This is a genomic window from Nocardia sp. NPDC003963 (assembly GCF_053605105.1).
Map to the genome: position 1 here is coordinate 57,672 of NZ_JBSGIP010000008.1, position 56,450 is coordinate 114,121.

Genomic DNA, 56,450 nt, shown 5'->3' on the forward strand with positions numbered 1-56,450 from the left:
ACAACGAACGGACCGGTGGACGCCGGACCGGAAGTCGACTCCGCACTCGACGCGACTGTGCTGGACTACGCCGATATGTCCCCGTTCCTGCGGGAGCAGCTGAAAATTCTGGAAGCCGACGGCTGGACGATCGGCTACGGCGATATCGATTCGCTCGGCGTGACGTACTCCGAGGCCAAGAAGATCATCATCGACAAGGACAAGAAGGACGAACCGCTCTGGGCCACCGCGATCCTGGCACACGAAGTGGGTCACGCCTACGCCGGTAGATTCGACGCAATCACCGATCCGCCGACGCCCGGAGAGGAATACGGTCCCTGGCTCGAACGGAACATGCGGATGCGTTACCTCGCCGAAGCCGAAAGCGGGTTGACAACTGCCCGGGCCCGGATGGAGATCCTGGAGAACGGCGGCCCCGATATCGGGAACATCAGCCAGGCGACCATCGATATCTGGGCCGACGAAAACAGCGGGCGGCTGTCCCACGACGAAGCGCGCGACCGGCTGGCCGACGAACTCGGCCGAACTCCTTATCAGCACTACCGGGACGACCTCGAACAAACCTGGGACGACAACTTCGCCGATACCCACGGCCCCTCCGAACTGGAGATCGATATTCCGGTGCTGCCCGACAGTCCGAATATCCCGGACAACGGCGTCATCGTCGAGCCGCCCGCCCAGGACAACAACGGTTACGACCCGCTGCCGGTGGAGGAGGGCGACCAGCACGATCCACCGAAATAGCAAGTGCTCGGGCCCGGCAGGAATAGCTCGGTGGCATCCCTACCGGGTCCGTCGTTCGGTGCTACATCTCAGGCCACCGCGCCGCTGGTCTTCAATTCGATGATCCGATCCCAATCCCACCCGAGTTCGAGCAGGACCTCTTCGGTCTGCGCCGCGAACTCCGGCCCGGGCCGCAGCTCGGGTGCGGTGACGTCGAACTGGACCGGGCTCGAGACCAGTTCCAGTTCTCCGGCGGGAAGAATGTACTCGTTGGACCTGATCTGATCGTCCTGCCCCACCTGGTGGGAGTCCTGGACCGGCGCCCACGGCCCCTTGAGCGTCGCGAACTTCTTCGTCCACTCGGCGAGCGTGCGCTGCGCGATCGCTTCACGCACTATCTCCACCCCGGCATCGGTATTGGCCGCGATTGTCGCCGCGTCCGCGAAACGCGGATCCTCGGCCAGTTCGGGGCGGTCGATATGCCGGCAGACATCGGCCCAGAACTTCCCGGGCTGCAACATGACGAACGAGAGATAGCGGTCGTCGGCCGTGCGATAGAGTCCCGACAGCGGGTTCGACATCGCACCGTGGGTACCGGGCGGCGGCGCCAGCATGGGTTCACCCTGATACGCCGACAGCGCGACCGTATGTCCCAGCGACCACAGACCACTGCCCAGCAATGAGACATCGACGACGGACGGTTCCCCGGTCCGCTCCCGCTTCAGCAACGCGGCGGCGATACCACCGGCCAGATTGGTCCCGGAGATCGTGTCACCGAAGGCGGGGCCGGGCGGCTGGATCATGCCGTTCGTCCCCTCCGGGGTGATGGTGGCGGCCACCCCGCCGCGGCACCAGAAGGCGGTCATATCGTAGCCACCGCGATCGGATTCCCGGCCCCGCGGACCGAGCGCGCTGCCCCGGGCGTAGACGATCTTCGGGTTGACGGCGCGGATATCGTCGATATCGATCCCGAACTTGGTGCGGGCCGAGGGCAGGAAGCTGGTGAGGAACACATCGGCCCGCCGCGCCAGTTCGTAGATGACCTCGCGTCCGCCCTCGACCGACATATCCACGCCGATACTGCGTTTACCGCGATTGGCGTGTTCGATATTCGGGTTCGGATCGCCCTCCACCTTGAACTTGCCGATCTGGCGCAACCCCCGCTGCGGATCACCGGTGACCGCATGCTCGACCTTGATCACATTCGCGCCCCAGTCGGCGAGCACCGCGCCCGCCGACGGGACGAAGCCGTACATGGCGACTTCGAGGACGGTGATCCCCTCCAGCGGCTTCACGAGGCCACCACCTCGGCGATCGTCTTGCGCTCCATGAACTCCTCCATCCCCACGACGCCCATCTCCCGGCCGACGCCGGACTGTTTGTAGCCACCGAAGGGCGCGTCCGGGTGGAAGTAGTTGCCGCCGTTGATACTGAAGGTGCCGGTACGGATCCGGCGGGCCACCGACCGGGCGCGCTCCGCGTCGGCGCCGAACACACCACCGGACAGACCGTAGATGGAGTTGTTCGCGATCCGCACCGCGTCGTCGATATCGTCGTACGGGATCAGCGCCAGGACCGGGCCGAACACCTCTTCCTGGGCGATCTCGCTGTCGGGGTCGACATTCGCCAGCAGGGTCGGCTTGTAGAAGAACCCGGGGTCGACCTTCTCACCGCCGGCCACCAGCGTGGCGCCCGCGGCGACCGCCCGCTCCACCAGGCCGTGCACCTTGTCACGCTGGCGTTCGCTGATCAGCGGACCCATATAGTTCTTCGGGTCGGCCGGGTCACCGTAGGTGATGTTGGCGAGGTTGGCGGCGACCAGCTCGGCGACCTTGTCGTGATCGGCGCGGGGTACCAGCAGGCGGGTGGTGATCGCGCACCCCTGGCCGGCATGCGAGCAGATACTGAAGGCGGCGAACATGGCGCCCAGGTTGTAGTCGGCGTCGTCGAGCAGGATGGCCGCGGATTTTCCGCCGAGCTCGAGGAACACCTTTTTCAGGGTGGCGCTGGCAGCGGCCATGATCTTGCGGCCGACCGGTGTGGAGCCGGTGAACGAGACGACATCGACATCGGGGTGCGTGGTCATCCGTTCGCCCACGGCCACTTCGGAACTGGTGAGGATGTTCACCACGCCGGCCGGGATATCGGTGTGGTTCGCGATGAGCTCGCCCAGGGCCAGGGTGATGAGCGGGGTGTCGGGGGCGCCCTTGAGGACCACCGTGCACCCCGCGGCCAGCGCCGGCGCGAGTTTGGCGAACGCCAGCTGATACGGGTAGTTGTAGGCGGCGATGGCCGCGACCACACCTGCGCCCTCTTTCTCGACCCAGCGCTGGTGCTGGGCGCCGCGGATCTCGACCGGGCCGAGGTCCTCGGTCCAGGTGTAGCCCTTCAGCACACCGGCGTAGTACTTGACGATCTCGAACGGGGTCTCGAGCTGGTTTCCCTTGGTGAGGATGTAGCTCGCGCCGACCTCGGCGATCATCAGCGCGCGCAGGTCCTCCACATTGTCCTGCAGCGCCTGATAGAGCTGGTCCAGGCAGCGCGCGCGGAATTCGTGGTTCGTCGACCAGTCGGTGGTGTCGAACGCATGGCGGGCGGCGGCCACAGCGGCGTCCACCTCGGCGACACCGGCTTCGGGCGCGTGGCCGACCACTTCCCCGTTCGCGGGATTGAGCGAGGCCAGGGTCGCCCCGGTCTCGACCAGCTGCCCGTCGATGAGCAACCGCTGCGTGGCAGTCACCGCCTCTTCCTGCGTTGACATCCCGCCTCCTCGAAAGTTTGTGAAAATTACATTCTCGTTTGAGGAGAATAGTACATTTGGCAAGGGCGCTCACGCTGGCAATTCGGTGAGCTGGAGAAATCCGGAACCGGCAGCGGAGCGACCGACCCTCGGACGGATCCCGCAGATCTTGCGGACACGATCTTTACGAGAGTACGGTTCTCACTATTCGGAATGCATGTTCTTGCGCCGGTGGGCGCGGGAGAAGGAGAGGCAGGCGTGAAAACCGCAGTTGTCACCGGCGGCGCCTCGGGCATCGGACTGGCCATCGCGCAGCGGTTGCGCAGCGACGGATTCCATGTGGCCGCCCTGGACCGCAACGCTGCCGCGGAAGACGATTCCGCCTACCGGGCCGATGTCACCGACCCGGACAGCATCGCCGAGGCGCTCGACGCCGTCCGCGCGAAGCTGGGACCGGTCGCCGTCCTGGTGAACGCCGCCGGAGTCGACGGGTTCAAACGGTTCCAGAACATCGACTTCGCGGAATGGCAGCGGGTCATCGAGGTGAACCTGCACGGCGTCTTCCACACCATCCAGGCCGTACTGCCGGATATGGTCGAAGCCGGCTGGGGCCGCATCGTCAACATCTCCTCGTCGAGCGCGCAGTCGGGCCAGCCGTTCATGTCCCACTACGTCTCCTCGAAATCCGCGGTCAACGGACTCACCAAATCCCTTGCGCTGGAACTGGGTCCCTCGGGGATCACCGTCAACGCGGTCCCCCCGGGCTTCATCGACACCCCCATGCTGCGCCGCTCCGAAGAGCGCCGGCTGCTCGGCGGCACCGTCGAGGACCATATTCAGCGCACCCCCGTGCGGCGGGTCGGCAAACCCGAGGATATCGCCGCCACCTGCGCTTTCCTGATCTCCGAGGAGGCCGGATACATCACCGGCCAGATCATCGGCGTCAACGGCGGACGCAACACCTGACAGCCCCGGGTCTCCGCCCACCGCATCCGAAGGGAAGTGACAACCGTGAAGGTCCATGTCGATCAGGAACGCTGCCAGGGACACACTCTGTGCTCGATGATCGCGCCGAAAGCGTTCGAACTCAGTGAAATCGACGGACATTCGTCGCCGGTCGACGAAAATGTAGCCCACGACCAAGAGGACCAGGTGCGCGAAGCGGTGCACTCGTGCCCCGAGCGCGCCATCTCGCTCACCGAGTAGCACGAGGGGGGACCGATGTCCGCCACCGAATCCACCGACCGCCTCAATCCCCGGCTCGATTTCGACCGTTACGGACCCGGTTACCGGCAGTCGTTCCAGGCGATCACCGAGCATATGCATCGACACTGCCCGATCGCCTGGACCGACCACCACGACGGTTACTGGGTGGCCGCGGGTAACCGCCAGGTCTTCGAACTCGCCCGCTGCCCCTACGTCTCCAACGACCGCGATGTCGAAGGTGTACGGCGCGGATATCAGGGCATCACCATCCCCTCCACCAACCAGGCCGCCATCCGCAACGGCATCCTGGAGATGGACGATCCCGAGCACCGCGAACTGCGGTCGGTACTCAACCCGTATCTGTCGCCCGCGGCGGTACAGCGCTGGATACCGTTCGTCGACGAACTCGTCCGCGCCGCCCTCGACGAGAAGATCGCCGCGGGACGGATCGATTTCGTCGACGATCTGGCCAATATCGTGCCGGCGGTGCTGACCCTGGCCATGCTGGGCATCCCGCTGGCCAACTGGGCGGTGTACAGCGAACCCGCCCACGCCACGGTGTACACCCCGCCCGATTCCCCGGAATACGAGCGGGTGCACCGGCTACACCAGGAAATGGGCCTGGATCTCTACACCAACCTCACCGAGATCCGGGTGAATCCCCGGCCCGGGCTCATCCACGCGCTCGCCACCGAGGCCACCCTCGGCGGCGCGCCCCTCTCCGATATCGAGATCCTCGGCATGCTCGGCCTGCTGATCGGCGGCGGTTTCGACACCACCACCGCGCTCACCGCGCACTCCCTGGAGTGGTTGTCCGAACATCCGGACGAACGGGAGACCCTCAGCCGGGAACGGGATCAACTACTGGATTCGGCGACCGAGGAGTTCCTGCGTTACTTCACCCCGGCACCCGGCGACGGCCGCACCGTGAACTCCGATATCGAACTGGCCGGCGCCCGGTTCGCCGAAGGCGAACGACTGTGGCTGTCCTGGGCCATGGCCAATCGTGACCCGGCGGTGTTCGAGGAGCCCGATCGGGTGGTGCTGGATCGTAAAGGCAATCGGCACTTCAGTTTCGGGTTGGGCATCCATCGCTGTATCGGGTCGAATGTGGCCCGCGCGGTGTACAAGCGGATGCTGATCGCGGTACTGGACCGGATACCGGATTTCCGGTGTATCCCGGAAGAAGCGGTGCACTACGAGACCATCGCGGTCATCCAGGGGATGCGGCATCTGCCGGCCACCTTCACCCCGGGTGAACCGCTCGGCCCGGGACTCGCCGAAACCCTCGAGCGGCTGCAGACCGTCTGCGACGAGCAACGACTCGCCGAACCGGTCACCGTCCGCCGGGACTCGGCACAGATCTGATACGGCAATATCGGCAGCACAACGAAGCGCCGTACTCGCGGCGACCGGCCGGGCGGCCGCGCACCGCGAGTACGGACCACCGGCCCTGCCACCACACGAGGAGGCGATATGGCATCGACGACCGGCACAGCTCCGGCACCCCGTTCGGGGCGCCCGTTACCGCTGCTGTCCCTGGACACCGAGTTCTTCTGGACCTCGGGTGCCGACGGCAACCTCCGGATCCAGGAATGCCGGTCGTGTTCGGCCCTCATCCACCCGCCGCAGCCGATCTGCCGGTACTGCCGCGGGCGTGACCTGGCACCCCGGATCGTCTCGGGTACCGCGATACTCGCGTCGTTCACCGTCAACCATCGGTTCGCGCTACCCGGTCTCCCGCCGCCGTACGTGGTGGCGACGGTGGCCCTGGCCGAGGATCCGCGAGTCCGGCTGACCACCAATATCGTCGACTGCGATCCCGACGAACTCACCCTGGGCATGCGGCTGGAGGTGGTGTTCCAGCAGGACGACGACGTATGGCTACCGCTGTTCCGGCCCGCGGCGGATCGATCGGACCCGGCGCCGCTACCGGTCGACGAGATACCCGCGGATCAGTTCGCCCAGCATGTGGCGCCGCGGCGGCGCGGCGACAAGTTCGAGGACAGCGTCGCGCTCACCGGAATCGGTATGTCGCAGATCGGGCGCCGGCTCATGCGGCCGCCGCTGGAACTCACCGTGGATGCCTGTCAGCGGGCGATCGCCGACGCGGGCCTGAGCCTCGACGATATCGACGGCCTGTCCTCCTATCCGGGTGGCGGGAACCTCGGCGGATTCGGCGAGGGCGGGGTCACCGCACTGGAATCCGCGCTCGGTATCCGGCCCACCTGGCACAACGGCGGGATCGAAACATTCGGGCCGGGCGGGTCGGTGATCGCGGCGATGCTCGCGGTACACGCCGGACTCGCCACCCATGTGCTGTGTTTCCGCACGGTCTGGGAGGCCACGTTCAACGAGCTGATGAAACGGGGCACCATTCCCGCGTCCGGCGGGGGTCGCACGGCGAGCTGGATGCATCCCTTCGGCTCCACCTCCGCCGCGCATACGCTGGCGCAGAAGGCACAGCGGCATTTCCACGACTACGGGACCACGCGCGAGACACTCGGCTGGATCGCCCTCAACCAGCGGGCGAACGCCGCGCTGAACCCCAGTGCGGTGTACCGCGACCCCATGACGATGGACGACTACCTGAATTCCCGCCCGATCACCACACCGTTCGGGCTCTACGACTGCGATGTCCCGTGTGACGGCGCGGTCGCGGTGATCGTCTCGGCCCGCGAGGCCGCCGCCGATCTGCCGGTACCCGCCATCCGGGTGGAGGCCGTGGGGACCCAGATCGTCGAGCGGATCGAATGGGATCAGAGCACGCTCACCCACGAGCCGCAGGTCCTCGGCCCCGCCGCGCATCTGTGGACCCGCACCGATCTACGACCCGACGATGTGGACGTCGCCGAACTGTACGACGGGTTCACCATCAATTGTCTGTCCTGGATCGAAGCGCTCGGCTTCTGCAAGATCGGCGAGGCCAAGGATTTCCTGGACGGCGGTGCGAATATCGCCCGGGACGGGATCCTGCCGCTGAACACCCACGGTGGTCAGCTCTCGCACGGCCGCACCCACGGGATGGGACTGATACACGAGGCGATCGTGCAGCTCCGCGGGGCCGCCGGGGAACGGCAGGTGACCGATGCCAAGGTGGCGGTGGTGTCCAGCGGTGGACTCACCCCGGGCGGCGCGGTACTGCTGCGGAGCGAATCCTGATGGCCCGGAGCGTGTGGTGACCCTGATCGAAACCGAACCGGTGCCGGCCGATTCCACCGGTCCGCTGCCGGTGGTCGCCGAAGTCCCCGAGGTCGACGGGATTCCGGTCTCCGGTCTGCTGGCCGAGGCAGCCGACCCGCGGGCGGTGGTGGTCGCCCTGCACGGCGGTGCCGTCGATTGCCGCTATTTCGACTGCCCCGGCCACCCGGAGTACTCCCTGCTGCGCACCGGACAGCGACTGGGCTACACCGTGCTGGCACTGGACCGCCCCGGATTCCGGAGTTCGGGCCCCTACGCCGATCTGCTGGAGCGGCCGCAACGCCGGGTGGATCTGATCTACGGCGCCGTCGACGCGGTCCTGGACGGGCTGCCCCGCGGTGCGGGTGTTCTGCTGCTCGCGCATTCGGCGGGTTGTGAGCTCGCGGTCCGGCTGGCCGCCGACCCACGCGGCGCCGAACTGCTCGGGCTCGAACTGGCCGGAACCGGCCGCGAACACCAGCAGGCGGCCCACGACCTGCTCTGGGGTGCCGATCGGATAGCGGGCCGGCGACCACGCGGGGTGGGACGGCTGATCTGGGAACCCGCCCGGCTCTATCCCGAGAACGTGGTCGGCGGCGGCAGCGTATCCGCGTCGGGCTCCTATCTGGAGTCGCGGTCGCTCCACGACTGGGCCGGCCGGGAGTTCCTCGGACTAGCGCCCGATATCCGGGTACCCGTGCGGTACAGCCTCGGCGAATACGAACGGGTGTGGCGTAACGATCCGGCCGAGATGGTCGCCGTCGGCAACCTGTTCACGAGTTCCCCACGAGTCGTGGTGAACCGGATACCCGATACCGGCCACAATGTCAGCCTCGGCCGTACGGCTCCGGCCTACCACCTCGGTGTGCTGGACTTCGCCGAGGAATGCATCATCGCCCGCGGGACCGGAGAGTTCTCCGGGCCCGCCCTGCAATTCGACGGCGACGCGGCGACGCGGCCGGAAAGGTAACCGAATGGACGTCACCGATATCGCGCTGCTGCTGCTCCGTCTGGTGGTCGGCGCCACCATGATCGCCCACGGGGTCAACCACTGGATCGGCGGCGGCAAGATCGCCGGCACCGCGGGCTGGTTCAGCGGCCTGGGATTGCGCAACGGTGTGTTGCAGGCCTGGTTCAGCGTGATCACCGAAATCGGCGCGGGGGCGCTGCTGGTTGTCGGGCTGCTCACGCCGCTGGCGGCCGCGGCGGTCATCTCGGTGATGCTTGTCGCCGCGCTGCTGGCACACCGGAAGAACGGTTTCTTCGTGTTCAAGGACGGCTACGAGTACGTCCTGGTTCTGGCGGTCGTCGCACTGTCCATCGGCGTCCTCGGCCCCGGATGGCTGTCGGTGGATCACGCCGCCGGAATCGAGATCACCGGCTGGGCCGGCGGCGTGATCGCACTCGGGGTCGGGGTACTGGCCACCGCGGGCCTGCTCGCGGTGTTCTGGCGGCCCGGAGCCCCGGAACCGGAGTCGGCGGATGCCGATTCCTGAGCTGTGCGGAGAGAGGAACATCTGATGCGCGTCGGATTCATCGGATTGGGAAGTCAGGGCGGTCCCATGGCCCGCCGTATCGTCGAGGCCGGATATCCGACCACACTGTGGGCACGGCGGGCCGCGACCACCGAGCCGTACGCGGATACCGCGGCGAAGGTCGCCGCCACGCCGGCCGATCTGGCCGCCGAGAGTGATCTGGTGTGCCTGTGCGTGGTCGGCGACGCCGATGTGCGGGAGGTCCTGGAACGCGCGGACGGCGTCCTGGCCGGATTCGCCGGATCGGCGGCCGGACGCGAACAGCCGCCGGTGGTCGCGATCCACAGCACAGTACATCCCGATACCTGTCGCGAACTCGCCGAAATTGCCGCTGCCCAGGGTGTTTCGCTTATCGACGCTCCGGTCAGCGGCGGCGCGCCCGCCGTCGCGGCCGGGCGGCTGCTGGTGATGGCCGGTGGCGACGAGGACACCGTGGCGCGGTGCCTTCCGGTGTTCGAGACCTATGCGAACCCGGTGGTGCACCTGGGCGGAGTCGGCACCGGACAGACCACCAAACTGTTGAACAACCTGCTGTTCACCGCGCATATGTCCACCGCCGTCAGCACTTTGGAACTCGGCACCCGGCTCGGGGTGAGTCCCGAACGGCTCGGCGAGGTGATCGGCAACGGCAGCGGTAACAGTTTCGCGCTCGGGCGAATTCTCGCGGGTGGCGGCACGCTGGACCAGATCGCCGCGCATGCCGGTGATCTGCTGCGCAAGGATGTCCGGCTGATCAGCGAACTGGCGGCCGCGGCCGATATCACGCCCGGGGTCGTGCTCGATACCGCCGACGCCACCCTCGGCCTGATGGGCCGTCCCCGCTGAACCGGCGCCCGCACCGCGTCATCCGCGGTCCGGGGACCCCATGATCGAAGGAGAACCGAGTGCGTATCGGATTCATCGGCGCCGGCCGGATGGGAATCCCCATGATCCGGCGGCTCACGGCCGCCGGGCACAATGTCCGCGCCCTCGGCCGCGGCCCCGAGACGCGCGCCGCGATCACCGCGACGGGCGCGACCGCCGTCGGTTCCGTCACCGAGGCCGGGCAGCACGCCGAGGCGGTGGTGATCTGCGTTTTCACCGACCAGCAGGTCCGTGAGGTGTGCCTGGACAGCGGGCTGCTCGAATCCATGCCGGACGGCTCGATATTGATCCTGCACACCACCGGAAGTCCCGATACCGCCACCGCGGTCGCCGCCGCTCCGGCCGCCGCCGGACGCCATGTGGTCGACGCACCGGTGAGCGGCGGTCCGCACAATATCGCCGACGGTTCGCTCACCGTCTTCCTGGGTGGCTCGACCGAGGCGGCGACACTTGCGCGCCCCGCCCTTGCCGCCTATGCGGACCCGATCTTGACCGTAGGCGAACTGGGCAACGGCCAGCGCGTGAAACTCGTCAACAACTCCTTGTTCGCCGCCCAGATCGGCCTGGTCACCGAGGCCGTGCGGCTGGCCGGGGAGCTCGGGCTCACCGAATCCGAAGTACTCTCCGCCCTACCGCACGCCAGCAGTTCGGGTCGCGCGGTGCAGAGTGTGGCGGCGAAGGGGTCGGTGACCGCGTTCGCCGAGTCGGTGGGTGAGTTCCTGCGCAAGGATGTGGCGGTAGTGCGTGAGCTGGCCGACCGGCTGGGCGCCGATCTCGGCTTGCTCGACCCGGCCATCCGGGCGGCGGTCGGCCCGGGATGAACGAACCCGCTTCGCGGCGGCGGAGCCGACTCGGCTGACAGGCGAACATATCGAGTGCCCGGCGGGACGCTGGTCCCGCGTACACGGTTCGGTCCGGGACCGCGTAGAAGGAAGCGCGCGGATCATCCCGCTGCGACAACACCATCCGTGCGCACAGCGGCACGAACCCGGCCACACCCGTGTTCCGGATGACCGGGTTCGTGCCGCCGGTACGACCGGCGCGCGTCACGCGCGGAGGCGGACGGGTCTGCGGTACTCAGTCCGCCGGACCGGCCGACCCGCCGCCGAAGACCACCTCGATGAGGCGCTGCATCGCCTGCTGGAATGCCGCCGACAGCGATAGTTCGGCGTCGTCCACGTAGTTCAGCGCACCGGTGAGTGTGACGCTGCCGTCCGGTGTGCTGAACATGAGCGCCCCGTGCCCCGCGCCACCGCCGTTGTGCGTGATGACGGTCCGGCCGTCGCCGATGTCGCGCACGAATACTCCGAGACCGTAGTCCATACCGGGGATCCCGGTGGAATGCGGTGTCCGCATCTCGGCGAGCAGTTCGGCAGGCAGGAGTTCGCCGCTGTTCAGGGCGGAGATGAAGGTGTGCAGATCCCGGGTCGTCGAGATCATATCGCCGCCGCTGGAGATCCAGGACGGGTTGTGGCGGGTGACGTCGACCGTCTTCACCTCGCCGGCTTCCTCGTAGCGGTAGTAGGCGTGGGCGTGCGGTTCGGGGATATCCGGTTCGTCGGTGGGCACCACGGTGCCGGTCAGTCCGAGCGGTCCGAGGATCAGCCGCCGCATCTCCGCGGTGACCGAACGGCCGGTGACCCTCTCGATCAGCAACCGGGCCAGCACGTAATCGGTATTGGAGTAGCTCCAGCCCGTCCCCGGCTCGAACCGCGCCGGCCGGGACAACGCCAGCCACACCAGTTCCTCGGGCGATCCCGATACCGCACGGATCGCGCTCCGACCACGCCCGGCGAGCGCGAACTACGCCCGACCGTCCGCAGGTGCAAAGGGAAGGGAAGGATATCGGCAGCGTGGGCCCGGGCCCGGCGTCTCGCACGGGCGGTGGCGTATCACCCGAGTGGAGCGAGCCGGTGGCCCGCTGTCACAGTCGGCGTGCGGCGGCCGCGGTGGCGGAGCCGCGTGTTCGACGGGATGTCACAACCGGCGGGCCTGCTCCGTCGACTCTGCAGCAGACCGAACGGGTGCCGCACCCGCTGAGACCTTTGGAGTTCCGATGACCGCTTCCGCGCATACCGCCGCCCCTGTCCTGGTCCGTTCCGGTGCGGCCGAAGCCCTTCGGGACGGCGCCCTGAGCCTGATAACCCTGCTCGCCGATGCCGGCGATACCGGTGGCGCGCTCACCGCGAACAAGGCGACCCTGCACAAGGGTTCGCCGGGGGCGCCGGCGCATTTCCACACCGCCGCCACCGAGATGTTCCTGGTGCTCGAGGGTTCGGTGCGAATCCTGCTGGGCGAGGAGATCGTCCGCCTCGACCGGGGTGATTTCCTGACCGTGCCGCCCACCGTCGCGCACGCGTTCGCCCCGGCCGTCGATACCGAAGCCGAACTGCTGGTGGTCTTCACCCCGGGGCTGCACCGGTTCGACTACTACCGGTTGCTCGAGCGGGTTCATCGCGGGGCGGCGAGTGTCGAGGAGATCCGCGCGAGTTCGGAGCTCTACGACAACCATTACGTCGACAGTCCGGTCTGGCGGGACGAACTCGCCGGCGCGTGACCGCCGGGAGCCCGCCGCCGCGGGCCGGGCCGGGCGAATCGGAGCATCGTCGGCAGCACGCGGATCCCGGCTGCGGCTACTCGCTTTCCGGCCAGGCGGGCGTCCGGCCGAGGAGCCGGAGTATCCGGTCCAGTGGTGCGCCCGAGTCGCGGTCCGGCAGCGCGCGGGCGAAGGGAGCCCCCGGTTGTTCGCGTTCCGGGCCGTCGGGGACCGATTCGACGATTCGCAGGACGGGTTCGGCGGTCTCCTCGTCCAGTTCGTAGCCGATACCGAGCGCCCGCGCGAGATCCCAGCCGTGCACTACGTAGTCGACGAGATGGAAACCGAGGGCCTGCTGCCCCGGCACGGTCACCTCCGGGCCGAACTCGGGGAGCGCGAAGACGCGTTCCGGGATATCGGGCTCGGCGAAGGCGCTGAGGACCGCTGTCGCGGCAGCGGCGTATTCGGCCGGAGTATGCGGTCCGGGTGGTCGCTCCCGCCAGCGTCCGAGATCGGCGCCCTCACCCTGGGCGCTCGCGGCGAACCCGCGATGTTGCGCCGCCATATGGGCCAGTAGATGTCCCACCGTCCACCCCGCGCACGGAGTCGGAAGGGTGAGCCGGTCGGGAGTCACGAGTTCGGCGGTGGTCACCGTGGCGAGCACCGCCCGGCGGTCGAGTTCCACGAGATCTGTCGTCATACGCGCAACAGTACGCACGCGCGTATCGTAGGTCAATGCTTACGTTTAGCAAGTGGGTAGGTTCTAGCCATGGGAACCACGGACCGTCCGGATCTCGCGGCGATGCTCGCGCCGCTGACCCGCACCCTCATCGCCCTGGAACGACCGATTCTCGAAGCCCACGGTCTGACCATGTGGGCCTATACGGTCCTGATCTCGCTGAGCCGGGGGACCGCCCGCGGCCAGGGTGTTCTCGCTCAGGAGATCGGTGCGGACAAGACCCGGATCATCGCGGTACTCGACGACCTCCAGGAGCGCGGTCTCATCGAACGCACGCCCGACCCCGCCGACCGCCGGGCCCGGCTGCTGGGCCTCACACCGGAGGGCCGGCGGATCGCGGCCGCGGTACAGGCCGAGATCCAGGCCCGCGAGAAGGACCAGATCCTGGAGCAGCTACCCGCCGCCGACCGCCGCGGGTTCCTGAACGCGCTGCGCATCCTGACCGCGCTCCCCCGTGATCCGGACCCCGCCGGGAACGGCTGACCGGACTCGTCAGCTCTCGCAGGCCACTCCGTCACCGTCCCGGTCCAGCCCCGCGCGGTAGCCGGGATCGCCGCGGTACAGCGGCGCGGCGCCTGCCGCCCGCGCCGCTGCGCACGACCGGAAGTACGTGGCCGACGGGGCGGGTGCCGTCGGCGGCGCGGCAGTCGGCTCCGGCAGGACCGTCCCCGGGGCCGGGGGTACCGCGATCGGTGGAGTCGCGGGTACGGCGACATAGGTCGTCGGCACCGGTGCCGACGGCGTACCGGGTACCGCGGGGACGGCGGCGGTCCCGGTATCCCGCGGCGCGGCAGCGGTCGAGGTGGACGGCAGCGCGGCCGCGGAACCGGTCGGCGCGGTACCGGTCGCCGCGACACTGCTCGCCGGCGCGGGCGCACCGCTCACCGCGCCGGGCTGTGGGCTCGTGGTCACGACCGGGGTGACGGCGGGCGGATCGGCACCGGCACCGCAGGCCGACGCGACCGCGCACGCGATCATGACGGTGGCAGCCGATACGAGTCTTCGCATCTCGGTGTCCCCTGTTCGTTGCGGCAGAGGCGCCCCGCGCCCCGCACGATCGATGTGCCGTGTGATCGGCGGGGACACCGGAGATGTTTCAGCGCAACGAGCGCGTGAGCGATCCGGCCCGGATCAGTCCGTACGCCCACTCGCCCGGAGCACCCGCAGCGGCGCGTGATTGGCCCAGCCTTCTTCCGGCCAGTTGAACCAGCCCGCCGAGGCCCGGGTACCCCCGTCGGGATGCAGAGTGGTGCCGGTGAGATAGGACGAGAGACCGGAGGCCAGGAATACCGCGCAGTGCGAGATATCGGTGAGATGACCGGAACGGCCCATGGGTATCGCCACTTTCACGCCCTCCGGATCGGTCATCGCGTTGTCGCCGGTACCGATCCGCGCCAGATTCGGCGTGGGCACGAAATCCGGGGCGATATTGTTGACGCGGATCCCGTCCGGAGCCACCTCGACGGCGAGCGTCCGCCCGAACTGCTCCACCGCGGCCTTCGCCGCCGAGTACACCGCGAAACCCGGTGCGGCGCGGTGCGCTTCGATGGTCGTGATGTTGATGATGCTGCCGCCGCGGCCGCCCGCGCGCATCCGCGGCACAGCCAGTTGACAGGCGTGCAACACATGGGTCAGGTTGGTGCGCAACACAGCGTCCCAGCCCTTCGGGCGAGTGTCGGTGAACGGCGCCCGGAACGTCCCGCCGACCACGTTCACCAGGATGTCGAGCCGGCCCCAGCGCGCGTCGACGGCGTCGAACAGTGCCGCGAGCACCGCCGGATCCCGGGCGTCACCGTGCTGTACGAGGGCATCGAATTCCTGCGCCACCGAGAACTCCCGGAGTTCCGCGACAGCGCCGGGATCGAGATCCAGTACCGCCGGGCGTACTCCGTTGGCCGCCAGATCCGTGACGATCGCCCGGCCCAGTCCCCCCGCTCCTCCGGTCACGACCGCGACGCTGCCGTCGAGACCGCCGCGTTCCTCGAACCAGCCCATTCGGTCCGCCTTTCTCAATCGATGTAGTGCGCGCCGAACGATCTCAGGAAATCGAAGGTGACGGACGGGTCGAGGGTGTCGTGCACACCGGCGCGGGTGGAGACCGTGATCCAGTCGACCCCGGCCCGCGCCAGTTCGGCGAAGGCTTCCCGGTGCGAGCCGGGATCGACGCCGGGTCCGGTGAGGCCGCTGTGGCTGTAGGAATACACGAGGTCGATAGGGCCGGTACGGCCGTTGTCCACGGCCGCCGAACGGATATCGGCGATCTTGCGGGCCAGATCCGCGATGGTGCCCAGTTCCGGGGTGCGGGCCGTGGTACTGAGTTCGGCACCGCCGGACATCGGTATCCAGCCCTGCGCGGCCCGGGCCACCCGGCGCCGGCTCAATGCCGAATTACCGCCGATCCAGATGGGGATGGGCTGCTGAACCGGGGTCGGCCGGGCCTGCACATCGCGGGCACTGAAATATTTTCCGGTGTAGCTGAACGGCTCGCCGCTCCAGTGCAGCGGCAGGACATCCAGGGCCTCGTCGAACAGCGTGTTGCGCTCGTCGAAATCTACGCCTACCGCGTGGAATTCACCCTTGAGATAGCCGGTCCCGATACCGAGGACCGCCCGGCCTCCGGACAATTTGTCCAGCGTGGCCGCCGCTTTCGCCAGCAGCATCGGATTCCGGTAGGGCGCCACCGAGAGATAGGTGATCAACCGGATCCGTTCGGTCAGCGCCGCCGCGTATCCGAGCGAGACGAACGGGTCCAGGGTCTGATGTCCGCCCGCGCCCAGCCAGCGCGCGCCCGGTGCCGGATGCTCACTGAGCGAGAAGCCCGCGAAACCGGCCTGTTCGGCCGCCCGTGCGACCTCGCCCAGCGGTCCCGGGTCCAGGACATCGCCGTCCACCCCGCCGGCTTCGGGGTAGTGGAAGATGAACCGCATTGCTACCTCCGCGTATTCGCTGGGATTCCGGTGTCCTACCGGCCTCGTTTGACCTCGTTGAACGGCACGTCCCGGTCGGCGGTGTACTCCCGCGGCATCCCCAGCACCCGTTCGCTGATCACATTGCGCGCTATCTCGGTGCTACCGCCCGCGAGGCTCCAGGCGGCGCGGAACAGGAAATCGGTACCGATCCGGGCGGTATCGACCGGATCCCCGGGAGCGTGGGTGGCCGCCGCGGCACCGGCGACCTTCACCGCCAGATCGGTTTGCAGCCACGAGTTCTCGGCACTGAACAGGCGGGTGATCGAACCGGCCGCGGGGGGCAGGTCCCCGGCGAGCACACTGCGGGTGATGTGGTCGATGAGCTGATCGCGGACCACCTGCATGGCCCGCGCCTCACCGATATCCTCCCGGACCCGGATATCGTCGAGCTGGCCACTGTCGCGGGCGATATCCAGGATCGGCGATTCCTCACCGCCGATATGCGGGCGGGCACCGCTGAGATAGGGCGAGGTGCCACCGATGGCCGAACGCTCGTGATAGAGCAACCGGGACGCGGCTTCCCAGCCGTTGTCGACCTGACCGATCACGGCATCGTCGCCGAGCGCGACATCGTCGAGGAACTCCTGGCAGAACTCGGTGGACCCGGTGACCTGTTTGATCCGCTGTACGGTCACCCCCGCCGCCCCGATCGGCAGCAGGAACATGGTGAGCCCGCGATGTTTGGGCACCGACCAGTTGGTGCGGGCCAGGCACAACCCGTAGTCGGCCGCGTAGGCTCCCGAACTCCAGATCTTCGAGCCGTTGAGGATCCAGCGGTCACCGTCGCGTTCGGCCCGGGTGGTGAGTCCGGCCAGATCGGATCCGCCGCGCGGTTCGGACAGCAACTGCACGAGCACGATATCGCCGCGCAGTACCGCGGGCAGATACTCGCGCTTCTGTTCCTCGGTACCGAGATCCACCAGTGTGGCGGCACAGATCGACAGGGTCGGCACGTTCAGGATGACCGGCATCTCATAGGCGTAGGACTCCTTGGTGAACGCCTGCTGATGGGCGGGCGTGAGCCCCAGCCCGCCGTACTCCCGGGGAAAGCAGATACCCGCGAAACCACCGTCGTGCAGCATTCGCTGCAGTTCCCGTGCCCGGTCCCATTCCTCTTTGCTGTCGGGTGGGCCCTGATCCGGCGGCGCGGGCGGGAGGTTGTCGCGCAGCCAGATCCGGGCGCGTTCGCGGAACTCGGGTACGGGTTCCAGTTCGGTCGTCATAGCGATGGTGCCTTCCGAGGAGATTCGGCGATCCGCCGCCCTAGGCGGCGACGAGCAGATCGGTGATCCGGCGGCGATGCTCCTCGGGGGTGCCGTAGAGCGCGCGGCCCAATCCGATCCGCCGCAGATAGAGGTGTAGGTCGTGTTCCCAGGTGACCCCGATCCCGCCGTGCAGTTGGACACAGTCCTGTCCGATCACCGGGGCTTTCGCCCCGACATAGGATTTCGCGACGCTGACCGCTTCCGCCGCGGTGGCCGGATCGTCGTCGCAGGCGGCCGCGGCGGCGGTGGCGGTCGCCCGGCACGCCTCGAACCAGGTCTTGTTATCGGCCATCCGGTGTTTGAGCGCTTGATAGGAGGCCAGCGGCCGGCCGAAGGTGTACCGGTCGGTGAGCCAGCCCAGTGTCGCCTCGACGGCTCGACCGGTGGCCCCCACTGTCTCCGCGGCGGTCAGCACAGCGGCGGTGTGCAGTTGGACGCGGACGGCGGCGGCCGCGGTGCGACCGGTGTGCACCACGGCTTCCGCGGGTACTGCCACATCGGCGAAGTCGATCCGGGCGGTCCGGCGGACGAGGTCCAGGGTCCAGGTCGGGGTGACGGTGACACCGGGTGCGTCGGTGGGGACCAGCAGCTGCACCGGGCCGTCCGCACTCTGCGCGGTCACCAGCAGGATATCGGCGCGGTCGCCGGATTCGACGCGATCTTTCACGCCGGTCAGCCGGTATCCGTTCCCGTCGCGGACGGCGCGCGTCCATTCCCCGTCGCCGGGAGCCGCGCCGGCGGCGAGCGCGTCGATGAGGTCGAGACCACGCCCCGGTTCGTATACCGCCCACGAGGCGATCGAGGTACCCGCGGCGATCCCCTCGATCGTCTCCCCCTGCCCCGTCTGCGCGGTCGCCAGTCCCGCGAGGACCGCGTTGGTCGTGACGAACGGGCCCGGCGCGCAGGCTCGGCCGAGTTCTGTTGCCACCAGGGTCAATTCGGTGATCGGCCGGCCGGAGATGGTACCGCCGCCGTATTCCTCCGCGACCAGCATGGCCGTCCAGCCCAGTTCGGCGGCCGAACGCCACCATTGATCGTCGAATCCGGTCCCCGCTTCGCCGAGCGCGCGTACTGTCGCCACCGGAACGGTCCCGTCCAGGAATTCCCGGGCGGTCTGCTGGAAGAGCCGCTGGTCAGCGGTCAGATCAAGGGTCATGTTCGCCGGTCCTCCGGTTGACGCACGGCATACCGTGTGGAAATCTCATACTCACAGATGAGAGTTATATTCTCAAATGCGAAAGTCAACCGGCGGAGCTGCCCGTGGCGGTGGGTGCCGGGCCGATCGAAGGGAACCGTCACGTGAAAAACTTCGAGGATGTCGACTTCTTCCTCGGGCAGGAACTGGTCGCCGACCCCTACCCGTACTTCGACGCCCTGCGCGAACAGTGCCCGGTCACCCGGGAGAAGCACCACAACGTCATGATGGTGACCGGCTACGACGAGGCACTGGAAGTCCTCAACGACGCCGAGCGGTTCTCCTCGTGCATCTCCGTGACCGGCCCCTTCCCCGGGTTCCCCGTCCCCCTCGACGAGAACTCCGATGCCGACGCCCTGATCGCCGAGCACCGCGATTCGCTGCCGTTCAGCGACCAGCTCCCTGCCCTCGACCCGCCGACCCACACCGCGCACCGCGGTCTACTCATGCGCCTGATCACGCCCAAACGCCTCAAGGAGAACGAAGAGGCGATGTGGGACCTGGCCGACCGAATGCTCGACGAGTACCTGGCACCCGGAAAGGGTGAACTCATCCGTGATTTCGCCGGACCCTTCACGCTCTACGTGATCGCGGACCTGCTCGGCGTGCCGCCGGAGGATCAGGAAGAGTTCCTCAACGCGCTGCAGCGTGATCCGCACCGCACCGGGACGGTCGGCAGCACCAGCTCCGACCACGCCATGGAACACAACCCGATCGAATTCCTGTACGAGAAGTTCTCCGCCTATATCGCGGACCGGCGCGAGAACCCACGCGGTGATGTACTGACCAGCCTCGCGGAGGCCACCTTCCCCGACGGCAGCCAACCGGAGGTCATCGATGTGGTACGGGTGGCCGCGAACCTCTTCTCGGCCGGTCAGGAAACCACCGTACGGCTGCTGTCGTCCGGGCTGAAGCTGATCGCCGAGGACCCGGAGCTGCAAACCTGGCTGCGCGGCGATCCCGAACGGATCAACAATTTCATCGAAGAGATGCTGCGGATGGAGAGCCCGGTGAAAGGCGACTTCCGGCTCGCGAAAACCACCAGCACGGTCGGTGGTGTCGAGGTCCCGGCCGGAACGGTCCTGATGCTGGCGAACGGCGGCGCCAACCGCGATCCGCGACGTTTCGAGAACCCGACCGTCTTCGATGCGAAGCGGTCGAATGCCCGCTCCCATATCGCTTTCGGTCGCGGTATCCACACCTGCCCGGGCGCCCCGCTGGCCCGTACGGAAGCGAAGGTGGCGTTCAAACGGCTGCTCGAGCGCACCACCGATATCCGGATCGACGAGAGCGCCCACGGTCCGGCGGATGCGCGCAGTTACCAGTATCTGCCGACCTTCATCCTGCGCGGGATCACCGCACTGCACCTGGAATTCGACCGGACGGAAGGGTAGACCAGATGAAGGTCATCGTCGACGAGGACTCCTGCAAAGGCCACGGTATCTGCACCACACTGTGCTCGGAGGTATTCGCGCTCAACGACTACGGTTACGCCGAAGCCGTCTCCGAGGACATTCCCGAAGATCTGCACGAGGCGGTGCTGACCGCCAAGGACGCCTGCCCCGAATGGGCGATCAAGATCGTCGACGAGACCGAGAGCTGAGGGTTCGGATTCCCGATACCGCCCGCTCGTACTCGGCGGCGGTAACCGGTTCGGCCCAGTCGACATCGTCGCCCTCCCAGAGGGCCAGGTGGGTCATGAAATGTTCGGGCCCGGCGCCGTGCCAGTGCTGTTCGCCCGGTGGGCACCATACGGTGTCACCCGGGTGCAGGACGGCCACGGCGCCGGCACGGGTGACGACCAGCGCGGTGCCCTCGGTGACGTGCAGAACCTGGCCGAGACCGTGCGTATGCCAGTTCGTGCGGGCACCGGGGGCGAAGTGCACGGCGTTGAGCCTGGCCCGCGACGGGTCCGCACCGCGGTAGACGGTGTCGAACCAGACCGGGCCGGTGAAGATATCCGCGGGCGCGGTGGTGGTCGGCGGTTTGCTCAGTATCTCCATCGTTTGTCCCTTCGGAGTCGTCTCGGTGGTGACCTCCGCTCCGGCCGTACCCGCAACGGCCGGAGCGAGGGTCAGACCGTCAGCAGGACCTTGGTCGCGCGGCGCTCGTCCATCGCGCGGTAACCCTCGGCGGCCTGTTCCAGCGGCAGGGTGAGATCGAAGACCTCGCCGGGGTCGATCTCGCCGCGGACGACGAGATCGATCAGCTCGGGCAGGAAGCGTCGCACCGGGGCGGGACCCCCGTGCAGATGGACGCTCGAGAAGAACAGCCCCATACCGTCGAGTTCCACATCATGGGCCACACCGACGTAGCCGATATGGCCGCCGGGCCGCGTGGCGCGAATGGCCTGCATCATCGACTCCTGGGTGCCCACCGCCTCGACGACCGAATGCGCGCCGAGCCCGCCGGTGAGTTCCTTGATCCGGGCCACACCGGCCTTACCGCGTTCCTCGACGATATCGGTGGCACCGAATTTGCGGGCCAGCGCCTGCCGGTCGGCATGCCGGCTCATCGCGATGATGCGGTCGGCACCGAGTTGTTTGGCGGCCAGGACAGCGAGGAGCCCCACCGCTCCGTCACCGACGACCACGACCGTTCTCCCGGGTCCCGCCTCGGCGGCGACGGCCGCGAACCAGCCGGTGCCGAGCACATCGGAAGTCGCGAGCAGACCCGGGTACTGTCCCGGGCCCGGAGCACCCGGTACGGCCACGAGAGTGCCGTCCGCGAGCGGGACCCGTGCCCGTTCGGCCTGGGTGCCGATCGAGCCCATCGGGACGTTGTGCACGCAGCGGCTCTGGTACCCGGCCCGGCAGATCTCGCAGGTGTTGTCCGAGGCGAAGAACGATCCCACCACGAAATCACCGACGGCGATATCCGCCACGTCGGGACCGATCTCCTCGACGATCCCGATGTACTCGTGCCCCATCGGGGTGGGGCCCGTCACCTGCTCCACGCCGCGGTAGGGCCACAGGTCCGACCCGCAGATACAGGTGGCGGCGATGCGGATGACCGCATCGGTGGGCTCGACGATCTCCGGGTCGGGGCGGTCCTCGACCCGCACATCGCCCGGGGCGTACATGATGACTCCACGCATGTTCGGCGTCTCCTTCGGTCCACGGATGTCCGTCACAGATCGTCTCGCCGGATGGCCCGCCACTCGCGGCGCCACGCTGTGGCGCGGGTACCACGGACCGCTCCGGACACACCTCGTGCGGGGGCCGGCCGCCGAAACGTGACGAATACGGCGTGCCCCGGCGGGCGGCCGATCTGCGACGGTGTCCAGTCAACCCCGGTGACGGCGGGACAGGGAGTCTCCCTCGAGGGGTGTACCAGCAGGGCACCCCAGCCGCGGCGGCGTGGACCTACGATTTCGGCATGGGCAATCGGGACGACGTGCGCGAATTCCTGATGTCGCGGCGCGCCAAGATCACCCCCCGCCCGCGCCGGGATCCCGGCGGCGCCCAACCGCCGCGTCCCCGGGCTGCGCCGTTCGGAGGTGGCAGCTCTGGCCGGGGTCACATGTCGTTACGCACTCCTCTGGGAACTCGTCGCTCAGCCCCGAACAGATGAAGCGATCCGTACTGATGACGCCTTGATTTCGACATTTCAAGCCAACTTCGACTACTAGCTTGCCGCCGCTACAGAACCTGCTCTCCGTTTCCGCGATGTCGTATTGCGCATCGCCAGCGAACGCTACGATCATGCAGTCCAGCAGTACCACCAGCAAACCAGCCGAACAAGGACTATTCTTGAATGACGGATCACTCGATCACATTCTCATTCGCCGATACCGATGCCTCCGAGGCAGATGCACTGGCTAGCGATCTCACCGACAGTCTGCGCGAGCAACTCCCTCAGGTCTCTGTGACACGGACCAGGACGAACAAGCAAAACCAGGACTTTGGAGCAACGGTCGTGGCGATTGCGGGAGCCCCTTTCATGATAACGCTGGCCAGCGGTATTGCAAAATGGCTTGCTCGCCGATCAGACGCAAAGCTTCATATGCGAAGAATGGGCGTGGACGGCCAGGAAATCGAAGTCTCTGTGAACGGCCGACTAGGGGCGCAACAGACAAAAAAGTTGATCGAAGAGTTCTTCGCAGATTAGGCGCGCAGAGACATGACCGAACCGGAGATCACCGAAGGGCACCACACACTCGCAATAGTATGCGGAGCCAGCCGCTGGCCGAGGCTGGATAATTTCGAGTCCAATCAGGGATTTGCCAACACCGCCAATCAATTGGTCGGATATCTGACTAGCGAAACCGGATTGCATATCCAGTCCGAAAACCTGCTATGGCTATTCGACTCACCGGAAGGATCTATAAACCAACTTGATCGAATAGATGCATTTCTGGAAGAAAGATTCCAAAATTTCCAAACGGCAGACGGCGCTAAGGTAACGATAGTTCTAACCTACATTGGGCATGGAGCATTCTTCGGACGTGACCGAATATATTGCCTCCTGTTGCGGGATACGCATGAACCACATCTTGCAGCAACAAGCCTCCGTGTTGCCGACATTGCAAACGCCCTGAGATCTCGCGCACCCCTTAGCTCACAATTCATCATTCTTGATGCCTGTTTTGCGGGAATCGCCTTCAGGGACTTTCAAAGCGATGTCCAGCAGATCAGCTATCAGAAGATAGAAGACGCCCTCCTCGAAAATGCCCGGGGCGTTGTCCTGCTTTGCGCAGCCAGCGCAAGAAATCCTGCTCAGCTAGATAAGTCTGGGCTTGCTACGATGTTCGGGAACGCCATACTTCAGGTCCTCAAAGCAGGGGACGCCGAGATAAACGGTGCTATGAGTATGGATCATGTGTACAAACTGACCCGGCGATACCTGGAGAGGTTTGAGAACGCACCTCTACCAGAGATTCACACGCCCGACCGACGCTCGGTCGACCTGGCTAGTGTGCCACTGTTTCCGAATCCGGCAAGGCGCGAAATTGTTGCAACGGGCCATAGACTCGACCAGCAGGTTGTATCAAACTTAAGCAGACACGATTCTTCGGATGAAATTGCCCGACGGCGCAACATGTTAGAGGATGAGCTCAGAATTGCGATGTCGACATTGGCTAACACTGCACGGTCCATGCACGCAGATATAAGCGAACTCACCAGGAATCTGGTCAGTGCATACGAACTCCTTCGAAAGCAACTGGATTTTGAGGGACTTGAGGAAGGAATTGCTAACGACCGAGCGATCGATCTGGGGGGACTCTCTTTACAACATCGGCGAGCTATGCTTATGTGGACAGCGCAAGATATGCTCCGGACCGGTCTTGGAGATGTATCCTCTCACCTGTATGCGCTAGTGGCCCTCGAATCCGCGACGCCGCAAAGTATCAGAGAGTCCTGGAAAATAGTCATAGACGGACTCGAAGACCTGCAAACACAGAATCCTGACGACCCCTGGCACCTAAAGCGAAGGTTGGTTTTCGCGCATTTGCCAGTGGAAGAATATTACAAAAGTCGAGAATAGTGTTTTAAGTTCATCTTCTCAAGCATTTCATCCCACAGGTTTTTGGGGCAGTCATCTCCTGCTGGCGTAACGAGATCGCCCAGCTGTTCGGCGTCCACAGCGCATCGACGCCGGTGAGTAGCTGGCACGGCCGTCACCAAAGGTATAGATCGCGACCACAGCTCCCGGAATGGCACAACTCCAAGTCATTTCGCGAGCGTACAGACGGACTACCTCAGCTCAGTGACCATGGCACACGCGCAGTGTGAGCGGCGGTGGCCTCGGGCCGCACGGCGGTTTGGACCAAGAAGGGCCTTCGGTGGCTCAGAAACTGCGAACGCCCTGCCCTCCGAAACAGGGCGGGGCGTTCTCGGTGCCGGATAAGCTCAGCGAACTACAGCTTGGTCAGCCCCCGATGCTGTTTGACCATCTGCCCCAGCTGCCGCGTCCAGAAAACGGCATCGGGAATGGTGTCGATCATCGGCTTGAAGTCGGGGAGTTCATCCGTAGGCAGCCACAGATAATCTGAGTACTCGTCGCTGACCTCGATTTCTCCACCGTCGTACTCGGCATAGAAGTGAGGAAGCACCATGGCGTTACCATCCTTCTTTCGGTAGAGCGCGTTGTACGAGATATCCTCCGCAACCAGAATCACAGCGGACTTTCCGATTTCTTCATCTTTCTCGCGGCGGATAGCATCGAGAATGCTGCCATCGGTGGTTTCCATCTTCCCGCCGATCAATGAATACACACCGTCGTAGTCAGCCTCTCCCTTGCGCCGTGCCAGCAAGACACTATCCGTTTCCGGGTTGATCACGACAAGTTTCTGACAGTACTGGAAATGGGTTGTGTCTTTCACAAATCTTCCTTTCGTTCGCTTTCGCTGAGGGGTTTGGGCTGTTCTGGACTGGTGCCGTTCACGTAGACGGTAACACCACTCATTCCCGACTCGTAACCCGCAAGGTACACGGACCGGACGTCATCCACGGTAGAGCCGCAGGGGAGGTTTATGGTCTTCGATATCGACTCATCGGTGTACTTCTGTAATGCCGCCGCCATAGCAATGTGCCCGGGAAATTTAATTTTCGTGGCATCTTCGAAGTGCGGTTCTATTCCGGTTGATGCATCGATCAGCAGGGCGCTCCTCCCCGTAGGAGGAAGTGCAATAGTTGATACGTTGCGAATACGTCCGGTAGCCGTGACATATTGCGACAACTCGCACCAATCGCTTGCTGAAACGGTGCTCGAATCCAAGTGTCCGTACAGCCGTTGAATATGCCCAGGATTCTCCCGATGACGGTTACCGGACAACGCGGTTTTCATTGCACCGAACGGCCCGCGCTCTTCAGCAAGACGAATTGATTCCTCTTTCGAAGCTATATTGACGAACGAGAGAATGTCCTCCATCAGAGTGCGCGCCGGGTCGGAGTCGTATTTCAGATCTACCAGATCGAGCGCATCGGCCACCCCGCACAGTCCGACACCGATCTTGCGCTTCTGCGTGAGTACATGCAAAGCATCGGTACCCTCGAAATTTCTTCCACTTATCTCAAGGCAGTTGTCGAGAGCTCGGGTCAATATTCTCGTCGTATGCTCAAGCCATGGCAGATTTACCGCAGCACGACCATAGCCGTTTACGTACACGAACTTTCCGATGTTGATATAGCCGAACTGGCAAGTCTCACCGGGGATAAGTCCCACTTCGGCACACGGGGCGGTGGTTTTGTAGGTTCCCATTCCCGGGAGCGGGTTCCGGGCATTCATTCGATCCAAGAACACGATCCCCGGATCAGCGCACAATGAGGCTGCGTGGCAGATCTCTTCGAACAGTCGGCGAGCTTCTACGCGGTGCCCGTTGTCGAGATCCACGACCGAGCCGGTTTCCACTGCAGCCATGAATGCCTGATCTATATCAACCGAGATGTTGAATTTCCACTCAGACGGTGACCCGACCTTGGCTTTGATGAATCTGTGTATCTCCGGGTGTCGCACACCAAGTATTGCCATGTTGCCCACCGGGCGATCTTCCCGGCCGCTACCCGCGCTGTCTACCGCCAGATCATTGAGGAATTCGAGAGCCGATACGGGGTCTTCGGTATCATCGAGGTTGAACCCGGTACCCATGCCTTGTTCGTGAAGAGTGATGATCTCTTCGCGTAGTTTCTTCGATCTCAAAGCCTCGATACCCGACGTAGGCATTGTGCACGCGGTGAGCGGCCGGCCTGTGTATCGACCGGCGTTCGTCATAACGGGTGTGCTCATGACGATTTCTTTATCGTCAAGCGCCCGCCCGAATGCTTCAGCGAATTCTTTCGACTTCGCCGTCGGCGAGAAACTTAGTTCTTGTTCGAACAGTGCATCAGTGATGCGCTCGACCATTAATTCGGGGGTTTCGTCCGCGGCGACAACCCTGCCCGATGTCATCACTTTCATCGCCAGCGAAGACGGCACGAATTGGGATTTGTATACTTTCATGACACTGCCCACCCCTGGATTGTCCTTATTCGATCGAAACTTGAACCGGCATTCTCTGTCGCGTCCTTGACGAACTCGGTTCGCTCGTTCGGGGTCAGTTCGCTCTTTGCTCCGGAACTCAACTCCATAAGCCCGTGAAGCGCACGCCGCATTGTCTCCTCGGGCAACAATTCGGCCTTCAAACCTGTCTTCAATGCCGGATGCATGTGTGTTCCCCTGTTTCGTTCCTGTCCGCCGGTCATCGGGCATGCACCAGCTTTGCGGCAATCTGTCCGGAAACTTGCAGAGCATCCCGGTAATCCCGCCTGACGGAATTCCACAAGTCCGCATGTTGCTTGAGCCGCGACCTTCCTTCCTGGATGTCCGGGCTTTCATCACCGAAACTCACCATTCCCGGCGGGGCAAAGGGTTTGGGTTTATCTGACCATTGATAGGCTTTCTCGGAACTGCGCGAGAAACACACATAGAGGATTTGATCCGCTGTGCCGACAAGCCTCCATATGACTTGTCGGACATTCTGTATCTTGTTGCGATGTGAGGATTCTCGCTCTGAAAGTTTTCGAATCAGCACGCCAAAGCCTCCCAGCTTCATAGATTGCGAAATTTGTTCTGCGGTTGGATCGGTCATGTTTTGTCGTTTCGGGTGATCGTTGATCCACGCCGTCGCGGTGCGTGGCGTAAACCGGCATCTGCGGATGTGTGGCAGCCGGCCCGGATCAGGGCAGGAGAAAGAGGCGTTCGCAGGGCAGGCGAGGACCCTCTGCGCAACGCCCAGAGGTCACGGCGACCGTGCCGGGTCGGCGGGTGTTCACGTCACCGATGAACACCATCGCGGCCGTCAGGCATGCAACGAAATACAGACGCACGCTGTCGAATTGGACTTCGAGATGAATGTCCGGTTCCTCGGGTCGCGGTGACCGGCCGCCAGGCTTCATCGCTGCCCGGCCAATACCTGCCACGCCGCGCGCCGGTTCCGGAAGGTGTGCCCGTTGTCGCGCAATGTGTGCAGCGCGCGCATTACGCGGTGCTTCGGTACGCCCAGGTTGCGGGCGATCGTGTCGGCGGTGAGCGTCCCGCCAGGTGCCAAGAGCGCGAGAACATCAGCTTCGAGGGTGTTCGTCATCGGGCCACCTCGGTCGGCTTGCGAATTGTCGTGGTCCGCGCCGGTGAGTGAAAGACTATGCGGCGCTGTGCGACCCACGATGACCGAAGCCGAAGACCTAAAGAAGGACAAACAAGAGGACATGTGGCGGCCATTGGAACAGATCTACTCGTCAATTGTCCTGATAGCGGACTAGTCTCACTGGCATGGCAAGCAATGGGAATGCCGCGCTGCGCGCGGCCCGCCAGGCACTGGGGTACCGATCGCAAGCGGCACTGGCCGACGCGTTGACCGAGGTCGCGCGGGCGATCGGCCTGCGAATCGAGGTCGCCGCCCGCACCGTACGGCGCTGGGAATCCATTGATCCGCCTTGGCCGCATCCGGAGCATGCCGCCGCGCTCGAGGCGCTGTTCGAACGTCCCATGACAGAACTCGGATTCACGCCACCATGGCCGAACGAATCCGAAGGGCGCGTGACCCGGGAAGCGCTGGGCACCAAGGGAGTTCAGAGAAAGACACGGTATCGGCGTGTCATGGGCGGCACGGAACTACCGGCGAGTGTCGCCAAGAACTACACGGCGATCACGGTCGCTCATCGCGGGATGTACTGGTCACTGCCAGCGAAGCAACTGCAACGCTCTGTATACGATCATGCCCGGTTGGGGGCGGATCTGATTCCCCAAATCGACGTACGCGCGGCGGCAGCCCTCGCGCGAGCGGTCTCGGAATCGGCGTTGCTTTCAGGTCGCCTCGAGTTCTTCGACCTCCAGCAACCCGAGGAGGCGCAGGCCAGTTTCGTCCTCGCGCTTCAGGCCGCCCATGAAGCAGCGGATACCTTGCTGGGCTGTGCGGTGCTCGCGCACATGGCGTTCATTCCGGCGTTCTCCGGCGACGTGAAGCGAGCCGAGGAAGCGCGGGAGCGAATCCGGGCGGCTCGCGCATTCGGGCGTCGCGGGAATGGAAACCACGAACTGACGGCGTGGCTCGATGCGGTGGAGGCCGAGGTCGATACGCGGTTCGGCGATACCCGACAGGCTCTCAAACTGATCCGGCACGCCGAACAGTCCTACGCCCAGCACGATCCGCAAGAGATGCCGTCCCCGGAGTGGCTGGACTGGTTTTCGCCGACCCGGCTCGCGGGTTTCAAGGCCAACACCCTCATATCGGCAGGGGAAGGCCGTCAGGCATTGGAGACGCTGCGGCAAGTACTTGATGAGCTTCCCGCCGAATCAGTGAAACAGCGATCGGTGTACCTCGCCGATGCTGCTGCCGCGTGCGTCTTGGACAAGCTTCCCGAGCAAGCGTGCCAACTCCTCGAGGAAGCCTTGGAAGGGATCGGAAAGTACTGGTATGCCACGGCTTTGGATCGAGTCAAGGCAGTGCGGCAGGACTTGCGAAGGTGGGACTCGATCCCCGAGGTCCGGGCATTGGATGAACGGTTGTACGACTGGCATACAACCGTCAACTCCCTGTCCGGTTAACGCTCAGCGTTCACGATCCCGGGAAGCTCGGACAGGCTGTGAATTCGCCAGTCCGAAAGTTCCTTGACGTCCTGCCGGTCGCGGTGAATCCAGCCCCACGGGCCGCGCTGAATATAGGCCGCTCGCATCCCCACCTCGACCGCCGGGGCGATGTCGTTGTCGATACGGTCGCCGACGTAGATGATCTCGTCTGCCGGGCATCCGGCGACCTCGACAACCTTTTCGAAGAACGCGACATCGGGCTTTGACAGGCCCCAGTCGTCCGAGGTCGCTATAAAGTCGGTCGGCAAGTCGAGACCGCGCAGCAGGCCTCCAGCACGCACGGTCTGGTTGCCGACGATGCCGACCCAGATGCCCATCTCACGGAGTTCGGACAGTGCGGGGCGCACATCCGGGTAGAGGTCATCCTCACCGAACCACTCCGGCTTGCCCGCGTCCGCGCGCGCCTGGCGCTCCCGATCCAGATCGAACCCCGGCTTGAAGACCTGGAAAGTCTCGCGATAGTCGAGTCCCTGGGTGAGGACTGCGCCGAAAACCGAGACGAATGTATGGCGAGGAACACCGAGCCAGTCCGCCCAGGTGCCATACTCCCGGGTCTCGTCCACAAGAGTCTCGCCGACATCGAACACAACTGCCCGGATCACCACAGCTCCTACCTCAACCACCGACCGCGCGGCACCGACATTGCCGGGGCACAGTCTAGGACTCACCGGGGAACGGGTTGCGCCTCAGGTCGAGCCTGCGGTCCGGCTGGCGGATCTCTGTCTAACCTCGCGATTCGAAGACCCACTTTTGAGAGACACCGTCCGGCCCCGAACATGGCCCCAAATGTGACTAACGTTCGACCCCAACCTCCAGCACTATCTCCTGGCGACCAACGAGCTCGGCCGCGCCTTCTACTCGCCGCTGTTCGGCGACGGTGGGCGCACACCCAACTGGCGCGTTTCCAGTTCCTCGACCCCGCTGCCCGCGACTTCTATCCGGACTGGGATCTGTTCGCCGAGATGTGCGTGGCGATCATGCGCACCGAGGCCGGCCGCGACCCACACGACCGGGGTCTACAGGAGTTGGTCGGCGAGCTGTCGACCCGCAGCGAGACCTTCCGGCGGCTCTGGGGCGCCCACGATGTCCGCACGCACGGGTCGGGCACCAAACGCTTCCACCACCCGGTGGCCGGCGAACTCGTGCTGGCCTACGAAGAACTCGCCGTCACCGCCGAGCCGGGGCTCATCCTGATGATCTACACCCCCGAACCCGGCTCGCCCTCGGCACAACGTCTCCAGATCCTGGCGTCCTGGGCGCAGACCACCCACACCCGCTGATCCGCACATACCCTGATCGCTCGCGCCGGCGAAAGCGGATCCCACCGGTGGCGCCTCTTTCGTCGACTGCCCGGCAGTGCGCTGCGGTTCGGTGGCCGAGCGGGACCATCCCACGGAACACCGCGGGCGACGATTTCCGGCTTCCCTATGGCAAATCGAATTTTTCGGGCCACCGATTCCGGTACCGAGGCCACTCTCTCAGCTGCTTTCCCGTTCTCGGAGCGGGTCTTTCCGGAGAGCGGGCACGAAGTATTCGCAGAGGCAACGCAATGCAACCGAGCAATAATTCCGGGTTATGCGAGGACCTCGAGAACCTTTTCGGCGAGCGGCCCGGCGGAAGCCGGGTTCTGGCCCGTGTACAAATTTCGGTCGACAACGGTGTAGGGCTTCCACATCTCCCCGCGAGTGAATTCGACACCGAGCTTCACCAGTTCGTCCTCGGCGGTCCAGAACGCTTTCTCGCGCAATCCGACGGCGTCCTCCTCGTCGTTGGTGTAGGCCGTCACGCGGTACCCGGCGAAAGGCGATACACCGCTGCGTCTGGTCGCCAATAGGGCCACCGGCGCGTGGCAGACGATGGCCAGCGGCTTACCCGAAACAAGAGCCGCGGTCAGCAACCTGCCGGAGTCGGCGTCCCTCCACAGGTCTTCCATCGGACCGTGACCACCGGGGTAGTACACGGCGTCGTAATCCGCCGAGCGGGCGTCGGACAATTCGATCGGTCTACGCAACTCTTCGGCGGAGCGCAAGGTCTCTTCCAGGTCCAGAGCGATCTGTTCACTGCCGGCCATCGATGGTCGCAGACTCATCGGGTCGACATGGGGCACCACTCCGCCGGGGGTCGCCACCACGATTCGATGACCCGCCCCGCTCAGCGCACTGTAGGGGGCGGCGAATTCTTCGGCCCAATACCCGGTGGGGTGCCGGGTGCCGTCTTTCAGCGTCCAATAACTCGCACCGGTTACCACGAAGAGAATTTCGGCCATAACAGCTTACTCCCTCGTCGGTTGTAAGTCTGTGAGCGAATGGGTCGGTACTCGCTCGAAGTCGCATCCACTATAAATCCGACCTGCGGCGACAGCAACAGCCGGAGTTCACCCTCACGCGCTACGCCGCCGCAACAATTCGATAGCCGGCGCGGGCGTATGCGATTTGTACGAAGGAATTATCCCGGCCCGCGCGCACCCCGAGCCTTTCGGCGCGACGGGATGTGACCGCTGCGGCACACCGGCCCATGCCGAACCGGGAGCCGTCTCATTTCCCCGTCCATCGCGGGGTCCGTTTGGCCGCGAACGCCGCCGGGCCCTCCTGGGCGTCCGCGCTGTGATAGGCCCGCGCCGACGCGTGCCGGGCCGCCCGCAGTGCGGCCGACCGCCCCATTTCCGTTGCCAGCATGACGGTTTCGCGGGCTGCACGCACCGACAGCGGGGCACCCGCGAGAACGGAGGACGCCAGTTCCAGTGCGGTATCGAGCAATTCGTCCGGTTCGGACAATCGGTTCACCAGACCGATCTCATAGGCGCGGGCCGCGCTGATCGGATTACCGGTGAGCAGGATCTCCATCATGATGCGCTGCGGGATCATATGGATGAGTGGGGCGGCCCACGGTGAACTACGCCCCACTTTCACCTCGCTCACCGCGAATGTCGCGGTAGTACTGGCCACGCACAGATCACAGGCCTGGGCGATCATCCAGCCACCGGCGAATGCGGCACCGTTCACCGCGGCGATGGTGGGCTTGGACAGCTCGATGGTGTCGTAGGGGACGGGGAACATGTCCCGGGGTGGTTCGGCCATCCCGGTGTCCACCATCTCCCGCAGATCCCCGCCCGCGCAGAACGCCTTCGGGCCCGCGCCGGTGAGAATCGCGATGCGCAGCGCCGGGTCGTGTTCGAAACGGTTCCAGGCCGCGAACAATCCGGCCCGGACCTCCGCGGACAGACAGTTGCGGGTCTGCGGCCGGTTGAGGGTGATCACCGCGATGCCGTCGTCACGGGCATCGAAGAGTACGGCGTCCTCCATCTAGAAACCTCGCTTCGCGATGAGATGTGCGGTGCGGGCCAGATCGTCGCGGAAGTCCGGATGCGCGATATCGATCAGGCGGCGGGCGCGTTCGGCCAGCGACCGCCCGGCCAGTTCAGCGGCACCGTATTCGGTGACCACGATGTCCACTTCGCTCCGGGCGGTGGTGACCGGCCCGGACAGCGCCGCGGTGATCCGGCTGACATTGCCGTTCCTGGCCGTGGCGGGCAGCGCGATGATCGACCGGCCGCCGGATGAGCGCAGCCCGGCCCGCACGAAATCCACCTGGCCGCCGGTACCACCGAGATAGCTCTCGCCGGATTGTTCCGCGTTCACCTGACCGGTCAGATCCACCTCCAGGGCGGAGTTGAGCGTGACAAGGTTCTCGACCTGGGCGAGTACGGCAGCGTCGTGGGTGTAGGACGTCGCGCACATCCGCACCGCCGGGTTACGGTGCGCGAAATCGTAGAGTCGCCGGGTACCGATGAGCGCGCCGGTGACCGAGACACCCCGATCGATCCGTTTGCGAGCGTTGGTGATCACCCCGGCCTCGACGAGATCGACCAGGCCGTCACCGAGCATCCCCGAGTGGACGCCGAGGTCGCGGCGGTCGTGCAGCAATCGCACCACCGCGTCGGGAACGGCACCGATCCCGACCTGTAGTACCGCGCCGTCACCGATGTAGCCGGCGATATGGCGTGCGATCGATTCGTCCACGGCCGATACGGCGGCGGGCGGCACCTGCACCGGCGGGTTCGATACCGGAACCGCGCAGTCGATCTCGGTGGCCGCCAGCGATTCACCGAAGGTGTAGGGCACCTGTTCGTTCACCTCCGCGATCACCACCCGGGCCCGGGAGACCGCCGCCCGGACGTAGTCGCTGATCAACCCGAAACTGTGCCTGCCCTCGGCATCGGCGGGGCTGACCTGGACGAAGGCCACATCGCAGCCGAGTTCGCCGGATTCGATCATGGGGGCCACCCGGCCGACGTGACAGGGCACGATATCGAGTTCGTGAGTCCTGGTCAGCGTGCGCAGCGCACCGATCGCGCCCATACTCGACAGCGCGAACGACCGGCTGACACCGGCCGCGAACCGGCCGGAAAAGCTGGTCGCGGTGAACGCGGACAGGTTTCCGATCCGGCCACCTTGATCGATGAGGGCATCGACCAGGGTGGTCGGCTCACCGCATGCCTGCCCGATGACGACCCGGTCACCGGGCAGCAGCCACTCCCCCAGATCGATGCCGACCGGGTCCGGCCCGCTCATGTCCCGGCCCCCCTGCCGAACGGCGCGGTGGGTTCCGGGTCACGCGCGGCGACCGACAGCGCGTCCAGCACCTCGCGGGTGTGGGCGCCCAGCCGGGGCGCCGGGCCGGCCACCCGGCCGGGGGTGCGGGAGAACCAGGTCGGCGGGCCGGGGAAACGCAGCGGCCCGTCGGGGCTGTCCACGGTCTCGAAGAAACCCGCCTCGTTCAGGTGCGGGTTGTCGAAGAGCTCGTCCAGGGTACGTACCGGGGCGGCCGGAATATCCAGGGATTCCAGCAGTTCGAGCCATTCCGCCGTCGTCCGGGTCGCGAAGGTTTCGCGCAGGTGGGCGTAGACGGTATCGATGCACCGGGCGCGCTGGGCGAGGGTGTCGAACTGCGGGCCGTTCCAGGCCGGACGGACCGTCGCCACGAAGGCCGTCCACTGTTTGTCGTTGTAGACGAGCGCGGAGAGGTAACCGTCGGACGTGCGGTACGGCGTGCGTTCGGGGGTCACCGCGCGCGGGTACGCGGCGGTCCCCAGCGCCGGCTCGAAGAGTGCGCCGTTGGCATGTTCGACCAGCATGAAAGCGGCCATGGTCTCGAACATCGCGACCTCCACCTCCTGCCCTTCACCGGTCCGCTCGCGGTGGAACAGCGCCATGGTGGTGGCGTAGACCGCGGTCATACCGGCGATCTTGTCGGCCATGATGGTGCCGACGTAACCCGGTGTGCCGGTGAGGAGTTCCTGGACATACGGCAGACCACATTCGGCCTGGATCGTATCGTCGTAGGCGGTGCGATCGGCATCGGGACCGCGCCGCCCGTAGCCGTAGCAGTTCGTGTAGACGATCGCCGGATTCACCGCCGCCACCTGGTCGTAGCCGAAGCCCAGCGCCGTGATCGCCTTCCCCCGCATGGAGTGGACGAATACATCGGCGTCCGCGATCAGCTCGCGCAGCGCGGAGGCGCCCGCCGGTTCGCGCAGATCCAGGACGACACTGCGTTTCCCGCGATTGACGTTGACGAACACCCCCGCCATCCCGGGCTCCGGCCCCACCGAGATATGCCGGGTGTTATCGCCGACCGGGGGTTCCACCTTGATCACATCGGCGCCCATATCGGCCATGATCTGAGTGCAGTAGGGACCCATCACCATCGCGGTCAGATCGATCACCCGCACTCCGGCCAGCGGCCCTGTGTGCTGCATACGCCCTACCTCCACCGGGCCGTCCGGACAAATCGGCGGCTATCTGATGAATCTTTGTAAGGATAGTGATATCAAGTATGAGTGCCCAGTTTCAATGGCGAGAACGTCGGACCCGATATCGAGAACGTCGGTTCCGGACGCGGCTCCGGCACGAGCGTCCGTATACCGGCAGCCATCGGCGCGGTACTGGAACCCGCGCTCGCCGCGCATCCGGACGGCGTCGCACTCGAGGCCGCTTCGGGCTCCTGGACCTATCGCGAACTCGACGAGCGGGCCGACGCGGCCGCGGCCGCGCTGTGGTCGCTCGGCGTACGCCCCGGCGACCGGGTCGCGGCCTGCCTGCCCAACGATCTGGAGATCGTGGCCGCTTTCCACGGTGCCCAGCGCGTCGGCGCGGTTTGGGCCGGGATCGGCGAGGCATTGGCCGGGGCCGAACAGCAGTACCTGCACGATCTGATCGAACCGCGCGTCGTACTGGCCGGACCCCGCTGCCTGGTCGATTCACCCGCCCGCGTCGACCCGGGACGATGGGCCGATGCGCAGCGCGCACCGGCGGCCCCGCGGATCGTCCCGGACCCGGACGCACCGGCCGGAATCGCCTTCACCAGCGGAACGTCGGGCCGGCCGAAAGCGGTCGTCCACAGTCAGCGAAATCTCCTGCTGCCCGGCGCCGCCCTGGTCGCCACCCGCGGCTGGGGACCGGAACTACGCAAGGGGGACAGTTTCCCGCTGACCATCCTCAATCTGATGGTGCTGTCCACTCTGCTCACCGCCCAGGCCGGCGGCTGCGCGGTGATCATGGACCGCCGCGATGTCACCGGGGTCGCGGAATGGATCACCGCCCACCGGGTGACCGTCTGGAACGGCGCGCCGGCCCAGCTCTACGATCTCGCCGCCCGCCCGGACCTGGACCTGAGTTCGCTGCGGGAGGTGTGGAGCGGCGGCAGCGATACCCCGGACGCGGTCCGCACGGCGTTCGCGAACGCCCACGGGCCCGTCCCGCGGGTCACCTACGGCCTCACCGAGGCACCGACCGTGGTCGCCATCGATCCACCCGGCGACCGGTGGCGGCAGCGGGCCAGCGGCCGGGTACTGCCCCAGTTCGATATCGCGGCCTACGACGCCAACGGAAATCGTCTTCCCGCGGGCGAACCGGGCGAGTTACGGCTCGCCGGCCGTACCGACGGGCCGTGGGCCGGACTGTGGCGGCCGTTGCTCGGCCACTGGTCCGGCGGACGGGTGGTTCCGCCGCCGGACGGACCGGTCGCCACGGGTGATATCGGTTCCGTCGACGCGGACGGCTGGCTCACGATCATGGACCGCAAGAAGATGGTCATCATTCGCGGCAGCGCGAATATCTACCCGCTCGAGGTGGAGCGGGTACTCGCGGGCCATCCGGCGGTCGGTAAGGCCGCGGTATGCGGCGTACCGCACGAGCGACTGGGGCAGCAGGTGGCGGCGGTGATCGAAGCGAACGGGCAGCCGGTGGATTTCGCGGAACTGGCGCGACACTGCCGAGCCGAGCTCGCCGGATACAAGGTCCCCGAGGTGTGGGCGGTAGTCGATACGCTGCCGGTCAATGCCATGGGCAAGGTTGTCCGGACCGAACTTCCGGGTCTGCTCGCGGAGGGGAGCCGAGCATGAGCGACGACCGCGCGGCGACGCTGCGGCCTTTCGAACTCGACGGCCGGGTAGCCGTGGTGACCGGCGGATCGTCCGGATTGGGGGCGGCGGTGAGCCGAGCGCTGGCCGGGCTGGGCGCCCGGGTCGCCGTGGTCGCACGGCGCCGGGATCGGCTGGCATCGCTGGCCGAGGAGATCGACGGGCTGGCCGTGGGCTGCGATCTCGCCGACCCCGGCCGGATCGCCGAGATCGTGCCCGCGGTGACCGGAGCGCTCGGCCCACCGGAGATCCTGATCAACGCGGCCGGTAGCCGCTTCGGCACCGAGAACGCGGAGGCGGAATCGCTGGCCGATATCCGGCGCACCCTCGACCTGAATCTGCTGGCACCACTGCTGCTCGCCCAGCAGGTGTTCCCGGCCATGCGCGAACTCGGCCGCGGTTCGATCGTGAATATCTCCTCCATCAGCGGCCGGGTCGGGATTCCCGGTATTCCGCAGGCCTCCTATGCCGCGAGCAAGGCCGGATTGTCCGGCCTCACCACCGAACTCGCCGTGCAGTGGGCGCGTCATTCGATCCGGGTCAACACCGTGGCGCCGGGGTTCTTCCGCAGCGAGATCACCGACAGTCTCTACGACAGCGAACGCGGCGCGGCCTATCTGCGCCGCAATATTCCCCTGCCCACCGAGGGCACGGCCGCGGATATCGTCGGCGCGGTCGTCTGGCTGGCCGGTGATTCGGGCCGCTACGTGACCGGGCAGACCATCGCCGTCGACGGCGGCTGGACCGCACGCTGACGCGGGGGTGTTGACACCGGTCAGCACTACTGGAAATATTATTCTTAATTCAGAGAATATAATTCTCTACTTTTCCGGGATCGGCACCCCTGTCCGTCGGCACCGCCGTTCGAGACGCTGGAACGGCAACCGAACGAATCGAGAAAGGAACACATCACCGATGTTCTCCGCAGTTCTCATCGACAAGGGTGAGTCGGGATCGCAGGCCGAGCTCACCACCGTGGACGAAGCCCGCCTCCCCGACGGCGATGTCGAGATAGAGGTGGCCTGGTCCACGCTCAACTACAAGGACGCGCTCGCGATCACCGGCGCCTCTCCCGTCGTGCGCAAGTTCCCGATGATCCCGGGGATCGATCTCGCGGGTACCGTCACGACCAGCAGCCACGCCCGCTGGTCGGCCGGCGACAAGGTGGTCCTCAACGGCTGGGGGGTCGGTGAAACCCACTGGGGCGGACTGGCGCAGCGCGCCCGGCTCGAGGGCGACTGGCTGATCCCACTGCCCGCCGAGTTCACCGAACGCCAGGCCATGTCCATCGGCACGGCCGGGTATACCGCCGCGCTCTGCGTCGACGCCCTGCTGAGCCACGGCCTCACCCCCGACAGCGGCGAAATCCTGGTGACCGGCGCGACCGGAGGTGTGGGCAGCATCGCCATCGCGCTGCTCACCAGAGCCGGTTTCGCGGTGGCCGCCGCGACCGGCAAGGCCGACGAACACGCCTATCTGAAACAGCTGGGCGCGACCACCGTCCTCGACCGCGCGGAACTCGCCGACAAGGGCAAACCGCTGCAGAAGGAACGCTGGGCCGGGGTCGTGGACACCGCCGGCAGCCACACATTGGCCAATGCCTGCGCGCAGACCCGCTACGGCGGCGCGGTGGCGGCCTGCGGCCTGGCCCAGGGTATGGATTTCCCGGCGTCGGTGGCCCCGTTCATCCTGCGCGGCGTCTCGCTGCTCGGGGTGGACAGTGTGATGGCGCCCCGGCCGAAACGGCTCGACGCCTGGGCGCGACTCGCCCGCGACCTGGACCCGGCCGTCCTCGATTCGATCGCCCGCGAGATCGGGCTGGGTGAGGCGATCGAGGCCGCGAACGGGTTCATCGCGGGCACCGTCCGCGGCCGGATCGTCGTCGATGTGAATCGCTGAGCAGGAGTTCTCGTGAGCAAGAAGCCGGACGCAACCACCGTCGAACTGGATCTCGGCGATGTCGATCACCGGGTCGGCAAGCCGATCGGCGGCGGCCAGCTGTGGGATCCGTGCAGCACCTCCGATATCCGCCGCTGGGTGATGGCGATGGACTATCCGAACCCGCTGCACTGGGATCAGGAGTTCGCCCGGGAATCCCGGTACGGCGGGCTGATCGCACCGCAGTCGATCGCGGTCGCCCTGGACTACGGGCACGGCGCGGCGCCGGCGTGCGTCGGGCGTATCCCGAACAGCCACCTGATCTTCGGCGGTGAGGAATGGTGGTTCTACGGCTGCCCGGTACGCCCGGGCGATCAGCTGTTCCAGGAGCGGCGCTTCCACGACTACAAGGTGGCCCAGACGAATTTCGCCGGGCCCACCATGTTCTCCCGCGGCGATACCGTCCACCGCAACCAGCACGGCGCGCTCGTCGCCAAGGAACGATCCACCGCCATCCGCTATCTCGCCGAGGAGGCGAACAAGCGGGGTATGTACGAGAGCCAGCTCGGTGCGATCAAGAAGTGGACCGTCGCCGAACTCGCCGAGGTGGACGCGCTGCGCACCGAATGGCTGATGTCCAACCGGCTCGGGGTGTCCCCGCATTTCGACGAGGTGAAGGTCGGCGACAAACTGCCCCGGCGGGTGATCGGCCCGCACAGCATCGCCAGCTTCACCACCGAGTACCGGGCCTTCCTCTTCAATATCTGGGGCACATTCCGCTGGACCGCGCCGGCGGGCGTCGAGGATCCCTGGGTCTACCAGGATCCGGGCTGGACCGAGGGATTCGGCTTCGACGAAGAAGGCGCCAAGATCGACCCGCGCCTGCGCGACGGCCTCTATGTCGGTCCGTCGCGGGGCCATATCGACGCCGAGAAAGCCGGTGACGTGGGAATGGCCCGGGCCTACGGTTACGGAGCCACGATGGGCGGGTGGTGCACCGACTACCTCGCCTACTGGGCCGGTAACGACGGCCTGGTGCGGCATACCAAGGCCGATTTCCGGCTGCCCGCGTTCGAAGGTGATGTCACCTATTTCGACGCCGAGATCGTGGACAAGAACCCGGAATCCACCTGGGGCGTCCCCCTGGTGCAGGTGAAACTCACACTCACCAATCAAGACGGCGGCAAGCTGGTCTCCTGCACCGCCGAGGTCGAACTCCCGTTGTAGCGGCGGGATCCCGCGCTCGACGCGGATCACTGGCAGAGAGGACAACCGGCGATGAGCACCGGGCCCCAGCACACCCCCGACCGGGCGGCGGCGATCGTCGCGGGACCGCCGCTGACCGAGGAACCGGGGCTCGGGACGCTCACGCTCCCGGGGTTCCTGCGCGAGGTCACCGAGCAGTACCCGACTCGAACCGCTCTGGTATCCCCCACCGACGGGGTCGCGTGGACCTACGCCGATCTGTGGGACCGCGCGCAGGAAGTGGCCCGCGCCCTGCACGCCTGCGGGGTCGGCAAGGACAGCCGCGTCGGGGTACTCATGACCAACCGTGCCGAATGGCTCGCGGCGGTTTTCGGGACCTCGCTGGCCGGTGGGGTCGCGGTCGCGCTCAGCACCTTCTCGACCGCACCCGAGCTGGACCATCTGCTCCGGGTCTCGGGTGTCTCGGTGCTGCTGTTCGAAAGAACCGTGGCGAAAACGGATTTCGGTGCGATCCTGGCCGGGCTCGAGCCCCGGCTCGCGGCCGCCGCCCCCGGGGCGGTGGCGTCCCCGGCCTACCCGTTCCTGCGTCATCTCGCCGTAGTGGGCGACCCGGTACCCGGTGGCGCGACGGAGAGCTGGGACACCTTCCTCGCGCGCGGTGCCGATACCGACCCGGCCCTGATCGCGGCCGCCGCCGCGACGGTACAGCCCAGCGATACCGCGGTGCTGTTCTTCTCCTCCGGTACCACCAGCAAGCCGAAGGGGATCCGCAGCGCGCATCGCGGTGTCACGCTGCAGATGTGGCGTTTCCGGCGGATGTTCGGTTTCGGTACCGACGACGAGGTGCGCTGCTGGACCGCCAACGGTTTCTTCTGGTCCGGGAATTTCGCGCAGGCCCTGGGCGCGACGCTCGCCGCCGGCGGCACCCTGATCCTCCAATCGTTGTTCGACGCCCCCGCGGCGCTCGAACTCATGCAGTCGCAGCGGGTGAATTTCCCGGTGGCCTGGCCGCATCAGCACGCTCAGCTCCAGGGCGCGCCCAATTGGGAGACAGTGGATCTGAGCGGTCTGCGCTTCGTGGACCGGGATCTACCGCTGGCCACTCACGCCACCGTCGCCACCGACTGGACCGAACCCGGCCACGCCTACGGGAACACCGAAACCTTCACCATCACCACCTGTTACCCGGCCTGCACACCGGAGGAGACCATCGCCGGTAGCAGCGGGGTGCCGCTGCCCGGCGTGACGGTGAAGATCGCCGATCCGCTCACCGGCGGCGCGCTGTACCGGGGTGAGCACGGCGAGATCTGCGTCAAGGGCCCGACTCTGATGCTCGGCTATCTCGGGATACCCCTGGACGAAACCCTGGACGACGACGGCTATTTCCATACCGGCGACGGCGGCTACCTCGACGATCAGGGGCGGCTGTACTGGGAGGGCCGGCTCACCGACATCATCAAGACCGGCGGCGCGAACGTCTCGCCGCTCGAGGTGGACGAGGTCCTCGGGCGCTATCCGGGTGTGCAGATCGGCCGGACGGTCGGCGTACCGCACGAAACGCTCGGCGAGATGGTCGTCGCGTGCGTGGTGCCGCACACCGGCCGGGAACTCGACGCCGGCGAGATCCGCGACCATCTGCGCGCACAACTCGCCAGCTACAAGGTGCCGCGGGAAATCCTGTTCTTCACCGAGGACGATCTCGCGCTCACCGGTAGCGCCAAGATCAAATCGAGTGACCTGCGGAAGCTGGCGGCCCAGCGGCTCACGCCGGCGGAGTCCCGGTAGCGCCCCGACCCCGGCCGTCCGGCCATGACCGGTCCAGGTCACCGACGAGGCCCTGACCTGGACACGAACGTACGAGTACCCGACCCGAATCGTCGGGATTCGCCCGTACCGGGCCGCCTTCGACGCCCCGCCGGACTGCGGACGGTGTGACCGGCACAGCCGGCTCGTCGCTCGGCTGCCGACGGTTCGGCGGGAGGCCGGAGCGGTGCTGGAGCCGAGCGACGACCACAACCGCCGTCGCCGGGGACATACCGAGTTCCGGCAGGCGGCCCCGGCCTATATCCGGATACTTGCGCGGACAGGGCCGGAACAGCCCTTGCATTCACATACGGTCGTATGTATGTTTTGAGAACCGGGTCGTTTCCCGGTGTGTACCGCGACCGAAGGATGGTTCCTGTGGACGGTCATCGCATGTTCGAACTGGCGCAGGCCCTGGCCGCCGCGAAAAGCGCCCGGGACCTGCCCGCCGCACTCCGCCTGCTCCACCCCGCCATGACGCTGGAGACTCCGGCGTTCGGCACCACTGCCCGCGGGCTCGCGGCGAACGAACGTGTCCTCACGCGTTTCTTCGAGAGCTTCCCCGATTACGAGGTCGAGCTGAGCGGGCACGCGGACGACGGCGAGACCCTGATCTGCTGGGGCAGGGCGCGGATGACCATGACCGGGAGCCGGTTCGGTGCCGAACCGAACGGTCGCCGTGCCGCGATACCGGTGTTCATCGGATTCACTTTCGCCGACGATCTCATCGCGAGCGAACGTTTCGTTTTCGATCTGGCCGAACTGTGCGCCCAGTCGGGGGTGTCCACGGATATCGTCCGGGAGCGGCTGTTCGGCCGGCCGGATACGGCGGGTGTCCGATGACACCGGTCGATGCGCGAATGCGGCCGGTCGCCACGATCGGTACCACACCGCTGTTCGATATGGTCGTGGACCTGAACCCGCGGCTGGACTTCGGGACCGGTGGACCGGTCGGCCGCCGAGTTCTGTACGGAGCGGCGGGCGGGATATTCGCCGGACCCCGGCTTCACGGCGAAGTACTGGCCGGCGGCGGCGACTGGGCGCTGTACCGCCCCGACGGCACCATGCTGCTCGATGTCCGGCTGACCCTGCGCGTCGACGACGACCTGGTGTACATGACCTATCACGGCCGCTGGGTGATCCCGGACGACATCCGGACCGAGATGGCCGATCCGGCCACCAGGTTCCGGGTCGATCCGGCCCGCTACTACTTCCGGACCACTCCGCTGTTCGAAACCGGCTCGGCACGACTGGCCTGGCTCAACGATATCGTCGCGGTCGGGACCGGCTATCCGGTCGAGGGCGGAGTCGCCTACCACGTCGAGCAGGTGCTGTGATGCCGGGAACGCCGTGGCTACCGGGACCCCGGCGATGACCTCTGGACGGGATATCCCGCGGCCGGACTGCGAGCAGGGCGGGGACCGTCGCCGGGAACGGGGAGTGCGATCACGGCGACTGATCACCCGCCATGCCGTCGATATCGCCTCACTGGACAGCCTGGAGGGGCTGAGCTTCGGACGCCTCGCCGACGACCTCGAGATCAGCAAGGCAGGAATCCAGACTCTCTTCCGCACCAAGGAGGCACTCCAGTTGGCCACTGTGACGACGGCGGGCGAGGCATTCGCCGACGCGGTCGTCACCCCGTCCGGCGCCGCGCCGGAGGGTACGGCCCGGCTGCGCGCGCTGATCGATCGGTGGATCGACTACGCAGCCCGGCCGTTGTTTCCCGGCGGATGTTTCTGGGGAGCGAACCTTCCCGTCTACGACAGCCGTCCCGGAGCGGTCCGCGACGCGCTGCGGCGGCAGCGTCACGGTTGGCTGGAACTGCTCGCACGGGAGTTCGCGCTCGCCACCGGCCGGGGACCCCGTTCGGCCGCGACGGATCTGGCGGTCTTCCAGCTCGACGCCGTCCTGAACGCGGCCAATATCGCGCTACGTTTCGGCGAACCGGACAGCGTGGTGAAGGTGCACCGCGTCGTCGACGGACTCCTGGATCCCGGTATCCCAGGAGGTCACTCCACGCGGTAGCGGTCGGCGAATTCGCGGCGATGGTCGGCCGGAGTACCGAACAGCCCCCGATTCAGGGTGGCCCGTTTGAGGTAGCGGTGGATGCCGCTCTCCCAGGTGTAGCCGATCCCACCGTGCAGTTGAACGGCCTTTCCGGCGATCCGTACACCGGCTTCACCGGCATACGCCTTGGCCGCGGAAACGGCCCGGCCGGAATCCGGGGAGCCGTCCACCGGGGCCGACAGGGCGTCCGATACCAGCCGGCGCGCGATCGTGAGGTCCACGAGCATATCCGCGCAGGCGTGTTTCACCGCCTGGAACGACCCCACCGGCCGGCCGAACTGTTCACGGACGCTGACATATTCGACCGTCGCGTCCAGTACGGCCGCACCGATTCCCACACTGTCGCAGGCCACCGCGAGCGCGGCGCGATCGTGGAGAAGTCGCAGGCCGCAACCAGCACCGGCCGGGAACGGGTGGACCGCCTCCGGAGCCAAGGCGACCCCGCGTGCCGAAACCCGCCCCAGCGATCTGGTCTCGTCCACGACGGGCCGGTCATCGATCCCGAGCCCGGGCGCACCGGATGCGACGACGGCGATCCGGACCGTCGCGTCCGGAGCCCGGGCCGGAATCAACAGTGTGGTGGCCGCCGAGATATCGGGGACGAAATCGGCGGATCCGGATAATTCGTATCCCTCGATGGTTTGGGTCAGCCGGAATGTGGGTACTATGCCCCCGGTGCCGGCACAAGCCGTTTCGCCGCCGGCCGCCGGCACCATATTTCCTCCCAGCACCGCGATCGGTATCGCGGTGCCCGTGACGGTTTCGCGCAGCACCGCGTCCCGGTGGGTATTCGGCTCGAGCAGCGTCAGCGCGCCGATACCCGCCGCGGCCACACTCGGATACGCGGTGCGCGCGACCGCCCGGCCCACTTCCTCCAGCAGCACGCCGACCTCGGCGAAACCGGCCCCGGCCCCGCCGTATCCGTCCGCCACCTCGAGACCTGTCCAGCCGGCCCGGGCCAGTACCGGCCACTCGATCCGGTCGGCCGTACCGAGCAGATCCCGGGCCACAGTGCGCAGTTCGTCGTGGAATTCGGTGAATTCGCCGCCCATCACGCACCCGCCGGTTCCCGGGGCAGCCCCAGACCACGCTCGCCGATGATGGTGCGCTGGATCTCGCTGCTGCCACCCGGCACGGTCCACTCCCACGAACCGACGAAATCCAGTACCCACGCCCCGGATTCCCAGCCACCCGACATCGGTTTACGCAGCACCGTCTGCCCGGGCAGGCCGCTGACCTCGGCACCGAAATCGGTCATCCGCTGGAGGAGCTCGCTGTAGTAGAGCTTGACCACCGAGGCATCGGCCGGGCCGACGGTGCCCGTGTCATGGCGTTCGACGAGGTCCCGACACAGCCCGCGCAGTCCGGTCAGTTCGATCTCGAGCCGGGCCAGCCGATCCGCGACGGCTCCGTCGTCGACCGGGCGCCGCCCGAAGGCGTCCGGCTTCCGGCATTCCTGCACCAGCCACCGGAATCCGGCATTACCGAGCCGCTCCGCGAGTTCCAGCATGGTCAGACCACGTTCGGCGCCCAATGTCTGCTGCGCCAGCTGCCAGCCCCGATTCTCCGCACCGATCAGATTCGCTGCCGGTATCCGCACCTCGTCGAGGAAGATCTCACAGAAATGCGCTTCGCCGGTGGCTTGGCGGATGGGCCGCACCGTGACCCCCGGGCTGCGCATATCCATCAGGAAGTAGGAGATACCTCGACGTTTGGGGGCGTCGGGATCGGTACGCGCCAGCAGCAGGCACCGGTCGGCGTACTGGGCACCGCTGGCCCACACCTTCTGCCCCGTCACCACATAGTCGTCGCCGTCGCGGCGCGCCGCGGTGCGCAGCGCGGCCAGATCCGAACCGGCGTCCGGTTCCGAGAAACCCTGCACCCACAGTTCCCCGTCGAGGATCGCGGACAGGTGCCGCTGCCGCTGTTCGCCGGTGCCGGCGGCGAGCAGGGTGGCCGCGGCATGGTGGATCGCGACGAACGCCAGGACCAGCCGTGGCGCGTCGTGCGCGGCGAGTTCCTGGTAGAGGATGATCTGCTCCGGAACGGGCATACCGCCGCCGTACTCTCGGGGCCAGTGCGGTACCGCGTAGCCGGCCGCGCGCAACCGCTGGAACCAATCGCGTTGGAACGCGACGAAGTCCGCGTCGGTGGCACCGGTCTGCGTGGTCCGCCAATCCGCCGGGATATTCGCGCGGCACCACTGCCGCACCGTATCCCGGAAGGCCGCGAGATCGCTGTCGTTCATCGGCACCTCCGCACCGTCACCGCTTCCGTTCCCGCAGGGCCAGTAGCCGTTCCCGGTGCTCGGCGGACTGCATGGTCACCACCTCCGCGGCGAAACCGGCCTGCAACGGACCCGCCAGCGCCTGCGAAAGATACATGTTCACCACCCGTTTGGTGCTGCGCACTGCCTGCGGCGGGAGCGCGGCCAGCCGGTCGGCCAGGGCCCGGGCCGCGGCCGTTAGCTCGCCGGGGGCCACCGTCCGGCTGGCCAGCCCGAGCTCCACAGCGGTCGCCGCGTCTATCCGGTCGCCGGTGTAGAGGTACTCCCGGGAGCGCAGGATCGGGGTGAGCAGCGGCCAGAAAGCCGCGCCGCCGTCACCGGCCACCAGCCCGACCGCGATATGCGGATCGGCCAGATGGGCGCGTTCGGAGATCAGCACGATATCGCACAGAATCGCGATACTCGCGCCCAATCCCACGGCCGGACCGTTGACCGCGGCGATCACCGGCAACGGAAAACGCAGCAACTCCTCGATGATCTCCGCACCCTCCCGGATGCTCTCGTCGCGGGCCACCGGATCGTCGAGGAAAGAGGTGATCCAGTCCAGATCGCCGCCGGCGCTGAAGGCCCGCCCGGCCCCGGTGAGGATCACCACCCGCGCCTCGGTATCGGCGGCCAGCTGCCGCCAGACCTGTGCCAGGGCGCGGTGCAGGTCGGCGTTCACCGCGTTCAGTTCCGCCGGGCGATCGATGGTGACGGTGCGCACCGGGCCCGCACCGGTGACGGTCAGGACCTCGGGCAGGTCGTATCGCACAGTGCCTCACACTCCTGCCGGATCGGAGAACAGTCCCGCGAGCCCGTGCCGTCCGATCCGCGCGGTCAGTAGTTCCTCGGTGGTCACCGCGCCGAACGGTAACCGGCGCAGCGGCAGACTGTACCGGGACAGCCAGGACAGGACGGTCTCATCGCAGAACCCGACCGCACCGTGCAACTGGTGCGCGATCCGGAACACGATATCGGCGGCCTCCAGCGCCGCCAGCCGCAGCGCGAGCGCGTCGGCCACCGCTTCCGGACGTCCGCTCTGGATACTCCACACCGCGTACCGGGCCAGCAGATCGACTCCCCGGCGCTCCACCTCGGCATCGGTGAGCTGGAACTGCACCCCTTGGAACTGGGCCAGCGGCCGCCCGAATTGTTCGCGGAGCGCGATATGGGCGCGGGCGAGTTCCAGCGCCCGGTCCAGCATCCCGAGCAGAGTCCAGCACGGAAGTGTCAGGGCCAGTGCGAGATCCGCGCTGCCGTCACCGTCGGCCGGCTCGATCCCGAGCGGCGCGACGAACGCCGATTCCCGGCTCGGGAGTTCGGCGGGTAGCGCCCGCGCGATACCGCGGGCGCCGTCCGGCGCGACGGTCGCCCAGCGCAGTTCGAGTCCGGCCACCGGCCCCGCGGGTTGCGCCCCGGCCACCACGAGCAGGCCGTCGTAGCCCGGATCCGCCGGACGGGCCAGCCGTTCCGCCACCGGGTAGGGCACTGCCCAGTATCCGGCGCCGCGGCACAGCGCGGCCGCTGCCTCCAGTTCCACCGGGTCGGTCCGGGGGGACAGTTCCCACGCCCCGAGTCCGGCGAGCACCGGTTCGACCATCCGCTGCCTGCCCGCCGGGTCCTGTTCGGCTCGCTGGACCAGTTCGTCCCCGCCCGCCGCACCGATCGCGCGTACCACTTCGCGGCCGAACTCCACCGCCTCGGCGGCCAGTTCGATCCGTACCTCGTGGGTGCCGCCGGAACGGTCCTCGGCCGTACTCATCCAGTCCTCCTCCGCCGCGGTTCGGCTCGTCCGGACCCCTGGGTTTCCCGTCCCGCCCCCGGGGCGGCCAGCAGTTCGCGCGCGAGCAGAATGCGCTGCACCTCGATACTCCCGGAGGCGACGGTCGCGGCGTTCGCATATCGCCAATGATCGTGCACGGCCCGCCGGAACCGGCGCCGCGTATCCGAATCGCCGGGTACCGCCGCCGCGAGTTCCACCAGTACCTCGGCACTCTCCTGGTCCAGCCGGGTCACCGCGATGCGGTAGGCGGCGGCGTCACCGGGTGCGACGGTGCCCGCACTCTGTAGCGACAGCACCTGGTACGCGAGCAACCGGGCACGGCGGCACCGGGTGAGCATGCGCGCCCAGCGTCCCCGCAGGGTTGCCGGGATCTCGTCCCAGATCTCGCCGAGGACCTCGGGCGCCGCGTGCAGCAACCGGTCGCAGCGGGCGTAGCGGGCGATCCCGACGCGTTCGAAGGCCAGTACCTCCTGCACCACCGACCAGCCGTGGTCCACCTCGCCCAGTACATCGGCCTCGGTCGCGCGGACTCCGTCGAAGAAGACTTCGTTGAGGTGGTGCGGCCCCAGCATGGAAGCGATCGGCCGAACCGTGATACCCGGATCCGACATGGGCAGTAGGAAAACGGTGAGCCCCTGCTGTTTGCGCCCGGCGTTCGATGTGCGCGCGAGCAGGAAGCACCACTGCGCCATGGACGCGTAGGAGGTCCAGATCTTCTGCCCCGATATGGACCAGCCGTCGCCGTCGCGCCGGGCCGTGGTGCGCAGCGAGGCGAGGTCGGAACCGGCCTCGGGTTCGCTGAATCCCTGACACCAGACGACCTCACCGCGCGCGATCGGGGGCAGGTGTTTGCGCTGTTGTTCCGGAGTGCCGTGCCGCATGATGGTCGGCCCTACCCAGTTGACCCCCATGTACTGGGCGCCGCGCGGTTCGTGTTGCGCCCACATCTCCTCGCGGACCACGGTCTGTTCCCAGATCGAGGCGCCGCGGCCGCCGAATTCCTCGGGCCAGGCCAGGCAGAGCAGTCCGCGTTCGGCGAGGGTCGCGCAGAATCGCTGCGCGACGGCCAGATCCGCGGGATCGTCGGTGAAGGCACCGAGGTAGTCGGCGGGGACCTCGTCGGCGATCAAGCGGCGTAGCTCGCCGCGGAGCTTCGCGGCGGTCGCACCCATCGTGAAGTCCATGGGCGTACCCTACGTCAATCCTCATAAGGATTGCAATGTTTACTGGTTTGGCCCGCGGCCGTTCCACACGCCGGGCCCAGCACAGCTCAACCGGACGACTCCGACCGCGCCGAGGCCGCCGCGGAAAGACAGAAGTCGGCCAGCCGCACCACCTCCGCGGCCGCGGGCTCGGTATCCGACCAGAGGTATTCCGACAGTTTCCCCACCGTCGCGTAGGCCACCAGCCCGGCGGCGAACTCCGGATCCGGCACACCGAGTTCGGCGAACGGCGCGTACAGCAGCGCCGCCAACCGCTGCGGGGCCGACCCCGCCCGCCCGCTCACCAGGTCCACCCCCAGCGCACCGGTATGGCACAGCACGGCCCGGGTATCGGCGGCGAGCGCCGGTTCGGCCTGGGCCAGTATCGCGGCCACCCAGCAGCGGATCCGCGCGCGCGGTTCCGTCTCCTTCGACATCCGGTGCGCGACATACCGCGCCAGACGCTCGGCCCCGTCGGCGAGCACCGCCGCCATCAGCGCGTCCTTGGACCGGAAATGCCGATAGAACGCATCGTTGGACAACCCGGCGGCGGCGACGATATCGGCCACCCGGGGGCGCGTATTCGCACCGCACCGCCGCACCTGTTCGAGCGCGGCATCCAGCAACCGGCGGATCTCACCGGCGTATTCGGCCTCCCGTTCGGCCACCGCCTCCCGGGCGATCCGGCCGACCAGCTCCGATTCCGAAAGAATTGCATTCTTGTTCACAAGAAGTATATTCTCACCGCAGGAGAGGAGGCGCAAATGGCATGGGATTTCGAGACCGAACCCGATTTCCGGGCGAAGCTGGACTGGGCCGACGCGTTCGTCCGCGAGGAGGTCGAACCACTCGACCTCATCTGGCCGCACGAACAGTTCGTACCGTTGGAGGGTGCCCGGCGAGCAGCCGTCGACCCGCTCAAACAGCGGGTCCGCGAACAGGGCCTCTGGGCGACCCATCTGGGCCCGGACCTCGGCGGACAGGGCTACGGACAACTGAAACTGGCGCTGCTCAACGAGATTCTGGGCCGCAGTTCATGGGCGCCCATCGTCTTCGGCTGCCAGGCTCCCGATACCGGTAACGCCGAGATCATCGCGCACTACGGCACCGCGGCCCAGAAGGAGAAGTACCTGCGCCCACTGCTGGACGGCGAACTCTTCTCCTGCTATTCGATGACCGAACCGCAGGCCGGTGCCGATCCCACCCTGTTCCGTACCCGGGCCGTCCGCGACGGCGACGACTGGGTGATCAGCGGCCGGAAGTTCTTCTCCTCCAATGCCCGCACCGCCGCGTTCCTCATCGTGATGGCGGTGACGGATCCGGATGTGAGCCCCTACCAGGGGATGTCGATGTTCCTGGTCCCCGCCGACACCCCCGGGATCCATATCGAACGCAATATCGGCCTGGCCGGGGAACCGCTGAACGAAGGCTCCCACGCACTCATCCACTACGACGACGTCCGGGTACCGGCCGAGGCCCTGCTCGGCGAAGCGGGCCAGGCGTTCGTGATCGCGCAGACCCGGCTCGGGGGCGGACGGATCCATCACGCCATGCGCACCATCGGGCTAGCGCAGAAGGCGCTCGACATGATGTGCGAACGTGCCCTGAGCCGGGAGACCGCCGGCAGCCGGCTCGCCGATAAACAGTTCGTCCAGGGCTATATCGCCGACTCCTACGCCCAGCTGAAACAGTTCCGGCTGCTGGTGCTGTACACAGCCTGGGAGATAGACAAATACAACGACTACAAGAAGGTCCGCAAGGATATCGCCACCGTGAAGGTCGTGATGCCGACCGTGCTGCACGATATCGCCTGGCGGGCCATGCAGGTGCACGGTGCGCTCGGCACCACCAACGAGATGCCGTTCTTCACCATGATCCACGGCGCCGGAGTGATGGGCCTGGCCGACGGCCCCACCGAGGTGCACAAGATGACCGTCGCCAAACAGGTACTGCGCGACCACCGTCCCAGCGACGACCTGTGGCCCACGGAGTGGATACCGCGCAAGCTGGAAGCGGCGCGCGCCAAATACGCCGGATTCCTGGAGAACGAGGTGGGCAACCAATGATCGACTTCGCGCCGCTGGCCCGGTGGATGGACGAGACCGGGCTGCCCGGTAAGGGCGAACCGCTCGGGACCCGGTTCCTGTCGGGCGGCACCCAGAACGAGATCTACGAGATCACCCGCGGCGAACACCGCTGTGTACTGCGGATCCCCCCGGCCGGTGCCCCGGCCGACCGGGACAACGGCATCCTGCGGGAGTGGCGGATCATCGAGGCGCTCGACGGCACCGATGTCCCGCATACCGACGCGGTGGCCGTCTGCACCGATACCTCCGTACTCGGCCGGACGTTCTATCTGATGGGGTTCGTGGACGGCTGGTCCCCGATGGATCACCGCCGGGTCTGGCCGGCACCGTTCGATACCGACCTCACCGCCCGCGCCGGACTGGCCTATCAGCTCGCCGAGGGGATAGCGCTGCTGTCCAAGGTGGACTGGCGGGCTCGGGGCCTGCACGATCTGGGCCGCCCGGACGGTTTCCACGAACGCCAGGTCGACCGGTGGACCGGTTTCTTCGAACGGATCAAGGGCCGCGAACTCGACGGGATGAACACCGCGACCCGCTGGCTGCGCGAACACCGCCCGCTGGACTACATCCCCGGGCTCATGCACGGTGACTACCAGTTCGCCAATGTCATGTTCCACGAAGGCGATCCGGCCCGGCTGGCCGCCATCGTCGACTGGGAAATGGGCACGGTCGGTGATCCGAAGCTCGATCTCGCGTGGATGGTGCAGAGCTGGCCGGCCGACACCTCCGCCCCCGAGGCCGCCGAATCGGGCTACGTGGATATGCGCGGTATGCCCTCCCGCGACCAAGTGGTCGCGCATTACGCGGAGGTCTCCGGACGGCAGGTCGACGATCTCGACTACTACCTGGTCCTCGCCAAATGGAAACTCGCGATCGTGCTGGAGCAGGGCTTCCAGCGCGCGGGCGCGGACGTCAAACTGCAATCCTTCGGCCCGATCGTGCCCGAACTCATGCGATCGGCCGCCGAACTCACCGAGACAACGGAGTACCGCATATGAGTGACGCAGAATTCCTGGTCGACCGCCGCGGTCCGGTCACCGTACTCACGCTGAACCGCCCGCAGGCGCGGAACGCCCTGAACGGCAACCTGATCGCCGGTATCGGCGCCACCGTCCTGGAAGCCGAACAGGATTCCGGCACCCGGGCCCTGGTGATCACCGCCGCGGGCGATCGCGCGTTCTGCTCCGGGATGGATCTGCGCGCGTTCTCCGGCGGCGAGGATGTCGGATTCAGCGATACGCCCGAGAACCGGGCCTTCCAGCGGCTCACCCGCGGAGCCGTCGGAGTCCCGGTCGTCGGCGCCGCCAACGGCACGGCGGTAGGAGGCGGTCTGGAACTGCTGCTGGGCTGCGATCTGATCGTCGCCGCCGATACCGCGAAATTCGGACTGCCGGAAGTGCAGCGCGGACTGTTCCCGGGCGGCGGTGGTACCTATATCGCCGAACGCATCCCCCTCGGTATCGCCCTGCAACTGACCCTGACCGGTGAATTCTTCCCCGCCGCACGCGGTTACGAGATCGGCCTGATCAACGCGGTGGTACCGGCGGACCAGGTACTCGGGACCGCGCTCGCCTTCGCGGAGCGGATCGCCGCGAACGGACCGCTCGGGGTCGCGGCCTGTAAAGAACTGGTACGCCTGTCGGTGACCGACCAGGAAAAGGCCGCCGAGCGGTTGCGGCACTGGCAGAGCGTGGTATTCGCCAGCGCGGACGCGAAAGAGGGCGCGATGGCCTTCATGGAGAAGCGCGATCCGGTGTGGCAAGGGAAATGACCACCGTACGGGCGGTGGTCTGCCCGGAATACGGAACGCCGGAGGTGCTCCGGATCGAGCGGCGACCGGTAGCTCCGCTCGGGATCGGCCAGGTCAGAGTCCGGGTGCGGGTGGCCGCGGTGAACTTCCCCGATGTCCTGTTGATCGCCGGGCGATACCAGATCACCGTCGCACCCCCTTTCGTTCCGGGCAGCGAATTCGCCGGTCACATCACCGAGCTCGGGCCCGGGACCGCGGGATTCGCCATCGGGGAACGTGTTTCGGGGACCGGCCTGTACGGGGCGTTCGCCGACGAGGTCGTCGTCGCGGTCACGAATCTGGCACCGATCCCCGACGGCGTCGACGACCGCACCGCGGCCGCCTTCGGTGTCGCCTACCGGACCGCGTACCACTCGCTGCGATCGGTGGCCCGGGTCGGCCCCGGCGATACCGTGATCGTGCTGGGCGCCGGTGGCGGAGTCGGGCTCGCCGCGGTGCAGCTGGGCGTGGCTCTCGGCGCGGAGGTGATCGCGGTCGCCTCCTCGCCGGAGAAGCTGACCGCGGCGGCGTCCTACGGTGCGAACCGGTCGATCGACTACCGCGATACGGATCTGCGCGCGGAACTGCGCACCGCGCTCCGCGACGGTGCCGCGGCCGTCCTGGATCCGGTGGGCGGTGACCTGTCCGAGCCGGCGCTGCGCGCCCTGGGCCGTGGTGGCCGGTTCGTGACCATCGGCTACGCCTCCGGAACCGTACCCCGCATTCCGCTCAACCTGGTCCTGGTCAAGGGAGTACAGATCCTCGGGTTCCAGTTCCGCGATATCGACCCGGTCGAATTCGAGCGCAACGAGCGGGAGCTCTCCGGCCTGCTGATCGAGGGCCGGGTGACACCGCATATCGGGGCCGTCCACGCCCTGGAGGACGCCGCCGCGGCCGTGGGCACCGTCGCGGCCGGGCGCGCGGTCGGCAAGGTATTGATCGACCTCGGCCGCTGACAGACTCGGCACGCCGGCCACGGTGACCTCTCCGGCATGACCGGACAGGTCTGTGTCGAGACAGCCCGACGGGCGGGCGCGGCACCGCCAGCTCGCTCGGCGCTGCAACATATTCCGCGAAAGTTCTGCGCTGACCGGGTCGGCCGTAGACCGGAGTACCGGCCGCCGGTGTGCGCCGGTCGTGCGCTGCTCCGCAGCAGGGTGATTCCTCCGCGATGTCCGGGAATTCGGCAGCGGCCGAGCAGGTTCCTTCTCCACAGCGGCCGGCCGCCGACGAGCTGTCACGGCGGACCCGCCCCGGCAGATACACGCGGGCCGCGCTACGGACGGCGCACCGGAAGGAACACGATGAAGTTCGCAGTCAGCTACAGCACGGCTCATTTCGGGACCGAACCCGATCGCCTCGCCGATTACGCCCGGCACGCCGAGGCGTGCGGATTCGAAGGGCTGTACCTGCCCGAACATCTGGTCCTGTATCCGGGAGCCCGGCTGCACGATTTCGAGGTACCGCCCGGCCTGCCCTTCGCCGATCCGCTGGACACTCTCGCCTTCGTCGCCGCGGTCACCGATCGGCTGTTGCTCGGCACCGGCGTGCTCCTGCTGCCCTACCGGCACCCGGTCGTCCTCGCCAAACAGCTGGCGACGATCGACGTTCTGTCCAAGGGCCGGATGCGGCTGTTGTCGGTGGGTCTGGGGACGCTACCGGCCGAGGCCGCCGCGACCGGGGTCGATTTCCGCACCCGCGGGCGGCGGGCCGACGAAGCCATCGATGTGCTGCGTCTGCTCTGGGCGGGTGGCGAAGACGGCGTGAGCTACCACGGCGAATTCTTCGACTTCGACGATCTGGTCCAGTATCCGAAGCCCTACGGAGCCACCACCCTGCCCATCCATATCGGGGGTTCGAGCATCGCCGCCGCGCGTCGGGCGGGATTGCGGGGTGACGGATATTTCGCGGGCGGTGCGCTGCTCCCGGACGCGCGTGCGGCGCAGTGGGAACTCGCCCGGTCGACCGCGACCGAAGCCGGCCGCGATCCCGGCTTGCTCGAGTACACCCGCTGGAGTGGACTGGATATGACCGACGAACGGCTGGCGGCTTTCGCGGCACAGGGTGTGACCCGCGTGGTGGTCAGCGCGACCGCCACCGATCCGGCGGCACAGCGCGATGAACTCGCGCAGTTCGCGGACCGCTTCCTGGCCGCCGGTTCCCGACCCGGTGACGGGTAGCGGAGCCGGCTCAGACCGCGCGGACCAGGGCCTGCCGCCCGCGCAGGTCGGCCAGTAATACCTCGCCGCTGTGGAAGACCTCGATATCCTCGCGCTTCTGTTCGGGCACCCCGGCTGCCGCGAGGGCGCATCGTTTGAACGCCTGGGCCGCCGAACTGAGCAGATGATGTGCCGAGAAGACCCGGCAGGCGAGATCCGGGGGCAGATCGTCGCCCCAGACCGCGAGTTCGGCCAGGCCCTTGTCGAGGCAGTCGATGGCGCCCCTGCGCACCCATTCGTTGGATACGAACACATCCGGTGCCAGCAGCACACTCTCGGGCCAGGTGTCGTGTACCGGGGAGGCCATGGCGGTGGTGAGGTCGAGGACTGTCGCGCCCAGGATCTCGAGCGGGCGGACGTCGTCGTGTTCGGTGAGTACGGCGACCACCTCCCAGCCGCCCATCATGCGATCGAAGATGTATCCGCCCGCATACCGGACGGCGTCGACGGTGTTCGGCGCGACGATCGCCAGCCGGTGCCGCAGCGGATGGCGCCTGGCGTGCGCGCGCATGATGTCGACCGGGCGTAGACCGGGGCCGACCACGGCTTCGACGTCCAGCGGGCAATCAGCCGCACTGCGTTCATCCCGTGAACCGATCACCGGGTACTCCGTTCGATAAACCAACTGCTGAAACAGTAGGGTCGAACAGCCTTATGTGACGCACGTCTCATCAAATTATCAGCTGTGCTATACATCACAAACCGAGGTCTTTGGCAATGATAACTTTCATGACCTCACTGGTCCCCGCGTAGATACGCGCCACCCTGGCATCGGTATAGAGCCGGGCGATCGGATACTCCATCATGTAGCCGTAGCCGCCGAACAACTGCAGGCACCGATCCACGACCCGGGCCTGGGTCTCGGTGGCGAACAGCTTCACCCGGGCGGCGTCGGCGCCGGAGAGTTCCCCGTCCACCAGATCCCGGACCGCCCGGTCCACCATGGTCTGCCCGGCCTCGACCTCGGCGGAGATCGCGGCGAGCTCGAACTTGGTGTTCTGGAACGACGCCACCGGGGTACCGAAGGCTTTGCGCTCCTTCACGTAGTCGATCGTGGCGTGCAGGGCCGCGCGGGCCTGCGCGACCGAACCCACCGCCACGGTCATCCGCTCCTGGGGCAGGTTGTGGCCGAGATAGCCGAAGGCGGCACCCTCCTCGCCGAGACGGTTGGCCACCGGTACCCGTACATCGGTGAACGACAGCTCC

At 66.7% G+C, this 56,450-nt stretch carries 57 protein-coding genes and 1 pseudogene (2 of these 58 cut by a window edge); 30 read left to right on the plus strand and 28 right to left on the minus strand.

All coding sequences use genetic code 11. From position 1 onward, the window contains the following. Window positions 1–744 carry the 3' portion of a hypothetical protein gene (locus ACWEWT_RS16935; protein WP_452559911.1) on the plus strand. The gene continues 267 nt to the left of window position 1, outside the view, so 744 of the gene's 1,011 nt are visible here — the last part of the coding sequence; its start codon lies off the left edge, out of view; the stop codon is at window positions 742–744. A 68-nt stretch (window positions 745–812) separates the two neighbouring features. Here the strand turns inward: ACWEWT_RS16935 and ACWEWT_RS16940 are convergent, their stop codons facing one another. Next, window positions 813–2,018: a CaiB/BaiF CoA transferase family protein gene (locus tag ACWEWT_RS16940; protein WP_452559913.1), complete on the minus strand. Its 1,206-nt coding sequence runs from the start codon at window positions 2,016–2,018 to the stop codon at window positions 813–815. Next, window positions 2,015–3,484 (minus strand): aldehyde dehydrogenase family protein, encoded by a 1,470-nt coding sequence (locus ACWEWT_RS16945; protein WP_452559915.1) that lies wholly within the window; start codon window positions 3,482–3,484, stop codon window positions 2,015–2,017. The genes ACWEWT_RS16940 and ACWEWT_RS16945 overlap by 4 nt, the downstream gene beginning before the upstream one ends. Before the next feature lie 237 nt (window positions 3,485–3,721). Here ACWEWT_RS16945 and ACWEWT_RS16950 point away from each other — a divergent pair, with 237 nt between their 5' ends. From ACWEWT_RS16950 to ACWEWT_RS16985, 8 genes are all read left to right on the plus strand, one after another. Then, the gene (locus ACWEWT_RS16950; RefSeq protein ID WP_452559917.1) at window positions 3,722–4,429 is read left to right on the plus strand and encodes an SDR family NAD(P)-dependent oxidoreductase; all 708 of its coding nucleotides are present in this window, start codon (window positions 3,722–3,724) and stop codon (window positions 4,427–4,429) included. A gap of 45 nt (window positions 4,430–4,474) precedes the next feature. Next, a complete protein-coding gene (locus ACWEWT_RS16955; protein WP_030521009.1) occupies window positions 4,475–4,669 on the plus strand; it encodes a ferredoxin in 195 nt (64 codons plus the stop codon). 15 nt (window positions 4,670–4,684) lie between these two features. Next, window positions 4,685–6,037, plus strand: coding sequence for a cytochrome P450 (locus ACWEWT_RS16960; protein ID WP_452559919.1), 1,353 nt, complete (start codon window positions 4,685–4,687; stop codon window positions 6,035–6,037). Between the two features lie 108 nt (window positions 6,038–6,145). Next, a complete protein-coding gene (locus tag ACWEWT_RS16965) occupies window positions 6,146–7,831 on the plus strand; it encodes a thiolase C-terminal domain-containing protein (RefSeq protein WP_452559921.1) in 1,686 nt (561 codons plus the stop codon). 16 nt (window positions 7,832–7,847) lie between these two features. Beyond that, window positions 7,848–8,819 carry an alpha/beta hydrolase gene (locus tag ACWEWT_RS16970; RefSeq protein WP_452559922.1) on the plus strand — a complete coding sequence of 324 codons (972 nt, stop codon included), beginning with the start codon at window positions 7,848–7,850 and terminating at the stop codon, window positions 8,817–8,819. A gap of 4 nt (window positions 8,820–8,823) precedes the next feature. Beyond that, window positions 8,824–9,345, plus strand: coding sequence for a DoxX family protein (locus tag ACWEWT_RS16975; protein ID WP_452559924.1), 522 nt, complete (start codon window positions 8,824–8,826; stop codon window positions 9,343–9,345). Window positions 9,346–9,369: 24 nt separating this feature from the next. Then, window positions 9,370–10,209, plus strand: coding sequence for an NAD(P)-dependent oxidoreductase (locus tag ACWEWT_RS16980; protein ID WP_452559925.1), 840 nt, complete (start codon window positions 9,370–9,372; stop codon window positions 10,207–10,209). Window positions 10,210–10,268: 59 nt separating this feature from the next. Beyond that, window positions 10,269–11,069: an NAD(P)-dependent oxidoreductase gene (locus ACWEWT_RS16985; protein ID WP_452559927.1), complete on the plus strand. Its 801-nt coding sequence runs from the start codon at window positions 10,269–10,271 to the stop codon at window positions 11,067–11,069. Window positions 11,070–11,325: 256 nt separating this feature from the next. Here ACWEWT_RS16985 and ACWEWT_RS16990 read toward each other — a convergent pair whose 3' ends face one another. Continuing rightward, window positions 11,326–11,988: a serine hydrolase domain-containing protein gene (locus ACWEWT_RS16990; protein WP_452559928.1), complete on the minus strand. Its 663-nt coding sequence runs from the start codon at window positions 11,986–11,988 to the stop codon at window positions 11,326–11,328. 316 nt (window positions 11,989–12,304) lie between these two features. Here ACWEWT_RS16990 and ACWEWT_RS16995 point away from each other — a divergent pair, with 316 nt between their 5' ends. Beyond that, window positions 12,305–12,805: a cupin domain-containing protein gene (locus tag ACWEWT_RS16995; RefSeq protein ID WP_452559930.1), complete on the plus strand. Its 501-nt coding sequence runs from the start codon at window positions 12,305–12,307 to the stop codon at window positions 12,803–12,805. Window positions 12,806–12,881: 76 nt separating this feature from the next. Here the strand turns inward: ACWEWT_RS16995 and ACWEWT_RS17000 are convergent, their stop codons facing one another. Then, entirely contained in the window at window positions 12,882–13,484 is a 603-nt protein-coding gene (locus tag ACWEWT_RS17000) for a TIGR03086 family metal-binding protein (RefSeq protein ID WP_452559932.1), read from the minus strand. Window positions 13,485–13,553: 69 nt separating this feature from the next. On the opposite strand from ACWEWT_RS17000, the gene ACWEWT_RS17005 reads away from it, so the two are divergent. Then, window positions 13,554–14,006 carry a MarR family winged helix-turn-helix transcriptional regulator gene (locus ACWEWT_RS17005; protein WP_452559934.1) on the plus strand — a complete coding sequence of 151 codons (453 nt, stop codon included), beginning with the start codon at window positions 13,554–13,556 and terminating at the stop codon, window positions 14,004–14,006. A 9-nt stretch (window positions 14,007–14,015) separates the two neighbouring features. Here the strand turns inward: ACWEWT_RS17005 and ACWEWT_RS17010 are convergent, their stop codons facing one another. The 5 genes from ACWEWT_RS17010 to ACWEWT_RS17030 all read right to left on the minus strand — a co-directional run bounded on the left by ACWEWT_RS17010 (window position 14,016) and on the right by ACWEWT_RS17030 (window position 18,913). Further along, the gene (locus ACWEWT_RS17010) at window positions 14,016–14,531 is read right to left on the minus strand and encodes an excalibur calcium-binding domain-containing protein (RefSeq protein WP_452559936.1); all 516 of its coding nucleotides are present in this window, start codon (window positions 14,529–14,531) and stop codon (window positions 14,016–14,018) included. A 123-nt stretch (window positions 14,532–14,654) separates the two neighbouring features. Then, window positions 14,655–15,518, minus strand: coding sequence for an SDR family NAD(P)-dependent oxidoreductase (locus ACWEWT_RS17015; RefSeq protein WP_452559938.1), 864 nt, complete (start codon window positions 15,516–15,518; stop codon window positions 14,655–14,657). A gap of 14 nt (window positions 15,519–15,532) precedes the next feature. Beyond that, window positions 15,533–16,450, minus strand: a complete 918-nt coding sequence (locus ACWEWT_RS17020) for an LLM class F420-dependent oxidoreductase (protein WP_452559939.1) — start codon at window positions 16,448–16,450, stop codon at window positions 15,533–15,535. Window positions 16,451–16,485: 35 nt separating this feature from the next. After that, window positions 16,486–17,715 carry an acyl-CoA dehydrogenase family protein gene (locus tag ACWEWT_RS17025; protein WP_452559941.1) on the minus strand — a complete coding sequence of 410 codons (1,230 nt, stop codon included), beginning with the start codon at window positions 17,713–17,715 and terminating at the stop codon, window positions 16,486–16,488. A 40-nt stretch (window positions 17,716–17,755) separates the two neighbouring features. After that, complete coding sequence (locus ACWEWT_RS17030; RefSeq protein WP_452559942.1) at window positions 17,756–18,913, minus strand: acyl-CoA dehydrogenase family protein; 1,158 nt, start codon at window positions 18,911–18,913, stop codon at window positions 17,756–17,758. 143 nt (window positions 18,914–19,056) lie between these two features. Between ACWEWT_RS17030 and ACWEWT_RS17035 the strand changes: the two genes are divergently transcribed. Next, window positions 19,057–20,346: a cytochrome P450 gene (locus ACWEWT_RS17035; protein WP_452559944.1), complete on the plus strand. Its 1,290-nt coding sequence runs from the start codon at window positions 19,057–19,059 to the stop codon at window positions 20,344–20,346. A gap of 5 nt (window positions 20,347–20,351) precedes the next feature. Next, window positions 20,352–20,555: a ferredoxin gene (locus ACWEWT_RS17040; protein WP_452559946.1), complete on the plus strand. Its 204-nt coding sequence runs from the start codon at window positions 20,352–20,354 to the stop codon at window positions 20,553–20,555. On the opposite strand, the gene ACWEWT_RS17045 is transcribed toward ACWEWT_RS17040, so the two are convergent. Next, entirely contained in the window at window positions 20,527–20,955 is a 429-nt protein-coding gene (locus ACWEWT_RS17045) for a (R)-mandelonitrile lyase (RefSeq protein WP_452559948.1), read from the minus strand. The genes ACWEWT_RS17040 and ACWEWT_RS17045 overlap by 29 nt on opposite strands. Before the next feature lie 71 nt (window positions 20,956–21,026). After that, window positions 21,027–22,049 carry a zinc-dependent alcohol dehydrogenase family protein gene (locus ACWEWT_RS17050; protein ID WP_452559949.1) on the minus strand — a complete coding sequence of 341 codons (1,023 nt, stop codon included), beginning with the start codon at window positions 22,047–22,049 and terminating at the stop codon, window positions 21,027–21,029. 659 nt (window positions 22,050–22,708) lie between these two features. Here ACWEWT_RS17050 and ACWEWT_RS17055 point away from each other — a divergent pair. Beyond that, window positions 22,709–23,062: an effector-associated constant component EACC1 gene (locus ACWEWT_RS17055; protein WP_452559950.1), complete on the plus strand. Its 354-nt coding sequence runs from the start codon at window positions 22,709–22,711 to the stop codon at window positions 23,060–23,062. Window positions 23,063–23,074: 12 nt separating this feature from the next. Continuing rightward, complete coding sequence (locus tag ACWEWT_RS17060; RefSeq protein ID WP_452559952.1) at window positions 23,075–24,439, plus strand: hypothetical protein; 1,365 nt, start codon at window positions 23,075–23,077, stop codon at window positions 24,437–24,439. A 373-nt stretch (window positions 24,440–24,812) separates the two neighbouring features. Here the strand turns inward: ACWEWT_RS17060 and ACWEWT_RS17065 are convergent, their stop codons facing one another. From ACWEWT_RS17065 to ACWEWT_RS17080, 4 genes are all read right to left on the minus strand, one after another. Then, window positions 24,813–25,277: an NUDIX hydrolase gene (locus ACWEWT_RS17065; RefSeq protein ID WP_452559954.1), complete on the minus strand. Its 465-nt coding sequence runs from the start codon at window positions 25,275–25,277 to the stop codon at window positions 24,813–24,815. Then, entirely contained in the window at window positions 25,274–26,905 is a 1,632-nt protein-coding gene (locus ACWEWT_RS17070; RefSeq protein ID WP_452559955.1) for a hypothetical protein, read from the minus strand. Before ACWEWT_RS17070 ends, ACWEWT_RS17065 begins: the two co-directional genes overlap by 4 nt. 226 nt (window positions 26,906–27,131) lie before the next feature. Next, window positions 27,132–27,521 carry a hypothetical protein gene (locus ACWEWT_RS17075; RefSeq protein ID WP_452559956.1) on the minus strand — a complete coding sequence of 130 codons (390 nt, stop codon included), beginning with the start codon at window positions 27,519–27,521 and terminating at the stop codon, window positions 27,132–27,134. 303 nt (window positions 27,522–27,824) lie between these two features. Beyond that, complete coding sequence (locus ACWEWT_RS17080; RefSeq protein WP_452559958.1) at window positions 27,825–28,016, minus strand: helix-turn-helix domain-containing protein; 192 nt, start codon at window positions 28,014–28,016, stop codon at window positions 27,825–27,827. Window positions 28,017–28,201: 185 nt separating this feature from the next. On the opposite strand from ACWEWT_RS17080, the gene ACWEWT_RS17085 reads away from it, so the two are divergent. Continuing rightward, entirely contained in the window at window positions 28,202–29,476 is a 1,275-nt protein-coding gene (locus ACWEWT_RS17085; protein WP_452559959.1) for a helix-turn-helix transcriptional regulator, read from the plus strand. Here the strand turns inward: ACWEWT_RS17085 and ACWEWT_RS17090 are convergent. After that, window positions 29,473–30,120, minus strand: coding sequence for an HAD family hydrolase (locus ACWEWT_RS17090; RefSeq protein WP_452559961.1), 648 nt, complete (start codon window positions 30,118–30,120; stop codon window positions 29,473–29,475). The two genes, ACWEWT_RS17085 and ACWEWT_RS17090, sit on opposite strands and share 4 nt — an antisense overlap. Before the next feature lie 220 nt (window positions 30,121–30,340). Between ACWEWT_RS17090 and ACWEWT_RS17095 the strand changes: the two are divergent. Then, window positions 30,341–30,798 (plus strand): annotated as a pseudogene (locus tag ACWEWT_RS17095) (MmyB family transcriptional regulator); the annotation flags it as partial. A gap of 293 nt (window positions 30,799–31,091) precedes the next feature. Here ACWEWT_RS17095 and ACWEWT_RS17100 read toward each other — a convergent pair. The 4 genes from ACWEWT_RS17100 to ACWEWT_RS17115 form a co-directional block, all read right to left on the minus strand. Continuing rightward, window positions 31,092–31,784 (minus strand): type 1 glutamine amidotransferase domain-containing protein, encoded by a 693-nt coding sequence (locus tag ACWEWT_RS17100; protein ID WP_452559962.1) that lies wholly within the window; start codon window positions 31,782–31,784, stop codon window positions 31,092–31,094. Window positions 31,785–32,052: 268 nt separating this feature from the next. Then, a complete protein-coding gene (locus ACWEWT_RS17105) occupies window positions 32,053–32,820 on the minus strand; it encodes an enoyl-CoA hydratase/isomerase family protein (RefSeq protein WP_452559964.1) in 768 nt (255 codons plus the stop codon). Further along, complete coding sequence (locus ACWEWT_RS17110) at window positions 32,821–34,089, minus strand: acetyl-CoA hydrolase/transferase family protein (protein WP_452559966.1); 1,269 nt, start codon at window positions 34,087–34,089, stop codon at window positions 32,821–32,823. It lies immediately after the preceding gene. Further along, window positions 34,086–35,276 carry a CaiB/BaiF CoA transferase family protein gene (locus tag ACWEWT_RS17115; RefSeq protein ID WP_452559968.1) on the minus strand — a complete coding sequence of 397 codons (1,191 nt, stop codon included), beginning with the start codon at window positions 35,274–35,276 and terminating at the stop codon, window positions 34,086–34,088. The genes ACWEWT_RS17110 and ACWEWT_RS17115 overlap by 4 nt, the downstream gene beginning before the upstream one ends. 81 nt (window positions 35,277–35,357) lie before the next feature. On the opposite strand from ACWEWT_RS17115, the gene ACWEWT_RS17120 reads away from it, so the two are divergent. From ACWEWT_RS17120 to ACWEWT_RS17155, 8 genes are all read left to right on the plus strand, one after another. Then, window positions 35,358–36,920 (plus strand): class I adenylate-forming enzyme family protein, encoded by a 1,563-nt coding sequence (locus tag ACWEWT_RS17120; protein ID WP_452559969.1) that lies wholly within the window; start codon window positions 35,358–35,360, stop codon window positions 36,918–36,920. Then, entirely contained in the window at window positions 36,917–37,693 is a 777-nt protein-coding gene (locus ACWEWT_RS17125) for an SDR family NAD(P)-dependent oxidoreductase (RefSeq protein ID WP_452559970.1), read from the plus strand. The genes ACWEWT_RS17120 and ACWEWT_RS17125 overlap by 4 nt, the downstream gene beginning before the upstream one ends. Window positions 37,694–37,853: 160 nt before the next feature. Further along, window positions 37,854–38,837, plus strand: a complete 984-nt coding sequence (gene acuI / locus ACWEWT_RS17130) for an acrylyl-CoA reductase (NADPH) (protein ID WP_452559972.1) — start codon at window positions 37,854–37,856, stop codon at window positions 38,835–38,837. A gap of 12 nt (window positions 38,838–38,849) precedes the next feature. Then, window positions 38,850–40,043 (plus strand): MaoC family dehydratase, encoded by a 1,194-nt coding sequence (locus ACWEWT_RS17135; protein ID WP_452559974.1) that lies wholly within the window; start codon window positions 38,850–38,852, stop codon window positions 40,041–40,043. A gap of 51 nt (window positions 40,044–40,094) precedes the next feature. Beyond that, complete coding sequence (locus ACWEWT_RS17140) at window positions 40,095–41,807, plus strand: class I adenylate-forming enzyme family protein (protein WP_452559975.1); 1,713 nt, start codon at window positions 40,095–40,097, stop codon at window positions 41,805–41,807. Window positions 41,808–42,203: 396 nt separating this feature from the next. Then, window positions 42,204–42,668, plus strand: a complete 465-nt coding sequence (locus ACWEWT_RS17145) for an ester cyclase (RefSeq protein WP_452559976.1) — start codon at window positions 42,204–42,206, stop codon at window positions 42,666–42,668. After that, complete coding sequence (locus tag ACWEWT_RS17150; RefSeq protein ID WP_452559978.1) at window positions 42,665–43,162, plus strand: DUF3237 domain-containing protein; 498 nt, start codon at window positions 42,665–42,667, stop codon at window positions 43,160–43,162. Before ACWEWT_RS17145 ends, ACWEWT_RS17150 begins: the two co-directional genes overlap by 4 nt. A gap of 34 nt (window positions 43,163–43,196) precedes the next feature. Further along, window positions 43,197–43,853, plus strand: coding sequence for a TetR/AcrR family transcriptional regulator (locus ACWEWT_RS17155; protein WP_452559980.1), 657 nt, complete (start codon window positions 43,197–43,199; stop codon window positions 43,851–43,853). Here the strand turns inward: ACWEWT_RS17155 and ACWEWT_RS17160 are convergent. The 6 genes from ACWEWT_RS17160 to ACWEWT_RS17185 all read right to left on the minus strand — a co-directional run bounded on the left by ACWEWT_RS17160 (window position 43,838) and on the right by ACWEWT_RS17185 (window position 49,877). Continuing rightward, window positions 43,838–44,947: an acyl-CoA dehydrogenase family protein gene (locus tag ACWEWT_RS17160; protein WP_452559982.1), complete on the minus strand. Its 1,110-nt coding sequence runs from the start codon at window positions 44,945–44,947 to the stop codon at window positions 43,838–43,840. The genes ACWEWT_RS17155 and ACWEWT_RS17160 overlap by 16 nt on opposite strands. Then, window positions 44,947–46,143 carry an acyl-CoA dehydrogenase family protein gene (locus tag ACWEWT_RS17165; RefSeq protein WP_452559983.1) on the minus strand — a complete coding sequence of 399 codons (1,197 nt, stop codon included), beginning with the start codon at window positions 46,141–46,143 and terminating at the stop codon, window positions 44,947–44,949. Before ACWEWT_RS17165 ends, ACWEWT_RS17160 begins: the two co-directional genes overlap by 1 nt. Window positions 46,144–46,159: 16 nt before the next feature. After that, a complete protein-coding gene (locus ACWEWT_RS17170) occupies window positions 46,160–46,936 on the minus strand; it encodes an enoyl-CoA hydratase/isomerase family protein (protein WP_452559985.1) in 777 nt (258 codons plus the stop codon). Between the two features lie 6 nt (window positions 46,937–46,942). Then, window positions 46,943–47,926, minus strand: a complete 984-nt coding sequence (locus tag ACWEWT_RS17175) for an acyl-CoA dehydrogenase family protein (RefSeq protein ID WP_452559986.1) — start codon at window positions 47,924–47,926, stop codon at window positions 46,943–46,945. Beyond that, window positions 47,923–49,131, minus strand: coding sequence for an acyl-CoA dehydrogenase family protein (locus tag ACWEWT_RS17180; protein ID WP_452559987.1), 1,209 nt, complete (start codon window positions 49,129–49,131; stop codon window positions 47,923–47,925). Before ACWEWT_RS17180 ends, ACWEWT_RS17175 begins: the two co-directional genes overlap by 4 nt. Before the next feature lie 86 nt (window positions 49,132–49,217). Next, window positions 49,218–49,877 (minus strand): TetR/AcrR family transcriptional regulator, encoded by a 660-nt coding sequence (locus ACWEWT_RS17185; protein ID WP_452559988.1) that lies wholly within the window; start codon window positions 49,875–49,877, stop codon window positions 49,218–49,220. A 36-nt stretch (window positions 49,878–49,913) separates the two neighbouring features. On the opposite strand from ACWEWT_RS17185, the gene ACWEWT_RS17190 reads away from it, so the two are divergent. The 5 genes from ACWEWT_RS17190 to ACWEWT_RS17210 all read left to right on the plus strand — a co-directional run bounded on the left by ACWEWT_RS17190 (window position 49,914) and on the right by ACWEWT_RS17210 (window position 55,205). Next, window positions 49,914–51,215 carry an acyl-CoA dehydrogenase family protein gene (locus ACWEWT_RS17190; protein ID WP_452559990.1) on the plus strand — a complete coding sequence of 434 codons (1,302 nt, stop codon included), beginning with the start codon at window positions 49,914–49,916 and terminating at the stop codon, window positions 51,213–51,215. Continuing rightward, window positions 51,212–52,234 carry a phosphotransferase family protein gene (locus ACWEWT_RS17195; protein ID WP_452559992.1) on the plus strand — a complete coding sequence of 341 codons (1,023 nt, stop codon included), beginning with the start codon at window positions 51,212–51,214 and terminating at the stop codon, window positions 52,232–52,234. The genes ACWEWT_RS17190 and ACWEWT_RS17195 overlap by 4 nt, the downstream gene beginning before the upstream one ends. After that, window positions 52,231–53,007, plus strand: a complete 777-nt coding sequence (locus ACWEWT_RS17200; RefSeq protein WP_452559994.1) for an enoyl-CoA hydratase-related protein — start codon at window positions 52,231–52,233, stop codon at window positions 53,005–53,007. The genes ACWEWT_RS17195 and ACWEWT_RS17200 overlap by 4 nt, the downstream gene beginning before the upstream one ends. Then, complete coding sequence (locus tag ACWEWT_RS17205; protein WP_452559996.1) at window positions 53,004–53,981, plus strand: NADPH:quinone oxidoreductase family protein; 978 nt, start codon at window positions 53,004–53,006, stop codon at window positions 53,979–53,981. The genes ACWEWT_RS17200 and ACWEWT_RS17205 overlap by 4 nt, the downstream gene beginning before the upstream one ends. Window positions 53,982–54,329: 348 nt before the next feature. Beyond that, entirely contained in the window at window positions 54,330–55,205 is an 876-nt protein-coding gene (locus ACWEWT_RS17210) for a TIGR03619 family F420-dependent LLM class oxidoreductase (protein ID WP_452559998.1), read from the plus strand. 10 nt (window positions 55,206–55,215) lie between these two features. Here the strand turns inward: ACWEWT_RS17210 and ACWEWT_RS17215 are convergent, their stop codons facing one another. Next, window positions 55,216–55,845, minus strand: a complete 630-nt coding sequence (locus ACWEWT_RS17215; protein WP_452560000.1) for a hypothetical protein — start codon at window positions 55,843–55,845, stop codon at window positions 55,216–55,218. A 94-nt stretch (window positions 55,846–55,939) separates the two neighbouring features. Beyond that, window positions 55,940–56,450, minus strand: the 3' portion of a protein-coding gene (locus tag ACWEWT_RS17220; RefSeq protein WP_452560002.1) for an acyl-CoA dehydrogenase family protein. 638 nt of this gene lie beyond the right edge of the window; 511 of the gene's 1,149 nt are visible here — the last part of the coding sequence; the start codon falls outside the window, past its right edge; it ends in the stop codon at window positions 55,940–55,942.

Excerpts from the sequence above, each read along its gene's own strand:
- ACWEWT_RS16995 (WP_452559930.1), top strand. The coding sequence starts at position 12,305 with ATGACCGCTTCCGCGCATACCGCCGCCCCTGTCCTGGTCCGTTCCGGT.
- ACWEWT_RS16945 (WP_452559915.1), bottom strand. The coding sequence starts at position 3,484 with ATGTCAACGCAGGAAGAGGCGGTGACTGCCACGCAGCGGTTGCTCATC.
- ACWEWT_RS17165 (WP_452559983.1), bottom strand. The coding sequence starts at position 46,143 with ATGAACGACAGCGATCTCGCGGCCTTCCGGGATACGGTGCGGCAGTGG.
- ACWEWT_RS17110 (WP_452559966.1), bottom strand. The coding sequence starts at position 34,089 with ATGAGCGGGCCGGACCCGGTCGGCATCGATCTGGGGGAGTGGCTGCTG.
- ACWEWT_RS17175 (WP_452559986.1), bottom strand. The coding sequence starts at position 47,926 with ATGAGTACGGCCGAGGACCGTTCCGGCGGCACCCACGAGGTACGGATC.
- ACWEWT_RS17205 (WP_452559996.1), top strand. The coding sequence starts at position 53,004 with ATGACCACCGTACGGGCGGTGGTCTGCCCGGAATACGGAACGCCGGAG.
- ACWEWT_RS16960 (WP_452559919.1), top strand. The coding sequence starts at position 4,685 with ATGTCCGCCACCGAATCCACCGACCGCCTCAATCCCCGGCTCGATTTC.
- ACWEWT_RS17020 (WP_452559939.1), bottom strand. The coding sequence starts at position 16,450 with ATGCGGTTCATCTTCCACTACCCCGAAGCCGGCGGGGTGGACGGCGAT.
- ACWEWT_RS17025 (WP_452559941.1), bottom strand. The coding sequence starts at position 17,715 with ATGACGACCGAACTGGAACCCGTACCCGAGTTCCGCGAACGCGCCCGG.
- ACWEWT_RS17060 (WP_452559952.1), top strand. The coding sequence starts at position 23,075 with ATGACCGAACCGGAGATCACCGAAGGGCACCACACACTCGCAATAGTA.
- ACWEWT_RS17015 (WP_452559938.1), bottom strand. The coding sequence starts at position 15,518 with ATGGGCTGGTTCGAGGAACGCGGCGGTCTCGACGGCAGCGTCGCGGTC.
- ACWEWT_RS17200 (WP_452559994.1), top strand. The coding sequence starts at position 52,231 with ATGAGTGACGCAGAATTCCTGGTCGACCGCCGCGGTCCGGTCACCGTA.
- ACWEWT_RS16965 (WP_452559921.1), top strand. The coding sequence starts at position 6,146 with ATGGCATCGACGACCGGCACAGCTCCGGCACCCCGTTCGGGGCGCCCG.
- ACWEWT_RS17210 (WP_452559998.1), top strand. The coding sequence starts at position 54,330 with ATGAAGTTCGCAGTCAGCTACAGCACGGCTCATTTCGGGACCGAACCC.
- ACWEWT_RS17050 (WP_452559949.1), bottom strand. The coding sequence starts at position 22,049 with ATGCGTGGAGTCATCATGTACGCCCCGGGCGATGTGCGGGTCGAGGAC.
- ACWEWT_RS16975 (WP_452559924.1), top strand. The coding sequence starts at position 8,824 with ATGGACGTCACCGATATCGCGCTGCTGCTGCTCCGTCTGGTGGTCGGC.
- ACWEWT_RS17000 (WP_452559932.1), bottom strand. The coding sequence starts at position 13,484 with ATGACGACAGATCTCGTGGAACTCGACCGCCGGGCGGTGCTCGCCACG.
- acuI (WP_452559972.1), top strand. The coding sequence starts at position 37,854 with ATGTTCTCCGCAGTTCTCATCGACAAGGGTGAGTCGGGATCGCAGGCC.
- ACWEWT_RS17030 (WP_452559942.1), bottom strand. The coding sequence starts at position 18,913 with ATGACCCTTGATCTGACCGCTGACCAGCGGCTCTTCCAGCAGACCGCC.
- ACWEWT_RS17160 (WP_452559982.1), bottom strand. The coding sequence starts at position 44,947 with ATGGGCGGCGAATTCACCGAATTCCACGACGAACTGCGCACTGTGGCC.
- ACWEWT_RS17190 (WP_452559990.1), top strand. The coding sequence starts at position 49,914 with ATGGCATGGGATTTCGAGACCGAACCCGATTTCCGGGCGAAGCTGGAC.
- ACWEWT_RS17080 (WP_452559958.1), bottom strand. The coding sequence starts at position 28,016 with ATGACGAACACCCTCGAAGCTGATGTTCTCGCGCTCTTGGCACCTGGC.
- ACWEWT_RS17150 (WP_452559978.1), top strand. The coding sequence starts at position 42,665 with ATGACACCGGTCGATGCGCGAATGCGGCCGGTCGCCACGATCGGTACC.
- ACWEWT_RS17100 (WP_452559962.1), bottom strand. The coding sequence starts at position 31,784 with ATGGCCGAAATTCTCTTCGTGGTAACCGGTGCGAGTTATTGGACGCTG.
- ACWEWT_RS17195 (WP_452559992.1), top strand. The coding sequence starts at position 51,212 with ATGATCGACTTCGCGCCGCTGGCCCGGTGGATGGACGAGACCGGGCTG.
- ACWEWT_RS17155 (WP_452559980.1), top strand. The coding sequence starts at position 43,197 with ATGACCTCTGGACGGGATATCCCGCGGCCGGACTGCGAGCAGGGCGGG.
- ACWEWT_RS17005 (WP_452559934.1), top strand. The coding sequence starts at position 13,554 with ATGGGAACCACGGACCGTCCGGATCTCGCGGCGATGCTCGCGCCGCTG.
- ACWEWT_RS17125 (WP_452559970.1), top strand. The coding sequence starts at position 36,917 with ATGAGCGACGACCGCGCGGCGACGCTGCGGCCTTTCGAACTCGACGGC.
- ACWEWT_RS17045 (WP_452559948.1), bottom strand. The coding sequence starts at position 20,955 with ATGGAGATACTGAGCAAACCGCCGACCACCACCGCGCCCGCGGATATC.
- ACWEWT_RS17040 (WP_452559946.1), top strand. The coding sequence starts at position 20,352 with ATGAAGGTCATCGTCGACGAGGACTCCTGCAAAGGCCACGGTATCTGC.
- ACWEWT_RS16980 (WP_452559925.1), top strand. The coding sequence starts at position 9,370 with ATGCGCGTCGGATTCATCGGATTGGGAAGTCAGGGCGGTCCCATGGCC.
- ACWEWT_RS17140 (WP_452559975.1), top strand. The coding sequence starts at position 40,095 with ATGAGCACCGGGCCCCAGCACACCCCCGACCGGGCGGCGGCGATCGTC.
- ACWEWT_RS17180 (WP_452559987.1), bottom strand. The coding sequence starts at position 49,131 with ATGGACTTCACGATGGGTGCGACCGCCGCGAAGCTCCGCGGCGAGCTA.
- ACWEWT_RS17055 (WP_452559950.1), top strand. The coding sequence starts at position 22,709 with ATGACGGATCACTCGATCACATTCTCATTCGCCGATACCGATGCCTCC.
- ACWEWT_RS17115 (WP_452559968.1), bottom strand. The coding sequence starts at position 35,276 with ATGCAGCACACAGGGCCGCTGGCCGGAGTGCGGGTGATCGATCTGACC.
- ACWEWT_RS17010 (WP_452559936.1), bottom strand. The coding sequence starts at position 14,531 with ATGCGAAGACTCGTATCGGCTGCCACCGTCATGATCGCGTGCGCGGTC.
- ACWEWT_RS17075 (WP_452559956.1), bottom strand. The coding sequence starts at position 27,521 with ATGACCGATCCAACCGCAGAACAAATTTCGCAATCTATGAAGCTGGGA.
- ACWEWT_RS17105 (WP_452559964.1), bottom strand. The coding sequence starts at position 32,820 with ATGGAGGACGCCGTACTCTTCGATGCCCGTGACGACGGCATCGCGGTG.
- ACWEWT_RS17085 (WP_452559959.1), top strand. The coding sequence starts at position 28,202 with ATGGCAAGCAATGGGAATGCCGCGCTGCGCGCGGCCCGCCAGGCACTG.